The sequence below is a fragment of the bacterium genome (assembly GCA_019695335.1).
Lineage (GTDB): Bacteria > CLD3 > CLD3 > SB21 > SB21 > JABWBZ01.
This window is the reverse complement of the sequence record JAIBAF010000011.1, coordinates 1-57,671: the sequence shown is the minus strand read 5'-3', so window position 1 is coordinate 57,671 and position 57,671 is coordinate 1. Positions and strand designations below refer to the sequence as shown.

43 protein-coding genes and 1 pseudogene (1 of these 44 running past the window's edge) are annotated in these 57,671 nt (G+C 42.5%); 26 read left to right on the top strand and 18 right to left on the bottom strand.

From position 1 onward, the window contains the following. Window positions 1-783: the final stretch of a DEAD/DEAH box helicase family protein gene (locus K1X84_04480; protein MBX7150870.1), read on the top strand. The gene continues 2,007 nt to the left of window position 1, outside the view; only the last 783 of its 2,790 coding nucleotides appear in the window; its start codon lies beyond the left edge, outside the window; the stop codon is at window positions 781-783. Window positions 784-868: 85 nt separating this feature from the next. Here K1X84_04480 and K1X84_04475 read toward each other — a convergent pair whose 3' ends face one another. Then, window positions 869-4,102 (bottom strand): carboxypeptidase regulatory-like domain-containing protein, encoded by a 3,234-nt coding sequence (locus K1X84_04475; GenBank protein MBX7150869.1) that lies wholly within the window; start codon window positions 4,100-4,102, stop codon window positions 869-871. 254 nt (window positions 4,103-4,356) lie between these two features. Between K1X84_04475 and K1X84_04470 the strand changes: the two genes are divergently transcribed. The 13 genes from K1X84_04470 to K1X84_04410 all read left to right on the top strand — a co-directional run bounded on the left by K1X84_04470 (window position 4,357) and on the right by K1X84_04410 (window position 15,297). Continuing rightward, complete coding sequence (locus K1X84_04470; GenBank protein ID MBX7150868.1) at window positions 4,357-5,526, top strand: LL-diaminopimelate aminotransferase; 1,170 nt, start codon at window positions 4,357-4,359, stop codon at window positions 5,524-5,526. Between the two features lie 73 nt (window positions 5,527-5,599). Continuing rightward, the gene (gene folB, locus K1X84_04465) at window positions 5,600-5,932 is read left to right on the top strand and encodes a dihydroneopterin aldolase (protein ID MBX7150867.1); all 333 of its coding nucleotides are present in this window, start codon (window positions 5,600-5,602) and stop codon (window positions 5,930-5,932) included. Then, complete coding sequence (gene folK / locus K1X84_04460) at window positions 5,932-6,417, top strand: 2-amino-4-hydroxy-6-hydroxymethyldihydropteridine diphosphokinase (protein MBX7150866.1); 486 nt, start codon at window positions 5,932-5,934, stop codon at window positions 6,415-6,417. Before folB ends, folK begins: the two co-directional genes overlap by 1 nt. Before the next feature lie 18 nt (window positions 6,418-6,435). Further along, window positions 6,436-7,086 carry a deoxynucleoside kinase gene (locus tag K1X84_04455; GenBank protein MBX7150865.1) on the top strand — a complete coding sequence of 217 codons (651 nt, stop codon included), beginning with the start codon at window positions 6,436-6,438 and terminating at the stop codon, window positions 7,084-7,086. 85 nt (window positions 7,087-7,171) lie between these two features. Then, window positions 7,172-7,687 (top strand): PTS sugar transporter subunit IIA, encoded by a 516-nt coding sequence (locus tag K1X84_04450; GenBank protein MBX7150864.1) that lies wholly within the window; start codon window positions 7,172-7,174, stop codon window positions 7,685-7,687. Window positions 7,688-7,717: 30 nt separating this feature from the next. Next, window positions 7,718-8,977, top strand: coding sequence for an asparagine synthetase B (locus K1X84_04445; GenBank protein ID MBX7150863.1), 1,260 nt, complete (start codon window positions 7,718-7,720; stop codon window positions 8,975-8,977). 5 nt (window positions 8,978-8,982) lie between these two features. Then, window positions 8,983-10,350, top strand: coding sequence for an FAD-dependent oxidoreductase (locus K1X84_04440; protein ID MBX7150862.1), 1,368 nt, complete (start codon window positions 8,983-8,985; stop codon window positions 10,348-10,350). A 78-nt stretch (window positions 10,351-10,428) separates the two neighbouring features. Then, window positions 10,429-10,830 (top strand): YbaN family protein, encoded by a 402-nt coding sequence (locus tag K1X84_04435; protein MBX7150861.1) that lies wholly within the window; start codon window positions 10,429-10,431, stop codon window positions 10,828-10,830. Window positions 10,831-10,927: 97 nt separating this feature from the next. Beyond that, on the top strand, window positions 10,928-11,458 hold the full coding sequence (locus tag K1X84_04430) for an inorganic diphosphatase (GenBank protein ID MBX7150860.1): 531 nt from the start codon (window positions 10,928-10,930) through the stop codon (window positions 11,456-11,458). After that, window positions 11,458-11,880, top strand: coding sequence for an NUDIX hydrolase (locus K1X84_04425; protein ID MBX7150859.1), 423 nt, complete (start codon window positions 11,458-11,460; stop codon window positions 11,878-11,880). Before K1X84_04430 ends, K1X84_04425 begins: the two co-directional genes overlap by 1 nt. A gap of 66 nt (window positions 11,881-11,946) precedes the next feature. After that, window positions 11,947-13,500, top strand: coding sequence for a glutamine-hydrolyzing GMP synthase (gene guaA, locus K1X84_04420; protein ID MBX7150858.1), 1,554 nt, complete (start codon window positions 11,947-11,949; stop codon window positions 13,498-13,500). Between the two features lie 41 nt (window positions 13,501-13,541). Then, a complete protein-coding gene (locus K1X84_04415; GenBank protein ID MBX7150857.1) occupies window positions 13,542-14,777 on the top strand; it encodes a methyltransferase domain-containing protein in 1,236 nt (411 codons plus the stop codon). A 79-nt stretch (window positions 14,778-14,856) separates the two neighbouring features. Beyond that, a complete protein-coding gene (locus tag K1X84_04410; GenBank protein ID MBX7150856.1) occupies window positions 14,857-15,297 on the top strand; it encodes a hypothetical protein in 441 nt (146 codons plus the stop codon). Window positions 15,298-15,432: 135 nt separating this feature from the next. On the opposite strand, the pseudogene K1X84_04405 reads toward K1X84_04410, so the two are convergent. After that, window positions 15,433-15,522: pseudogene (locus K1X84_04405) on the bottom strand (c-type cytochrome). Between the two features lie 586 nt (window positions 15,523-16,108). Between K1X84_04405 and K1X84_04400 the strand changes: the two are divergent. The 12 genes from K1X84_04400 (at window position 16,109) to K1X84_04345 (ending at window position 41,389) form a co-directional block, all read left to right on the top strand. Beyond that, window positions 16,109-17,857 (top strand): T9SS type A sorting domain-containing protein, encoded by a 1,749-nt coding sequence (locus K1X84_04400; protein ID MBX7150855.1) that lies wholly within the window; start codon window positions 16,109-16,111, stop codon window positions 17,855-17,857. A gap of 12 nt (window positions 17,858-17,869) precedes the next feature. After that, window positions 17,870-18,817: a hypothetical protein gene (locus K1X84_04395; GenBank protein MBX7150854.1), complete on the top strand. Its 948-nt coding sequence runs from the start codon at window positions 17,870-17,872 to the stop codon at window positions 18,815-18,817. Further along, window positions 18,814-21,276 carry a T9SS type A sorting domain-containing protein gene (locus tag K1X84_04390; protein ID MBX7150853.1) on the top strand — a complete coding sequence of 821 codons (2,463 nt, stop codon included), beginning with the start codon at window positions 18,814-18,816 and terminating at the stop codon, window positions 21,274-21,276. Before K1X84_04395 ends, K1X84_04390 begins: the two co-directional genes overlap by 4 nt. Window positions 21,277-21,287: 11 nt before the next feature. Beyond that, on the top strand, window positions 21,288-21,899 hold the full coding sequence (locus K1X84_04385; protein ID MBX7150852.1) for a tetratricopeptide repeat protein: 612 nt from the start codon (window positions 21,288-21,290) through the stop codon (window positions 21,897-21,899). A 332-nt stretch (window positions 21,900-22,231) separates the two neighbouring features. Beyond that, complete coding sequence (locus tag K1X84_04380) at window positions 22,232-25,306, top strand: carboxypeptidase regulatory-like domain-containing protein (GenBank protein ID MBX7150851.1); 3,075 nt, start codon at window positions 22,232-22,234, stop codon at window positions 25,304-25,306. 11 nt (window positions 25,307-25,317) lie between these two features. Next, on the top strand, window positions 25,318-25,923 hold the full coding sequence (locus tag K1X84_04375; GenBank protein ID MBX7150850.1) for a tetratricopeptide repeat protein: 606 nt from the start codon (window positions 25,318-25,320) through the stop codon (window positions 25,921-25,923). 203 nt (window positions 25,924-26,126) lie between these two features. After that, window positions 26,127-29,564: a DNA polymerase III subunit alpha gene (dnaE, locus tag K1X84_04370; protein MBX7150849.1), complete on the top strand. Its 3,438-nt coding sequence runs from the start codon at window positions 26,127-26,129 to the stop codon at window positions 29,562-29,564. Window positions 29,565-29,647: 83 nt separating this feature from the next. Beyond that, on the top strand, window positions 29,648-32,749 hold the full coding sequence (locus K1X84_04365) for a histidine kinase (protein MBX7150848.1): 3,102 nt from the start codon (window positions 29,648-29,650) through the stop codon (window positions 32,747-32,749). A gap of 25 nt (window positions 32,750-32,774) precedes the next feature. Continuing rightward, complete coding sequence (locus K1X84_04360) at window positions 32,775-33,392, top strand: response regulator transcription factor (GenBank protein MBX7150847.1); 618 nt, start codon at window positions 32,775-32,777, stop codon at window positions 33,390-33,392. A 417-nt stretch (window positions 33,393-33,809) separates the two neighbouring features. After that, on the top strand, window positions 33,810-36,779 hold the full coding sequence (locus tag K1X84_04355) for a TonB-dependent receptor (protein MBX7150846.1): 2,970 nt from the start codon (window positions 33,810-33,812) through the stop codon (window positions 36,777-36,779). Between the two features lie 73 nt (window positions 36,780-36,852). After that, complete coding sequence (locus tag K1X84_04350) at window positions 36,853-40,293, top strand: hypothetical protein (protein ID MBX7150845.1); 3,441 nt, start codon at window positions 36,853-36,855, stop codon at window positions 40,291-40,293. A gap of 70 nt (window positions 40,294-40,363) precedes the next feature. Further along, on the top strand, window positions 40,364-41,389 hold the full coding sequence (locus K1X84_04345) for a PorV/PorQ family protein (GenBank protein ID MBX7150844.1): 1,026 nt from the start codon (window positions 40,364-40,366) through the stop codon (window positions 41,387-41,389). An 83-nt stretch (window positions 41,390-41,472) separates the two neighbouring features. Here the strand turns inward: K1X84_04345 and K1X84_04340 are convergent, their stop codons facing one another. The 16 genes from K1X84_04340 to K1X84_04265 all read right to left on the bottom strand — a co-directional run. After that, window positions 41,473-42,192, bottom strand: coding sequence for a DUF3047 domain-containing protein (locus tag K1X84_04340; GenBank protein MBX7150843.1), 720 nt, complete (start codon window positions 42,190-42,192; stop codon window positions 41,473-41,475). Window positions 42,193-42,217: 25 nt separating this feature from the next. Next, a complete protein-coding gene (locus K1X84_04335) occupies window positions 42,218-42,904 on the bottom strand; it encodes a CDP-alcohol phosphatidyltransferase family protein (GenBank protein MBX7150842.1) in 687 nt (228 codons plus the stop codon). A 7-nt stretch (window positions 42,905-42,911) separates the two neighbouring features. Continuing rightward, complete coding sequence (locus K1X84_04330) at window positions 42,912-44,393, bottom strand: CDP-alcohol phosphatidyltransferase family protein (GenBank protein MBX7150841.1); 1,482 nt, start codon at window positions 44,391-44,393, stop codon at window positions 42,912-42,914. Window positions 44,394-44,458: 65 nt separating this feature from the next. Continuing rightward, on the bottom strand, window positions 44,459-45,673 hold the full coding sequence (locus tag K1X84_04325) for a hypothetical protein (GenBank protein ID MBX7150840.1): 1,215 nt from the start codon (window positions 45,671-45,673) through the stop codon (window positions 44,459-44,461). Window positions 45,674-45,680: 7 nt separating this feature from the next. Continuing rightward, window positions 45,681-46,319: an HAD-IB family hydrolase gene (locus tag K1X84_04320; GenBank protein MBX7150839.1), complete on the bottom strand. Its 639-nt coding sequence runs from the start codon at window positions 46,317-46,319 to the stop codon at window positions 45,681-45,683. Then, the gene (locus K1X84_04315) at window positions 46,316-46,960 is read right to left on the bottom strand and encodes a CDP-alcohol phosphatidyltransferase family protein (GenBank protein ID MBX7150838.1); all 645 of its coding nucleotides are present in this window, start codon (window positions 46,958-46,960) and stop codon (window positions 46,316-46,318) included. Before K1X84_04315 ends, K1X84_04320 begins: the two co-directional genes overlap by 4 nt. Beyond that, window positions 46,957-48,162: a hypothetical protein gene (locus tag K1X84_04310; GenBank protein ID MBX7150837.1), complete on the bottom strand. Its 1,206-nt coding sequence runs from the start codon at window positions 48,160-48,162 to the stop codon at window positions 46,957-46,959. The genes K1X84_04315 and K1X84_04310 overlap by 4 nt, the downstream gene beginning before the upstream one ends. Window positions 48,163-48,245: 83 nt before the next feature. Beyond that, the gene (locus K1X84_04305) at window positions 48,246-49,643 is read right to left on the bottom strand and encodes a methyltransferase domain-containing protein (protein ID MBX7150836.1); all 1,398 of its coding nucleotides are present in this window, start codon (window positions 49,641-49,643) and stop codon (window positions 48,246-48,248) included. Next, window positions 49,640-50,938 (bottom strand): CDP-alcohol phosphatidyltransferase family protein, encoded by a 1,299-nt coding sequence (locus K1X84_04300; protein MBX7150835.1) that lies wholly within the window; start codon window positions 50,936-50,938, stop codon window positions 49,640-49,642. The genes K1X84_04305 and K1X84_04300 overlap by 4 nt, the downstream gene beginning before the upstream one ends. Window positions 50,939-50,968: 30 nt before the next feature. Continuing rightward, window positions 50,969-52,183 carry a CDP-alcohol phosphatidyltransferase family protein gene (locus K1X84_04295; protein MBX7150834.1) on the bottom strand — a complete coding sequence of 405 codons (1,215 nt, stop codon included), beginning with the start codon at window positions 52,181-52,183 and terminating at the stop codon, window positions 50,969-50,971. After that, window positions 52,167-53,321, bottom strand: a complete 1,155-nt coding sequence (locus K1X84_04290; protein MBX7150833.1) for a glycosyltransferase family 4 protein — start codon at window positions 53,319-53,321, stop codon at window positions 52,167-52,169. Before K1X84_04290 ends, K1X84_04295 begins: the two co-directional genes overlap by 17 nt. Further along, a complete protein-coding gene (locus K1X84_04285; GenBank protein ID MBX7150832.1) occupies window positions 53,302-54,237 on the bottom strand; it encodes an NAD-dependent epimerase/dehydratase family protein in 936 nt (311 codons plus the stop codon). Before K1X84_04285 ends, K1X84_04290 begins: the two co-directional genes overlap by 20 nt. 5 nt (window positions 54,238-54,242) lie before the next feature. Continuing rightward, window positions 54,243-55,601 carry a lactate racemase domain-containing protein gene (locus K1X84_04280; protein MBX7150831.1) on the bottom strand — a complete coding sequence of 453 codons (1,359 nt, stop codon included), beginning with the start codon at window positions 55,599-55,601 and terminating at the stop codon, window positions 54,243-54,245. 8 nt (window positions 55,602-55,609) lie between these two features. After that, window positions 55,610-56,302: a nucleotidyltransferase family protein gene (locus tag K1X84_04275; protein ID MBX7150830.1), complete on the bottom strand. Its 693-nt coding sequence runs from the start codon at window positions 56,300-56,302 to the stop codon at window positions 55,610-55,612. Continuing rightward, window positions 56,299-56,889 (bottom strand): D-sedoheptulose 7-phosphate isomerase, encoded by a 591-nt coding sequence (locus K1X84_04270; protein ID MBX7150829.1) that lies wholly within the window; start codon window positions 56,887-56,889, stop codon window positions 56,299-56,301. The genes K1X84_04275 and K1X84_04270 overlap by 4 nt, the downstream gene beginning before the upstream one ends. Further along, a partial coding sequence (locus tag K1X84_04265; GenBank protein MBX7150828.1) for a dehydrogenase occupies window positions 56,874-57,671 on the bottom strand: 798 nt, incomplete at its 5' end. The genes K1X84_04265 and K1X84_04270, both read right to left, overlap by 16 nt.

The window sequence follows — 57,671 nt, the reverse complement described above, 5'->3', positions numbered from 1 at the left end:
AAGCTTCACACCTGTGTGTTTTCTTCGGCGACGTTGTCCGTATCAGGAAGTTTTAATTATTACAAAAGCCGGGTAGGCCTCGAATCATTCCCGGATACTAAGTTGTGTGAATTTTCGGTCGGATCGCCATTTAACTTTGAAGAGCAATGTCTTTCTCTGGCATTGGCGTTTATGCCGGATCCGACACATGCTTCATTTAGCTTACATTGTAATGAAGTGTTGTCCAGAATAATCAGGCGGTACCGGCGCGGTGCGCTGATTCTTTTTACGTCGTATGCGATGATGCGTGACAGCTACAAACAATTGAAAGAAAGCCTGGCTAATGACAATATTACGTTACTGATGCAAGGCCGTGACGGCTCGAGAACGGCGCTTGCTGAACGCTTTCGCAAAGATCGGACGTCGGTTTTGTTGGGAACAGACAGTTTCTGGGAAGGGGTGGACGTTCCCGGCGATGCGCTGGAATTGCTGGTTATTACGAAATTGCCGTTTGAAGTGCCGAGCGACCCTTTGGTAGCGGCGAAGATGGAGCGCATCGAACGAAATGGCGGTAAACCCTTTTTCGATTATTCTGTTCCGGAAGCAGTGATCAAATTTCGCCAAGGCTTTGGTCGCCTGATTCGTAGTAAAACTGATCGCGGTGTTGTATTAATTATGGACAATCGTGTTTCAACCAAAGGCTACGGAACGACCTTCACAGGCTCTCTTCCAACGAGTACCTATATGATGCCGAATGAAAAAGAATTGACAGCCGCCCTGGATGAGTTTTTTGAAAAGAAATAAATCCGCTTTTTGCAAACAGTAATAAAAAAAACCCCGATGTTGATTCAACATCGGGGTTTTTGAATTTCAGTAAGAATTAGAATTCTTAGAATGTGTAACGCATGCCGAATTGAATCTGCCAGCGTGAATTCAAGTCGTTGGTTTGGAAACGTTTCGGAAGCGTAACTACACCGGCTCCACTTACATTACCGAAGGTAAACGCAGGTTGACCACTTATTACACCGCGGTAAATGATGTTAGTATTGTCTTGGTTATTGACAAATTTTTCAACACCCATGCTCTTGTCGATGAAGTTGAATAGGTTCAACAGATCCATGGTGAATTCAAATTTTCCTTTTGCAATGTCGAGAGGAACAACTTGAGCAAAATGGAAATCAACGCGGTTTACCCACGGTTCGGTGCTAGCATTTCTTTTGATGATTTTGCCGCGAGCATCTTTCATGGCATCGTCGCCGTTGATATAGTCATTCAGATCGTTCCAGACTTCTGTTGCTGTACGCGGATCGTTGTTGACGGGTACAATGTTAATATCACTTTGATCTTTTGGAACATATACTAAGTCATTGGATGTTTGTCCGTCGCCGTTGACGTCACCGCTGTATGTTTCGGAATAAGGTCTTCCGGAACGGCCAACATATACAAATGAGAAGGTCGTAGTATATTTTGAAACAAATTCGAATGAATGTGAATACGATCCGACGATCCGGTGGCGTGTTTCATAATTGGAGGTAGCCGAACCTACGTGATTTGGATCTCCTTGGATCGGATTAAATCTCCAGTTCGAAATGGCCTGGCTTGAAGTACCGCTATTTTCATCGACGGAACGTCCGTATGTATAAGCGACATTGGCATAATAACCTTTATCGAATTTACCAAAAAGACCTGGCGCAAAATTCTTTTGCAAAGCAAAAGTTAAATTATATTCGTAGCCGTTATCCGTATTTGATAAGTAAATCACATTGGTATACTGCGATTTGTATTTGCCTGCAGTTGCAGTAGAGTATACGGGCCGGAGGCCGTTAGGATCACCGCTCAAGCTAAGTTGACGAGTGTTGGCTGCAGGTCTGAGGTTGATATCTTGATAACGAATTTGATTGATATTCTTCGATGCGATAAAATCAATAGTTCCGATAATGCCGTAAGGCAATTCATGATCAACACCTAAGCTCAATCTCCAGACTTGAGGCAATTTAAAGTCTTTTGCAGTAAGATCGATTTCGCTAGGAGGAGCTGTAAAAACTTTGCCTGGCTGATTATCGATATCCGTAGTAAAGCTGCCAACACCTGGGTTTGTGGTGGTGCGTCCAAATTCAACTCCGGTATTTCCATATTGGTTGGAAATCCACACAAAAGGTGTACGGCCTGAGAAAATTCCGATACCGCCTCGAATCTGTGTTTTGCCATCACCGTGAACATCCCAATTTGCACCTAAACGAGGAGAAATGAGGATATTGCCAGTAGGAACTTTTTCGGTTCTTTCTGTGATTCCGTCAAGAAATGAAGTATTAGCAACAGTATCATTAGCCGCTGGCTTGTCCGGGAAAATCGGAACGTCAAAACGTACACCGGCTGTAACATTCATGTGTTCCATGACTTTGTATACATCCTGTACGTAGAAGCCCAATTGTTGGTAACCGAACTTGGCGGAAGGCTTCGGATCGGCCGGATCCAGCGAATAACTCAAAGCGTACGAAGAAGGAGTTCCGCGTACGAGTGAGTCGATATTGGCAAACGTGTAGTTACCATAGAAATCACGGATAAAAACGTTATCGAATTTATAGATTTCATTGTGCGTCCCGACGGTAAACGTATGATCTCCCATATAGTAGGAAAAGTCATCCGTCAATTCGATTATATCATAATCCAGAGAATTGGCTTGTGAGAAATTCTCCGTTCCGGCAACTAACAAATTCGATCCGTATTGTACGCGTACAAAAGGAAATGGATCAGAAGTTTTCCGTTTATCACGAATGGTTTGATAAGTGAATCTGAATTCATTGTACATGGTGTTGCTTAAAGTACTATTCAGTTGCAACACAGATGAATTCGTCACATCAGCAAATTCGTATCCGGCTTTACTGAATTGGAAGCCGTTGCTGGAGCCTGTTCCTGTTGAGCGTCCAAGGTTATCGTCACCAGCATCCACATAATTGTGACGCAGGGTTAGACGATGATTTTTTGAGATATTGTAATCAATACGGCCAAAAAGTCTGGTGCTTGTGCGATTCAAAGTCTTAACTCCAAACGAACCCGGATCATAACCATACTGATTCATTAATACATTACGGAAATTTTCAGCATCAGCAACCGTGATACCGGTTAACGAGCCGAAATCATTCGAATTGCCGGAGCCAGTTATACCGAAAGCCGACGGTGCATTTCTGTCTGTAAATTCGGCATTGACAAAAAAGAATATTTTGTCTCGTTGGATCGGTCCGCCGACACTGAAACCATACCATTTCTCACTGAAATCGGCAATTTTGCTTTGGCCTTCTGCTTTTCCGACTAATCCTTCATTGCGAGTAGTCGCGTAGAATGTACCGTGAAAAGTATTGGTTCCGCCGCGGGTAATGGCATTAATACTTCCTCCAGTAAAGCCTGATTTACGGATATCATAAGGTGCAATTTCGATCTGGAATTCCTGAATAGCGTCCAAGCTGATTGGGACAGTACCAGCCTGACCGCCTGGAGTTCCGCTTGCCGCTAAGCCGAACACGTCGTTGTTGACGGCACCGTCAATCAAGATAGTATTGTAACGGTTGTTACGACCGGCAGCTTGGTTGCCTTGGAATTGAGGGGTTAAACGTGTAAAATCATCAAAACTGCGACTGATCGTCGGTAGACTCATAATTTCAGTATTGGACACCGTCTTAGAAGCGCCGGTGCGGCTCTCATTGATGATAGAACTGCGTTCCGCAACGATTGCTACTTCTTCTAATGCTACGGCTTCTTCGACCATTGTAAAATCGATACGGCGGTCTTGGCCGAGTGCTACCGTAATGTTTTCAACCGGTTCAGCTTTATAGCCGATAAATTCAACACGGATCGTATAAGGGCCGCCGACGCGGACAGCGGGGATATTATACCGTCCGTCGGCGCGGGAGGCCGCTCCGAATACCGTCCCAGAAGGTTCGTGTTTTGCGATAACATTGGCGCCATACACCGGCTGTCCGTTATTATCTTTGATCATTCCGCTAAAAGACGCCGTCGTGACGCCTTGGGCATGAACAGAAGCCGCCGCGATAACCAGCATGGTTATGATGCTCAACTTAGCCGCCCACTTGCGGAACAAACCTGACAGGTAGAAGCTACTCATCATGTTGGTTCTCCATGGTTTTAGGTTAGTTTTAAAGAGGGATTTAATTTATAAAAACGGGAAAGTGTCTAGGTTATTAATATAATGCAGGAATGTTGCGGCCATATTAAAAAATTATTATCTATTGGTCAAGAAGTATTTTAAGACACCCTGTTGCCCATGGAGGCTTATAATTTCATTAAGAACTTTTCATATCTCGCCTTGAATTGCACAGAGTATATTAATATATTACGCGGTCTTTTTTTGGAGTAGATTCGATGTTTCAATTAGCCAGACGTTTTGAAAAAATTCCGCCGCATTTATTTGCCGAAGTCGACCGGTTGAAGCGCGAAGCGATTGCCCGTGGTCAGGACGTGATAGATCTGGGCGTCGGCGATCCCGATATTCCCACGCCGCAACCTATCATTAACGCCCTGGCGGAAGCGCTGAAGAATCCTGCCAATCACCGGTATCCGTATCAAGCCGGTTCCATGCGCTACCGTGAGGCTATAGTAAGTTTTTTAAAGCGCCGGTATAATGTTCAACTTGATCCTGTCAAAAATATCATTCCGCTCATCGGTACGAAAGAAGGACTGGCTCATTTTCCGATTGCTTTTGTTAATCCTGGCGACGTCGTTTTATCACCTGATCCCGGTTATCCGGCGTATGTTACCGGAACCGCGCTTGCTGATGCGGAATTGTACCGCCTGCCGTTGTTGAAGAAGAATAAATTTTTAATGGATATTGACACCATTCCGGATCATGTTCGTAAGAAAGCGCGGTTACTTTTTTTTAATTATCCCAATAATCCAACGACAGCTCCGGCGGATATCGACTACTTCAATAAAATCGGCCGATTCTGCAAAGCCAATAACATTATCGGTGCGCATGATGCGGCGTATCAGGAATTGTTTTTTGAAAAGGCGCCACCGAGTTTTCTTCAGGTCGAAGGATCATCGGAAATAGGAATTGAATTTCATTCCCTTTCCAAAACATTTAACATGACGGGCTGGCGCGCCGGATTTGCCGCCGGCGAAGCCTCGCTCATTGCAGGACTTAATCGAATCAAAACCAATATCGATACGGGATTATTTTTGGGAATCCAGGAAGCCGCGGCATTTGCACTCGATCACGTAGAAGAATTATCCGCTCCGATGATCCATTTGTATAAAAAACGGCGGGATGTTGTGATCGACGGATTAAATAAAACCCCGATCCGTGCTGAAATTCCGTCGGGAACAATTTATGTCTGGGCGGAGTTGCCGGATGGAATGAATTCGATGGATTTTGCGATCAAGCTGGTCAACGAAAAAGGCGTCGTTGTGACGCCGGGCGCAGGACTGGGAACAGCTTGTGCGAGCTATTTCCGAATTGCCTTGACGACAAACGAAGCCCGGCTTGCTGAAGCCGTACAGCGAATCAGCGAATTTTGTAAAACTGAAATATGAATGACCCTTTAAAAGTGATAGCTGTTATGAGGAGATTTTTTTGAAACCATTCGATAAAATCAAACTCACACATATGATTGTATATGCACACCATGGCGCGATCGAAGAGGAACGCCGGCTGGGGCAACGGTTTGAAATCGACGTCGAAATGGGATTGGATTTCTCACACGCCGCTGAAGAGGATAAACTTGAATTGTCAATCGATTATGAAAAAGTTTATAATAAAATCATCGAAGTGGTAACGGAAAAAAAATATTACCTGATCGAGGCTGTTGCCGAAAAAATTGCCAAGAAAATTTTAACTTCCTTTACGGTCGAAGAAGTCACCGTGCGCGTGCGCAAGCCAAGCGTGCCGATTAAAGGTTCGCTCGATCACGTCGAAGTCGAAATCACCCGGCGCCGGTGATGAAAGCTTCATCCGTACATTCTGTATACCTTAGTTTAGGCTCAAATATTGGTGACCGGAAAGATTTTTTGAATCGCGCGCTTACGATGATTGGCGGCGTCACAATTGTTTCACCCTTCTATGAGACAGCGCCTGTGGGCGACGAATCTCAGGATGATTTTCTCAATTGCGCTGCGTTGATCGAAGCGGAAGAAAAACCTGAAGCGTTGCACCAAAGGCTTTTATCGGTTGAAAAACAGCTTGGCCGTGAACGCCGAGCCGTCTGGGGACCGCGTACAATTGATATCGATATTATTTTTTTTGACGATCTGATCGTCAACTCGGACACTCTGATTATCCCGCATCCGCGATTTGCTGAACGTAATTTTGTGTTGGTGCCGTTAGCGGATATAGCGCCGGATTTTCAATGTCCCGTTTTAAAAACAACTGTTAGTGAATTGTTACGCCGGTCACCGGATAAGCATGCTGTAAAAAAAATATTTTAAGGGAAGCATTTTACAAACGTGACGCAACGAGACGACATAAAATTTATTGCCGTTGATGGTATTGTCAAACGCGATAATACGGCCTTGGCCAAAGCTTTATCTTCGGTCATGCATGCCGAACCGATGCTTGAGGAAAATGCCGTCACGCCGATGATCGATTTTCAAAGCTCGGATCCAAAAGATTTTCTTTTTAAAAAACATATTCTACGCCTTATTGATCGATATAAACAGCAGCGTCAGTTGAGACAAACAGAAATTTTCTATGAACGCGTCGTTACGGATTATTTATTTTATACCGACCGCATTTATGCAAATCTGAAATTAGATTCAGGCGACTTGCAAGTTTATGAGGCGTTGCTCGATTCTATGGAAAAAGAATTGCCCATTCCTGACATGGTTATTTATTTACAGAGCAATCCCGAAACCGTTATGGATAAGCTGGCAACGAATTATGGTTTGCGCGGAAAACATGCCATCGATGCCGGTTATATTCAAAGTCTCAACGATGAATTTAATCAGTTTTTTCTGCATTTTGCATGGTCGCCGGTGCTGATCGTCAACGGCAATCAATTTCATTCTTCCGATCATCGATTGACCCAGGATCTTCTGCAAAAAGTTTTAAAACATGACAGCGGTATCGCTTATTATAATCCTCCGGTGAGTGAGTAACTTTAAGGGCGTCCGCACGTATATGACCGGCTAGTAAACAATTGAATTTGAAGACCGGTTTATATACCTTCAACAGGAAAATGTCATGTTCGAATCTGAAAATATAATACTCCCTGAAAGTTTATCTGGAAATTATCCATTGGAAAAAACAAAACTATCGAATTTTCTTCGTCCCGAAACGATTATCGTTGATTTAGTGGGCCAAAGTAAGCAAGCGGTCATTGATGAATTGATCGGAGTGATGGATGCTGCCGGTTTATTGCTTGACCGGTCACAGGTGCGCGAAGCTGTAATCGAGCGCGAAAGAAAATTAAGTACGGGGCTTGGTAACGGTATAGCCGTACCGCACGGCAAAACTATCGGAGTAGAACGACTTGTGGGGGCATTCGGGATCCATCGGACTGGAATTTCTTTTGATGCGGCAGACGGAGCCCCGGCCAAGTTATTTTTCATGCTAGTTTCTCCAAAAAGCGTTTCCGGACCTCACGTAAAAGCATTAGCGGCTGTGGCTAAATTTATGCGTAATGAACGAAATCGCGAAATTATCTTTGCGGCCAAAACAACTGAAGAAGTTTTCTCTATCTTTGATAAGAAAGGTTGAACTGTGATCGAAGGGTCACTCAAAAGAATCATTCGTTGTGCCGCGTATGCATTTTTCTTCTGCTCCAGCCTCCATACGGGCTTTAGCCAGAAACTTCTCATTCCGATGGATCTAAAACAAGCCGACCATTTAAAAGCTTACGGCATTGCCTTTCACGCGCTGGAATCGGAGATGAATGTGGAATGGCTATTGAATTATCGAGGCGGAGCATTTATGATGAACGCTTCCGAATCAATCCGTAATGAATGTTTGGTCAGAGGTGTGACATGCGAAATGCTGAGTTCGTCGGATGTAGTCGAAATTTATCAGACGATCGAAGACAATAATATGGAAACTATTCTCCTGGAGAAAGCGCCGCGTGTGGCCGTCTACACTCCCCCTGATAAAAAACCGTGGGACGATGCCGTGACAATGGCGTTGGAGTATGCTGAAATCAAATACGATAAAATATTTGACCTTGAAGTGTTACAAGGAAAATTGTCCGATTACGATTGGCTGCATTTGCATCACGAAGATTTTACCGGGCAATACGGGAAATTTTATGCCAATTATGGCCGTACTTCCTGGTATATCCAACAGCAAAAAGACTACGAAGCGTTTGCACGCCAAATGGGTTACGCCAAAGTTTCTAAAGAAAAATTAGCCGTCGTCAAAATGATGCGCGATTATGTACTCAAAGGAGGTTTCCTGTTTGCCATGTGCGGAGCGACGGACAGTTTTGATATCGCCTTGGCTGCGCAAAACACCGACATTTGCGATGTCATGTATGACGGCGATCCGGCCGATCCGATGGCTAACAGTAAACTTGATTATTCGCAGTGTTTTGCATTTACGGCTTTTAAAGCCGATATGAATCCCTACAATTACGAATTTTCCGATATCGATCATCCGTCGAGTCAGGGCGCTGTTCTGAAAAGCGCGGAAGAGGATTACTTTACATTGTTCGATTTTTCAGCTAAATACGATCCCGTTCCGACGATGCTAACGCAAAATCACGTATCGGTGGTAAAGGGTTTTATGGGACAAACGACAGGTTACCGTAAAACGCTTCTCAAAGATAACGTGATTGTCATGGGAGAAGATGCGTCAATCGGGGCTGCAAAATATATTCATGCCAATGTCGGTAAAGGAACGTTTACTTTTTACGGCGGCCACGATCCTGAAGATTATGCGCATCAGGTCGGCGATCCGCCTACGGATCTATCGTTACATAAAAACTCTCCGGGCTACAGGCTCATCTTAAATAATATTCTTTTCCCGGCAGCCAAGAAAAAACCTCAGAAAACGTAACCGTTTTGAAACGCGCCTCGCATCGCATACTGATCATCGGCGGCGTCGCGGCAGGACCTGCGGCAGCTGCCAAAGCCAAACGGTTGAATCCGGATCTGGACATTACCATGTTCGAACAGGGTGAGTTTATTTCGTACGGAACTTGCTCGATGCCGTATTATGTCGGCGATGTTATCAAACATCACGAAGATATTATTACATTCAGCGCTGAAAAATTTGAGAAAGAAAAAGGCTGTACGGTCAAGACAAAACATCGGGTCGTCGATATCAAACCGCATCGGCACAGAGTTGTTGTCCATAACCTGCACTACGATAAAATGGAAGAATATGAATACGATCAGTTATTAATTGCCACTGGAGCCAGAGCCAGAGTTCCCAATAAAGAATGGTTAAAAGCATCCAATGTTTTTACCGTCAAACACTTAAGCGACAGCATCGCGATCAAAAAATATATTGCAGAAAAGAACCCGCGTCGGGTAGTTATTATCGGCGGGGGCTATATAGGGATGGAAATGGCCGAAGCATTTTCAGAGAGACGCTTGGATGTTACGGTGATTCATAAAGACAGTCATCCTATGAATACTCTGGAATCGGAAACTCAGGCGATCGTGCTGGATGAAATCAAAAGGCACGGTGTTCAATTTATAGGTTCGAGTGAAGTTCAAGACATTGTTATCCATAGTGGTGTCGCAAGATCTTTGAAATTGCAGCATCAATCGGTTGATGCCGATCTTATTATATTGGCATTGGGTTTCGAACCAAATACCGAATTGGCGAAGAGTATAAAAATCCGTTGCGGGCGGTTCGGAGGAATTTTGACGGATTCGTTTTTACGAACGAATGTGGATCATATTTATGCGGCCGGTGCATGTACGGAAATTAAAAATATCATTTCTAATAAACCGATTTATCTTCCGCTCGGGAATATTGCGAATAAAATGGGATGGATTGCAGGGGAAAACATGGCAGGCGGGCACGTAGAATTCAAAGGCGTTGTCAGGACAACAGCTGTTAAAGTTTTCGATCTGGAAGTGGCGAGCGTCGGATTGAATTCGGCGGAAGCCGAAGCATCAGACTTCAAAGTTGTTACTGAATCGATCAACGCTTATTCGCATGTACGTGCTTATCCCGGCAGCAAACCCGTTTTTGTCAAACTGATCATGGACGGCCTGACGAAACGCCTGATCGGGGCGAATCTGGTTGGTGAAAAAGGAGCCGCTTTACGTGCCGACGTCTTATCCGTTGCCATTCAAAATAAAATGACGATCAGGCAGATAGCTGAAATGGATCTGATGTACACGCCGCCGTTCGCACCGGTCTGGGATCCGATTTTAGTCGCGGCTAACCAAGCGTTGAAAAAACTAAAAGCGTAATCTCGGCCGAATTCGTACTTGAAAACATGACTGCAGTTTATGTATCTTCACGTGAAAATGTAAAACAACCTGTAAAGTATGGAACACGAAGAACAACCATCTAAAGGATTTCATCGAACAGCCTATCTGTTTGCCGGGCATGGGTTTGTTGCACTGGGTATTATCGGTGCGATATTGCCGTTGATGCCGACCACGATATTTTTGTTGCTGGCTGCCGGGTGTTATGCCAAAAGCTCGCCACAACTGTATGAATGGCTTCATACTAATCGCTATTTTGGAAGTTATCTCAAAAACTATAGAGAAAAACGTGGCACGCCGTTATCAGTAAAAATCGGTTCAATGGCCGTGTTATGGGCCAGTATTGGCTATACAATTGTTTTTACCAAAGCTCCGATCTACGTCGATGTAATTTTGATACTCATCGCTGTCGGCGTTTCGATTCATCTCATCATGATCAAAACGCTCAAAAAAGAGAACTGATTTTTTTCAAACTTCAATTGTATCTTACTTCTTTTTTCCGCATATTCGCCCGCAAGTAAAATAAGCCTACAACGATTCATTAGACTAAGTACAGAACATGAATTTGAAAGATATTCCTGTTGGCAACGATTTTCCCAATGTAGTCAACGCCATTATTGAAATTCCCGAAGGCAGCCGCAATAAATATGAATACGATGTGAAGCTTGAAGTTTTTAAATTGGATCGCGTATTGTATTCAGCCGTTCATTATCCGACAGCGTATGGCTTTATTCCGAGCACGTATTACGACGATGGCGATCCGTTGGATATCCTGGTGCTTGCCAGTCAACCGTTGTTGACGGGCATTTTGGTAGAGACGCGGCCCCTTGGCGTATTACGGATGCGCGACGACAAAGGCGCCGATGACAAAATTCTGGGCGTGGCCATCGGGGACGAGCATTACCGCGATATGCGGCGCGTAGAGCAATTGCCGCATCACTTGCTTGTCGAAATCGAACATTTTTTTACGACGTACAAACATCTCGAAGGAAAGCATGTTCAGAGTTTCGGCTGGGAACCGACGGAATTTGCCCGGAGTGCTATTCGGCTTGGGCATGAAAAATATCTGGAAATCAAACGGGCACAATAATGCCGCTCACGCATCAGTTAGCCGTTATTGCTTATGTAATTCATAACGGAAAATTTCTTCTTTTGAAGCGTAATCATGAACCCAAAGTCTGGGGTCCGCCTGGCGGACGTCTGGAAATAAATGAAAATCCTGCAGAAGGAATCTTACGGGAGGTCAAAGAAGAAAGTGGATTAGATATTAACCTGCTTGGGCCGGCCGATATCTGGTACGGGTCATTTCGCGAAGGTGTTCTTGTTTCCATTGATTATCTTGCAGAAACCGATCATGCGGGAGTACAATTATCCGATGAACATTCTGCATTTCAATGGGCCGCTATCGATAATTTACGGGCAGGTAATCCACCGTTGGCGGATGGCGAACCGGGCTTTAAGTTAATTGATTTTGAAAAAGCGTGGGCGCTTTACAATAAAATAAAAAAATGAACGACGGCATGCCCAACACGAATAGTTGAAAAATAAGTAATTTTTGATAGTTAGAACGGAGTATTTATGCAACATTCGGAATCCATTTTAATTTTGGATTTTGGTTCACAGTACACACAATTAATCGCGCGGCGTATCCGCGAGATGAATGTTTATTGCGAAATTCATCCTTTCAACATTACTCCAGAGAAGGTAAGAGCGTTTAATCCGGCAGGGATCATTTTATCGGGAAGCCCTTCAAGCGTGGATGAAGAAGGCGCGCCGTTGCCGGATCGCAAAATTTTTGAATTAGGCATCCCCGTTTTGGGCGTATGTTACGGCATGCAGTTGATCGCACATTATTTTGGCGGCAAAGTCGATCGCGCAGCTCAACGCGAATTCGGTCGGGCACATTTGCTGGTCGATCGCAAGGAAGATTTATTTAAAAATTTTCCGGCTGAAACGGTCGTTTGGGAAAGTCATGGCGATCGGCTGGAAAAAATTCCTCCGGGATTTGAGAGCATCGCTCATACGGAAAACGCACCGATTGCCGCCATGCGTGATATATCAAAAAAATGCTGGGCCGTCCAATTCCATCCCGAAGTTGCGCATACTCCGATGGGGAAGGAACTGCTTAAAAATTTTATCTTCGACATTTGTAAATGTTCCGGCAACTGGACGACGGCTTCTTTCGTACAGGAAACGATTCGTGAAATTCGTGAAAAAGTCAAAGACGGTTATGTCATTTGCGCATTATCCGGCGGCGTCGACTCTTCTGTAGTGGCAATGCTATTGCATCGGGCCATTCCGGATAGATTTTCGGCTATTTTTGTCGATAACGGTTTGCTCCGAAAAAACGAACGCGACCAGGTCGAACAAACTTTTAAGAAATTTTTTAATAATCATCTGATCGTAGCCGACGCTTCTGAATTATTCTTGTCGCGGTTAAAAGGCATTGAAGATCCGGAGAAAAAAAGAAAAATTATTGGTAATACATTTATCGACGTCTTCGACGGTGAAGTTCAAAAATTAAAATCATCCGTTGGACATGTCGATTTTCTGGCTCAAGGCACTTTGTATCCGGACGTTATTGAAAGCGTTTCGATCAAGGGACCGTCGGCTACGATCAAGACGCATCACAACGTAGGTGGATTGCCCGAAAAGATGCATTTAAAGCTTATCGAACCTTTACGTGAATTGTTTAAAGACGAAGTGCGGGCCGTAGGACGTGAACTCGGATTGTCGGATGAGTTATTAATGAGGCATCCTTTTCCAGGTCCCGGTTTGGCTGTTCGCGTGCTGGGTGAAGTCACTAAGGAACGATGTGACGTGCTTCGGGAAGCCGACGCTATTTTTATCGACGAACTTAAATCTTCGGGACAATACAGCCGGGTTTGGCAGGCTTTTACCGTGTTATTGCCCGTCAAATCGGTCGGTGTAATGGGTGATGCGCGTACGTATCAGAATGCCGTGGCGATTCGCGCGGTGACCAGTCAGGATGGTATGACGGCGGATTGGGCGCATTTGCCGTACGAACTGCTCGGAAAAATTTCAAACCGCATTATCAATGAAGTCAAAGGCATCAATCGCGTTACATACGATATCAGTTCCAAACCGCCGGCGACGATTGAATGGGAATAATTACCTAGCGATTGTGATCGTTAATTTTTTGAATACAATTTATGACATCTTTCGGAACGATTTTTCGTAGCCTCATCCGTTCTTCAAATGAGCCCCGCCATTCCTTCAAAAAATACGAATGCCTGACTTATCATGAACACCGCTGCACGATTTGTCCGGCGATTTCATTGCGTTATGAAACGGAAGTAAAGCTGAAGGACCGAGCCTTTAAAGAATTTTGGAGTAAGAACGGATTTCCGGGCAAACCGGAATCATTGACGGCGTCGCCGTTGGGAAGGCGATACCGTACGAACAGCAAGCGTCGCGTATTTGCAACGCGTGAAGGCCCTTTGTTGGGGTTTACAGAATTGGATCGCACCGGACGCGTCAGGCCTTTGGACGTGATCGACTGCCCGATTGAACCGTCGGATCACTCACGTGTTTATAATCTCGTTCAACAATTCATTGACGATCGCAGTGGACGGGCATTGGGTCGAGAAATGAATTATGTTATTGTCAAAGGGACGTACAAACAGCTTACCGTTTTGTTGAGCCTTAAACATTATACACCGTCTCTTAATGCCGGGCTCAATCAACTCTCCAAAAACCTTACACGGGAAATCCAATCGGTCACGAGCGTTTTTTCGTTTTTGGATGAACACAGTCGTTATTACATGTCCGATAAAGCCGATATTTCGCCACAAGGTTTGAGAAAAATTTTCGGTGGCTCTGAAATTACTGCAACGGTTACCGGCAACAAACTTTCATATTCACCTCTGGTTTTCTCGCAGACCAATGCATCAATGATTAATTGGATGGTACAAAAAGCATCGGAATGTCTTCAGCCGAAGCCGGACGAACACTTGTATGACTGGTATTGCGGCTATGGCGTTTTTGCTATTTCGCTGGCGCATGCTTACAAGGCCGTTCATGGAGTCGAATCGTCGGCAGACGCGGTCGAATCAGCCAAAGTCAATGCATCGCGATTGAAGATTTCCAACGTACGTTTTACCAACGCTCGCCTCGATCGCGATACGATTACAAGATTCCCGGTTAGCAACGAAACGGTTGTTATCCTCGATCCGCCGCGTAACGGCACGGATCAAGGCGTGATCGAGTGGCTTGCGGAAGGTGGCATCAAAAAAGCGCTCCATTTATTTTGTGAAATTGACCATCTTCCGAAGGAAATTGAGCGCTGGAATCGAAGCGGATTCAGGCCTGTTCGGATTATACCTTTTGATATGTTTCCCGGTACGGACAGCGTTGAAACCATGGTATTGCTTGAGCCCAAGGCCTGAATTATTTTTAATTTGAAAATATAAAGCAAAAATTGTACACTACAGATGGTTCACAAACTTTAAGAAAGGATCCATGCCTATGAAATGTGGAATCGGGATTGTTATGTTGGCTTTTTTAGCTGTCACGAATATTTCGGCTCAGCAGCAACGGTACACGCTGACTTTTGGCAGTAATACTATTGACATCAGTTGCAGTAACCAAGCTCCTGAAGGTTTCTACAAAGACGTGACGTTCACATCGTCCATTCCTATCCGCATTTTCTTTCAGAAAAACGACAAAACCGTCATGGATGTGGTTGGTAAAAGTGTCGTATACAACTACAAGAGGAATGAACAAGCGGAATATGTTGCCGATGTGACGGTGGATGGCAAGAGCTATTGGTCGACGCGTTGCATTTATTTTGTGACGGCCAATATCGATAAACCTACGGTTTCATTTAACGGACAGACAATGGACGTTGTCGGTGTTGTTTACTTTCCTCAAACCGGAACAACCTTCAGCATCTCACGGCTGCTTTGAGCGGCTTCGTAAAGCAATAATGTAAAGCGGCTATATCGGCCAGTTCCTAGTCTGAAATGATATCGGTTTGAAAGAATGGCATACGGTAACCGCCCTGCCGGATTTGTTCGATGATGGTCAGAGTTTGTGAAGGTTTTATATCCAACGATTCGCCTTTGCCGTCAATCCTTCTCCGTCCAGGCCATGGCACCAAGCACACGCGCGATTGTAGAGGGAAGCTCCTTTTAGCGTATCCGGTTTTTAGAGAAATCGAAGGCCTAGTGAAGCTGAAGAAGCATGTTTTCAAGTGCTTTCAAATTAATCCGACCTTTACGACGCTTATTTTGGACTTGGTAAGATTCGTTTAATAGCTAGAGACTATCTATCGAAAGCCTTAACCCTCAATCCATCGGATGCAAGGGTTCGTCAGTGGTTAGCCAAAACAAAACAGCCTTAAAATTCCCTTGCGCTTACTATGTTCGATCCTTACATTGACCGCACCCTCTATTGCGTCATAGTTTGTCAGTTCCATTTAGCTAGGTAATTTCATGGTTAGAATCGCCTTGATAGTAGTATTTTTGTCTGTTTGTTCCTTGCGCTAATATTTATAGATAAAGCCAACGGATTGTTTTAGTGTCGTTTGGATAGTTCTGCTTAATGGTGAACCACATTATGATGCAGGTTGTTTGAGTGTTAGAAGTGTTATAGTTTCACGGGTTTTTACAATTAAAGTCAATAATTATTAATAATGCTTAAGGCCATATTGTCAATAATTCTTTTTTGTTCCTTTGTGTTACTGACACAATCAGGTCAGCCTGTATCAGGAGTCGTAGTGAGTTCAGAAGACTTGATGCCGGTGCCGGACGCGCGTGTTCGGTTTCCCGGAAGCAATGATTTCGTTTTGACCAATGCTCAAGGTGAATTTACACTCTTTACGGATAAAGCCATCGGTTCGTTTGTAACACTTGCAGCCGGTAAGCGCGGATGGTTCAATAAACGGCGGTTGTTCGTAGTCGGTACCAGCGATACTATCAAAATGGAACCATTGCCTGAAGAAGATAATGCTGATTTTGTTTTTCAAAATCCGACGTTTTGCCGGAATTGTCACGGTGGTTTATTTAATCAATGGAGTGAATCCAAACATGCGCGGGCGGCCACGAATTCGATGCTGAAACAAATCTACAACGGCACGGACGTCAACGGTAATACGGGAGTATATCCCGGGTTTAAATTGAATTTTCCGAATGAAGGCGGTGATTGCGGCGATTGCCATGCACCGTCGGCTGCGCTGCGTACGCCGGGAAATACGGAATTAAACGATGTATGGAATTCCAACAGCATCGACACGGCCGGTGTGTTCTGCGATTTCTGCCATAAGATTGACAGCGTGGACGTGAATTATTCTACCGGAGTGAACGGATCGATTTTTGTGAAACGGCCTATGCCGCATGCACGTGATATTAATTATGGACAATTTGACGATGTGACCACGGACTGGATGGGCGGTACGTATAACCCGATTTATGAAAAAAGTGCGTTTTGTTCCGGTTGCCATCAATATGCAAACCGCTACGGAGTGATTGTCGATGATACGTACGACTCATGGGCGGCGAGTTCGTTTGCGGCCCAAGGTATTCAATGCCAAGATTGTCACATGCGCCCCAACAGTGATTCGATTTTCGCCGGTGGAATTGCGGCCGCGGATGCGGTGGTACGTGATACGAACAGAGTGTACAGCCAGTTTTTTAAAGGGACGACGCCGGCATTTATGAATCGATCGGCACGATTGGCCGTGGAAAAGACGTTGACGCAAAATCAATTGTCGCTCAAAGCGCTGGTGACCAACGTCGGCGCGGGTCACAAATTACCGACCGGAGTGAGTTTCAGAAATATGTTCCTGGTAGTCAAAGCGGATAATAACGGTCAAATGTTGACACAACTCGATGGGGACACCATTCCGTTTTACGGCGGTGTGGGCAGTCCTGCGGAAGGTAATTTTTCCGGCCTTCCGGGAAAAGGATTTACGTTATTTACACGCAATGAGGATACCGGCGATTCGCCAACGACAAATTGGTTTGCTACCGAGATTATTTATGATAGCCGGATTCCGGCAGGAAAGACAGATACCAGCAGCATGGTGTTCAAGGTAGGCAAGAACTCTCAGGCGAATATTCATATCCAGTTGGTGTACCGTGCTGTTTTCAAGGCGTGGGCGGATGTCAAAGGTTGGGATATGCGGGAATATGTGATGATTGATACGGTGTTTCAGATTCAATTTGATGAATCGATACGTGAGCCGGAGAACTATGCTTTGTATCAGAATTATCCGAACCCATTCAATGGTGATACACGGATCAAATACGATGTTCCAGACAATAATCAATCGGTAACGATAAAAATATATAATGCGATGGGACAGGAGATCCGGACGCTTGAAAATTCTAGAAAAGACGCAGGTCAATACGCAGTAACGTGGGATGGCAGAAATGCCAAAGGGCAGACGGTCGCGTCCGGACTGTATTTTTACAGGATGATAGCCGGTAAGACTGTTCAAACAAAAAAGCTTTTGTTCATCAAATAAAGGAGGAACGTTATGAATTTTTTACGAACAACGTTTGGGTGCTTTATTGTAGCCGCGCTGGTGCTTGTTGCATCAGCCCGAGCTCAGACAAACCTCACGTGGACGCAAGCATATCCGACTGTCCATAACGGTTATGCCTTTGTCATAAGCCCCGTTAATAATAATGTCGTTTATATTCATGATAACGTAGAGGGAGCATTTAAAGTAAGTTATAACGGCGGCGTGACGTGGGGTAAGCGCGGTTCCATTACACCGGGTCCGGGTATTCGTACAATACGCGTGAGTCCGTTGGATACGTCCATCATCGTGATGGTTGGTAATTCGGGTATTCTTCGCAGCACGAATGGCGGGTATAACTGGGATAATGTTCAGCCGGAGGGTTCGATTGACGGTGAATCGATTGATTATAATTTTGCTCATCCGGATACGATGTATTTTGTTGATTTTTACACAAGCGAATTTTGGCTCAGTGCGGATACAGGACGTACGTGGCAAGTACGTTCGGTCGTACCGTATGGCAACGTCTGTACGATTGCGGCCGATCCGTTTCATCCGAATGTCATTGTTGTCGGATCAGGGGACACGCGTATTGCCCGTTCAACCGATTATGGCGAAACCTGGACATTAGTTAAAACCGGTAATGAATATTTTTCGGAGTGTCCGAAAATTGTCTGGGATAAGTCCACACCGAATATGGTATACGCGGCTATTCAACAAGATGTCAATTTCTCGTTTTATCGAAGTACGGATGGCGGTGTGACATGGAACGATATGGGATTATATGGAATATTTATGTGGGGGCTGGATCAGGATCCGGATAATGGGGATCTGTTCATTGGCGTTTTTGGTTCAACAGGAAGCGCACAGCATGAATTCAATCTTGGTATCTTTAGAAGCGCCGATAAAGGTAAAAGCTGGCAGCAGCTTGGAAATACTTTTGCTATCCAAATGTTTGGATGATCAAAACTGCTTCGAATCATGACGTTTATGCTTTGAATGCAGATGATCCTAACGCATTTGGTAATGTTCATCTTTATAAACTTAATACGGATCCTTCCGGTTACGGTAAAGTTTCAGGTACCATCACTACGGTTACGGGTGGATTACCGGTAGAGCACGCTTCCATCGTTGTAGTCGGAGGTTCGGATAGCTGTATCGTCAATAATGTTGATGGCACATACACGATGTATCTATCACCCGGCACGTATTCCCTCAAAGCCCAATCGGCAGGTGTTAATCAAATCATTGGAAGTGTGAATATTGTTGCTACAGGAAATACGGTAGTCGATTTTCAATTACCATTAAGCGGAACTTTGGGGTCTATTGGAGTGAGTGTAAGTAACATTTACCAGGATGATCTGGATTACATCGCGTTATTGTATGGCCGATATGGTAACGGCGCTCCATTTCCGGTCGATACGCTTTCGGGCAATGCCTTTACCAATCTTTCTTCGCTAAATTTTTATGATTCTATTGTTGTTGTTCCAAGTACGGTTCCCTATATAACGACCTCTGTATCACCGCTTGCGCTTAATAATGATTATACGATAAATGTTAAACGCGCTGACGTTCTTATTATCAATGATCCTGATCCTAATTTTGGTGTTGGCGGAGCTACGTACGCACCAACATACCAAACCCCTTTATCGGATTCGGGTTTTTCGTCATTTAATTGGAACGTTGATGAGCGCGGGCGTTCTATTTCATTGAGCGCAATTAATAAAACCAATCTCAAAACAGTAATGTGGTTGACTCGTAGGCACCTTTCATCCATGCCTCAGGAGTTCCTGGATAGTTTGGCGATGTTCTGTAATGAGGGGATAGATATTATTGTTGCCGGACAAAATCTGGTAGAATTGGATTCGGCACATTCATTTTTTAAGAATACATTGAAATTGGGATTTACAGGAAATTACACCAATAGTACAGCCATCAACGGTTTTACAAGCAGCCCCATTGGGAACGGGATTAATTTTTCGGCAAGCAGTTCCACTTCGCGTGACAAAATCAACCTTCTTTCTGCTTCAGGTCATAAAGCATTTTATTATGGTTCGGTTGCTGGAGACTCCGTTAATATTGGTGGAGCGTTTGTCGACAATACGGGCAGCAACGGCTGGGCTTTGTTGTTGGGTTTTGATTTGTCCGGTGTTGCGTCATCTGTTATAGGCAAAATCTTTAAAAGGACACTTTCACTTAATGCGCCTATCGCGCCATCCAATCTAATGACGACAACCATTTCGGCGTCAAAGATCCAACTGAGCTGGACGGATAATGCTGATAATGAAACGGGATTTATTATTTCCCGTTCATTGACGAGCGGCAGCGGTTACGCCAATATCGATACGGTTGAAGCGAATGAAACAACATTAACCGATTCGAATTTAACAGCCAGTACGACATATTATTATGTAGTCAAAGCTGTGAATGCCAGCGGCACATCGGCCAATTCGAATGAAGCCAACAGTACTACATTTGCGCTTCCGTTGGGCGAACAATACGCACCGCATATTGCGACGTCGATTCTGCAGAATCCGGCGTTGTCGAAATATTTTGACATGGTGGTCGTGACCGACACAGTGCTCAGCGGCGTGCCGACGGTCAAGATGTGGGTGACCGGTTTGACCGATACTACATCGATCGCGATGGCTCAGGTGAACGGTACCAATAAAGTATATCGTGGTGCGTCGGTGTTCTCAGTCAGCGGAACTTATAATTTCCGGATCAAGGCAACTACGAGCGGTGGAAGAGATTCGATCCAGACAAGAACCTATGGCGTCACGCTGGCCAAGCCGGGACAGATCGCCTCGGTCACCACCCCCAACGGTCAAGGGACCTTGCAGATGAGCAAACATTCGGTTAAAACCGAGACCTATATGACAGCCTCGGATGAAAGTGAAACGGTTGTGAAATTCGGTCCGGAGAGCGACTACGCCGAGGAACTGGTGCTCACGATGACCTATGCCCAAGGTAATTTCGCAGATGAAGGGAAGGTGTTTATTTATCAGAAGACCGGTGATACGTGGACGCCTTTGCGTACACAAGTGTATGCGGAGAAGCATCAAGTGCGGGCCTTAGTCAAAACTTTGGGAGAGTTTAAGGTCGGGCTCGATGCTACATTTACCGGTAATAATGTTGTGCCGAAAGAATTTACATTGAAACAAAACTATCCGAATCCATTTAACCCGAGCACAACGATCGCGTTTGATCTTCCACAGGACGGTACTCTGAAGTTAGTGGTATATAATTTATTGGGTCAGCGCGTGAAGACGCTGTATAGCGGATTTCAATTGGCCGGCAGTTACCGCATCAGCTGGGATGGGAAGAATGAACTGGGCCAGCAGGTGGCGAGCGGGGTGTATTTATACCGCGTCGAAGCCGGCGCGTTTGTCAAAACGAAAAAAATGATGTTGATCAAATAAGGAGTAGAATTATGAGATCGAGGAAGATATTTACATTAATGGCTATGACGGTAGCATTGGGAATGCTTTCGTGTGGTGGCGGTTCCGGTAAAGGGGATTACGATAAACTGATAACCGAGGGCGAGACGTTGTTCGCGTCGGGAGATTACACGGAAGCCTTGGCAGCGTTTGAAGACGCTCGGGATGCGGATCCTGACAAGGCTGAAATCTACAGTGCAATAGGGTGGTGCTACATTCAGTTGAGCAATATCACGGCCGCGTCGAATGCGTTCAGTGACGGGGCGGATAAAACGAATGCACCGGCTGATTTGTTTGCCGGATGGGCGTTTGTGCTGAGTGCGGGGAAGAGTTATGCGGCGGCGAACACGGAGATCGGCGTGGCTTTGGCGTTGGATTCGGATTGGGAGTTTACGTATGGTCTTGGATTGGATGTTTCTGACTTACGGGTTTTGAAAGCGTCGAATCATTTTGTGCTGGGAGAGTTTACACAGAGTTTGGCGGAAGTAAAGATTCTGGATTCAGGATTTAATGCGAATGTGGCGACACCGGCCGGGTTGGCATCGTTGTCCCAGAAGATCGAGAGTCTGAAAACACAATTTGGGAAGCTCAAGTTACCGAATTAAGAATCAAGAGAATACTTTACGAACCCTTTGAGATTGGATTTTCAAAGGGTTTTTTTATTTCCCATTAGCCATGACCGGGATCGCTTTTTAAAGTTTTTACATTACGAAACATCTTTTTGTAATTCATCCAGAAATAGCCGAAAGGGTAGTTTTGATAAAAGATTCCTTTCTTTTCATATCAATACTATCCAATCAGGTAGTTGTCGTATCCTAAGATGGAGCTTATATAGAACATATATTCAGTCAGGTTTTTAAAAATGTTGTAAATGCGAAATATTTGATGTCTGTTACGACCGGAAAAAGTGGAAAGTATTAAATAAAAAGAGGACGTTATGAATTTTTTACGTACGGTGTTTTGGACTTTTTTTGTAGAAATGCTAGTCATTGCTACTTCAGCACACTCACAGACAAACCTGACGTGGACGAAAACGTATCCGACTGTTCACGACGGTTATGCATTTGTGTTGAGTCCACTTAATAATAATGTCGTGTACATTCACGACAACGTGGAGAAAATATTCAAAGTGAGTTATGATGCGGGTTCGACCTGGAGTACACGGGGATCCATTTCGCAAGGTCCGGGCATTCGTACTATTCGCGTGAGTCCGTTGGATACTTCCATTATCGTTATGGTAGGAAATAATGGTATTCTTCGTAGTACAAATGGAGGATTTGATTGGGAACAAGTTAAAGAAGAAGGCTCGACTGACGGTGAATCATTTGACTATAATATTGTTCATCCCGACACGATGTATTTTGTCGATTTTTACACGAGTGAATTTTGGCTGAGCGCGGATACGGGCCGTACGTGGCACGTGCGTTCGGTTGTTCCTTATGGTAACGTTTGTACCATTGCAGCTGATCCTTTTCATCCCAACGTAATCGTCATAGGTGCCGGTGATACTAAGATTGCCAGGTCGACAGATTACGGTTTGACTTGGACATTGGTCAAAGGAGGGAATCCTTATTTCTCTGAATGCCCGAAAATCGTTTGGGATAAGTCGACGCCAAATATGGTGTACGCGGCTATTCAACTGGATGCTGCTTATTCATTCTTTCGAAGTACTGACGGCGGCGTGACATGGAATGATATGGGATTGTATGGAATTTTCATGTGGGGTTTGGATCAGGATCCGGTCAATGGGGATTTATTTATCGGTGTATTTGGTTCCCGAACGTCCCTCGAAGTAGGTATTTACAGAAGCGCTGATAAAGGAAAGAGTTGGCAGCAACTTGGAAACCTATTTACGTATCCTGCCATCTGGATGATTAAAGCAGCTACGAGTCATGATGTCTATGCACTCAATCAGGATGCGCTTGGCACCAATTTATATAAACTCAATACCAATCCTTCCGGCTATGGCAAAATATCCGGTACGATTACAACGACTTCCGGAGGTTTGCCGGTTGGGCATGCGTCGGTAGTAGTCGTCGGAGGTTCGGACAGTTGTATCGTCAATAATACTGACGGAAAGTACACCATGTATTTATCACCCGGCACTTATTCTCTTAAAGCTCAATCTGCTGGTGTTAATCAGGTTATCGGAAATGTCAACGTCAATGCAGGTGGTACAACTGACGTTAATTTCCAATTATCACTAAATGGAACGATGGGTTCCATTGGCGTAAGCGTGGTCAACGTCTATCAGGATGACGTCAATTCTACAGTTTTATTGTACGGTCGATATGGCAATGGTACTCTATTTCCAGCGGATACGCTATCCGGGAATACTTTTACAAATCTTTCATCACTCAATTTTTATGATTCAATTGTAGTGATTTCCGAAGCGCCTTATGTAAGGCAGTCCATTGCACAACCATCTTTGAATTCTAATTATGAATTTAATATTGATCGGGCGGACGTTTTTGTAATGGTTGATATCGCTTTCTATGGTACTTTTATGCAAAGCCATTTATTAGATTCTGGTTATACCACATATCTTTGGGATTTAGTGACTATGGGACGAAGTTTGCCTGTCGAGGCCATTGAAAAAACAAAAAGACGAGTTATTATATGGTCTGCATCATCAGCAATAACAACAACAACGGCGTTCCTCGATACATTAAGCTTACTATGTGACCGTGGAGTTCATTTATTTGCTGCAGGACCGGATTTAGTAGAATTGCATTCATCGCATCCGCTTTTTCAAAACAAACTTGGAGTCGGATTTAACGGGAACTATACATCGTCGAGTAGTTTCAAAGGATTTACCGCCAATAAAATAGGTGATGGAATTACGACATCAATTGCGTTAGGAGGCTCAACACGTGATAAGTTGACCTTGTTGAACAGCAACGTACACAAAGCATTTTATTACGGACCTAATTATGATCCCGATAGCGTTAATGTCGGAGGAGTAAATGTTGATAACACAGGGCATGGCGCGCGAGGAGTATTTATAAGCGCTCAGATTTATCGCTTATTCGAAAATTCGAATATGGGTAAAATATTAGCTAGGTCGTTGAAGTATTTCGGAAATTCATCGCCCGCACCGTTGGGTACGTCGATTTTACAGAATCCGGCGTTGTCGAAATATTTTGACATGGTGGTCGTGACCGACACAGCGTTCAGCGGCGTGCCGACGGTCAAGATGTGGGTGACCGGTTTAACCGATACTACATCGATCGCGATGGCTCAGGTGAACGGTACCAATAAAGTATACCGTGGTGCGTCGGTGTTCTCAGTCAGCGGAACTTATAATTTCCGGATCAAGGCAACTACGAGCGGTGGAAGAGATTCGATCCAGACAAGAACCTATGGCGTCACGCTGGCCAAGCCGGGACAGATCGCCTCGGTCACCACCCCCAACGGTCAAGGGACCTTGCAGATGAGCAAACATTCGGTTAAAACCGAGACCTATATGACAGCCTCGGATGAAAGTGAAACGGTTGTGAAATTCGGTCCGGAGAGCGACTACGCCGAGGAACTGGTGCTCACGATGACCTATGCCCAAGGTAATTTCGCAGATGAAGGGAAGGTGTTTATTTATCAGAAGACCGGTGATACGTGGACGCCTTTGCGTACACAAGTGTATGCGGAGAAGCATCAAGTGCGGGCCTTAGTCAAAACTTTGGGAGAGTTTAAGGTCGGGCTCGATGCTACATTTACCGGTAATAATGTTGTGCCGAAAGAATTTACATTGAAACAAAACTATCCGAATCCATTTAACCCGAGCACAACGATCGCGTTTGATCTTCCACAGGACGGTACTCTGAAGTTAGTGGTATATAATTTATTGGGTCAGCGCGTGAAGACGCTGTATAGCGGATTTCAATTGGCCGGCAGTTACCGCATCAGCTGGGATGGGAAGAATGAACTGGGCCAGCAGGTGGCGAGCGGGGTGTATTTATACCGCGTCGAAGCCGGCGCGTTTGTCAAAACGAAAAAAATGATGTTGATCAAATAAGGAGTAGAATTATGAGATCGAGGAAGATATTTACATTAATGGCTATGACGGTAGCATTGGGAATGCTTTCGTGTGGTGGCGGTTCCGGTAAAGGGGATTACGATAAACTGATAACCGAGGGCGAGACGTTGTTCGCGTCGGGAGATTACACGGAAGCCTTGGCAGCGTTTGAAGACGCTCGGGATGCGGATCCTGACAAGGCTGAAATCTACAGTGCAATAGGGTGGTGCTACATTCAGTTGAGCAATATCACGGCCGCGTCGAATGCGTTCAGTGACGGGGCGGATAAAACGAATGCACCGGCTGATTTGTTTGCCGGATGGGCGTTTGTGCTGAGTGCGGGGAAGAGTTATGCGGCGGCGAACACGGAGATCGGCGTGGCTTTGGCGTTGGATTCGGATTGGGAGTTTACGTATGGTCTTGGATTGGATGTTTCTGACTTACGGGTTTTGAAAGCGTCGAATCATTTTGTGCTGGGAGAGTTTACACAGAGTTTGGCGGAAGTAAAGATTCTGGATTCAGGATTTAATGCGAATGTGGCGACACCGGCCGGGTTGGCATCGTTGTCCCAGAAGATCGAGAGTCTGAAAACACAATTTGGGAAGAGGCGATCCTGATTTTAACGATTTTTAATTTATCAAAGCCGTTTACGGACATTCCCGTAAACGGCTTTTTTTGTTTTCTTATTTGTTAACGGAAGGTGATATGCAAACCGGATATTACGAACTTAGAATCTTTATTGTAATTACGCGCTACAATTGCTTTTTTAACATAGTTTTTATATTATGCAAAACCTTTTCATTTAAATTTACGAAAATCCATGCCTGATTTTGTTCATCTCCATAATCATTCTCATTATAGCTTACTGGACAGTTGCTGCCGTATTGATGATTTGATTGAAGCGGCCGCGAAAGATCAAATGCCGGCGCTGGCTTTGACGGATTATGGTAATCTATTCGGCGCGGCTGAGTTTTTCAATGCAGCGAAGAGCGCCAAAATTAAGCCGATCATCGGCATGGAAGCTTATCTTGCACCCAACCGGCTTGAAAAAAGTAAACTGATTTATCACCTCGTATTGCTGGCTAAAGATCAGAATGGATATTCCAATCTGATGGTATTGGCTTCTCAGGGATACCTGGACGGCTTTTATTACAAACCGCGCATTGATAAAAATTGTATTCGCCAATATGCAAAAGGATTAATTGGAACGTCAGCGTGTTTGAAAGGCGAAATTCCGCAAGCGCTGCTGCATGGCCGTTACGATGAGGCAAAAAAGATTGCCAAAGAATATATCGAAATTTTCAGCGGTGATTTTTACCTGGAAATTCAGAGACACGGTTTGAAAGCCGATCAAATAGTGAATGAAGGGATGATCCGGCTTTCGGAAGAATTGGGAATTCCTTTAATTGCGACCAACGACATTCATTACATGGAAGCCGCTGATGCTTCGGCGCATGAAGTTTTGTTGTGCATTCAATCCGGTAAAACGATTAATGACGTTACGCGGCCTAAGTATCCCGGCGATACGTTTTATTTCCGAACTTCCGATGAGATGAAAAATCTTTTTAAAGATATTCCTTCCGCTATCGACAATACTCTCGCTTTGACTGAAAAAATTTCATTTAAAATGGAGTTCGGTCAGTCCCAATTACCGCGGTATACATTACCGGAAGGTTTTGCTTCGCAGGATGACTATTTACGCCATCTTGCATACGAAGGTTTGAAAAAGAAAATGCCGGACTATTCGATGGATATCGGAAAGCGTTTGCAATATGAATTGGACATGATTACTAAAATGGATTTTCCGGGATATTTTCTGATTGTTCAGGATTTTATTAATTCGGCCAAAGAGATCGGTGTATCGGTTGGCCCGGGCCGCGGTTCTGCTGCAGGAAGCCTCGTATCGTATGCCATCGGCATTACTAATGTTGATCCGATCAAATATCAGTTGCTTTTCGAGCGTTTTTTGAATCCCGAACGTATTTCAATGCCCGATATTGATATTGATTTTGACGATCGCAATCGCGGGCGCGTCATAGAATACGTCATTAACAAATACGGTAAAGACAACGTTGCACAAATTATAACGTTCGGCACGATGGCCGCTCGCGGTGTATTACGCGACGTGGCGCGAGCGCTGAACATTGCATTGTCCGACGCCGATCGGATCGCCAAAATGGTGCCCAGAAAACTCGGGATCACGCTCAAACAAGCGCTGGATGAAGTTCCCGAAATGAAAGCGCTGGAAAAGAGTAATGACGAAAAGATGAGCCAGCTTATCCGCAATGCCCTTCGGCTTGAAGGTTTGGTCAGACAACCCGGTATTCACGCCGCCGGAGTCGTCATTACGCCCGATGCGATCAAAAAATTTGTACCGGTCTATAAATCCGCCAAAGACGAAATTGCAACACAATTTGATAAAGATTGGGTCGAGAAAATCGGCCTGTTGAAAATGGATTTTCTCGGGTTAACGACACTTACTATTATTGATGATACGTTGCGGCATATCCAGAAAAATTACGGAATCAATCTTGATATGGATGCGATTCCGCTCGATGACAAAAAAGTATTCGATCTTTTCTGGAACGGTGAAACTGTCGGCATATTCCAGTTTGAATCGCAGGGCATGACGGAATATATGAAACAACTCAAGCCTACGAGTATCGAAGATCTGATCGCGATGAATGCGCTATATCGTCCTGGCCCGATGGATTTTATCAAAACGTTTATCAATCGTAAACATGGACGAGAGCCGATCGACTGTTTTCACGTCAATCTTGAGCCGATCTTGAAAAACACTTACGGCGTCATCGTGTACCAGGAGCAAGTGATGCAAGTGGCTCAAGTTTTGGCCGGTTTTTCTCTTGGCAAAGCCGACGTAGTACGGCGCATCATGGCGAAAAAGAAGCCCGAAGAATTGGATAAAGTTCGTCCCGACTGGATCAACGGCGCTGTTGCCAACAGCTACACAAAGGAATTGGCCGAGAAAATTTTCGATATTTTGGTTCCCTTTTCGAATTATGCGTTTAATAAGTCGCATTCGGCCGCGTATTCGGTGTTGGCGTATCAAACGGCCTATCTGAAATCGCATTATCCGGCGGAATTTATGGCGGCGGTGTTATCCAGCGAAATGGCGAATACCGACCGTATTTCCGTTTTGATCAATGCCTGCGGTGACATCGGCATCGACGTCTTACCTCCCGACGTCAATGAAAGCTTAGCGGAATTCGACGTCAAAGATAATTCAATCCGATTCGGTTTAGGTGCCGTCAAGAATGTCGGGCTAGGGGCTATTGAATCGATCATATCTGCCCGTGAAAAATTTGGGAAATTCAAAACAATTTTTGATTTATGCGAACATGCCGATCTGCGATTGGTCAACAAAAAAGTTCTGGAAAGTCTTGTAATGTCCGGAGCATGCGATTCATTGCAGGGGCATCGGGCACAGCTTTTCGATGTTATCGAAAAAGCTTTATCGTTTGGTTCAAATGCTCAAGAATCGGCCAACAGCGATCAGGTTGATATTTTCGGATCGGTGAGTGGTGAGCAGAAAAAGCAACTTACTTCAATACCGTTGCCGGAAATTCCACGCTGGTCGCATGGGGAAGCGCTTGCCAAAGAAAAAGAATTATTAGGTTTTTATGCGTCGGGACATCCGTTGGATAAATACCGCGCGGAAATTGATACATTCTCGATGATCAGGATCGGCGAAGAAATTGATTTACGTGAAGGTTCAGAAATTCGTGTCGGCGGTATGATCGCCGATCTCCGTCAGATTTTCGACAAAAAAGGCAATCCGATGGCCTTTGTTAAACTGGAAGGATTTGGCGGAACGATCGAAGTGGTCGTATTTGCAAGCGTCATGAAAGACATAGCGCCGTTACTTAAAAAAGAAAATGTCGTCATGGTAACCGGTAAAATCTCTATCCGCAACGACGTGCCAGGAATTTTATGCGATCAACTTTTTCCAATTGAAGATGCTTTCGAACGATTTACCGGTAAGATTTACATTCACGTGCAACTCCATCAGCTTGGCAACGGTCTGATGGATTCAATTATTCAAACACTTCAAAAAAGCCAACAAGTAAATAATCCGGGTACAAATCCATGCGATATTCAACTGTGTGTCGATTTGCCTGAAAAAAATGCCGTTGCCAACTACAAAATCAAAAAGTTCCGCATCGTTCCCAATCATGACCTGATTTATCAATTACACAAGTTGCTCGGGCGTGGCCATCTGAAAATCGCTGCCCGATAAAATTTGCGAACCGCTCAGAATTATATTAGATTAGACTTCAACGACTCGAACCTTTCGATAAACATTATTCCTTTCCTAATTTTATGTCGTATTTACGATTCACATCGTTTTGTCTTTTATTCGTTCTGAATTCAGCAGTCATTGCTCAGCGTCATAATTTTCATTTTCAAAGGCTTGGAATTGATGACGGTTTATCGCAAAGCACGGTGCGTTGTATTTTGCAGGATCGCAAAGGATTTATGTGGTTTGGTACAGCCAATGGTTTGAACCGGTATGATGGATATTCCCTGACGATATACAAGCACAATCCGATGGATTCCACCTCACTTTCTAATGATTTAATCAGTGCGCTTTATGAGGACAATGACGGAGTACTTTGGGTTGGCACGAATGAAGGTCTTAACCGATTCGATGTCAATCATGATAATTTTACCCACTATCGCCACGATCCGTCGGATTCCACTTCGATTAACGGCAACTTTGTATCGTCGATCGCTCAGGATCAATATGGTATTTTATGGATTGGTACAAATATTGGGTTACACAGTTTTGATCCGAAAACGGGGGCATTCAAACGTTATTTTTGTGATACGGATAAAGCACGCCATCTCGGACCTATCAGGGCGTTGTTATTGGATAAAAGCGGATATACGTGGATTGCTACGGGCAACGGTTTGATTTGTCTTGATCGGGACAAACAACAGATGGCACGCTATGAATACAATTCTGGAAATCTGCGAGGGATCAGCGGTAATTCCATTACGGCATTGTGTGAAGATAATACCGGTACTATTTGGATTGGAACCGAGAATGCTGGACTTAACCGTTTTGACAAAGACACAGGTCAATTTACGCGGTATTTTCATGATCTTAAAAATTATGCCAGTTTAAGTTCCAATAATATTAACAGCATCATCGAAGATAATTTCGGTATTTTGTGGATTGGTACTAATAACGGACTTAACCGCTTGGATGCGAAACGGCAGTCGTTCAAACATTATTTATATAGTCAGGCCGACGTCCGCAGTCTTAGTCATAATACGGTTTTATCCATTTATGAAGATCGTACGGGTACTCTATGGATTGGAACGGAGTTGGGTGGGTTGAGCAATCTCAATCGTTTTCGAGACAGGTTTAAACATTACAAGCACGATCCAACCGATCCGAAAAGCTTGACAGGTAATACTGTGTGGTCATTTTGTGAAGATCGTGAAGGTACATTATGGGTTGGAACGGACGAAGGTTTATGTCAATTTGATCGTTCGGATGAATCGTTCAAGCCCTTAATGAAAGACGATTCGGGAGGACTTTATTTGAGGATCATCGAAGATAATGAAGGTTTTTTGTGGGCCGCAAGGCCGCGCAGTTTAGACAAAATCGATCCGAAATCCAAACGCGTGATATCTTACCGGTATAATTCTAATGATCCTCAGTCGCTTTCTTCGGATTATGTAACCAGCGTATATCAAGATCACCAACATGTTATTTGGGTTGGTACATCCTTAGGTTTAAATCGATTTGATCGTTCTACCAATACATTTAAACGTTATCTATTCGATCCGAAAGATAGCACATCATTGAGCGGCGCATCGGTGACAACGATTTTTGAAGATCACGCCGGAACTTTGTGGATCGGCACGCGCAACGGATTGAATCGATTTAATCGCTCGCAAGATGATTTCAAGCAGTTCAAGCGGATCCTTCATGATCCTACTAGTTTGAGCCACAATGCTGTGATGAATATATACGAAGATTTGAATAAGCAAATTTGGATCGGAACGTATGGAGGAGGACTCAACCGTTTTAATCGGGAAACGGAGACGTTTGTGCGCTTTACGGAAGAGGACGGTATTCCTAATAATGTCATTTACGGGATTCTGGATGATAACGACGGCAATTTGTGGTTGAGTACTAATAACGGCTTATCGAAATTTAATCCAATTACCAAAAGTCACAAAAATTACGATATTGCCGACGGTTTACAGAGTAATGAATTCAATCAGGGAGCAGTGTATAAAACGCGAGCCAGCGAGATGTTTTTTGGGGGCATTAATGGATTTAACAGTTTTTATCCCGATGAAATGAAAGACAATCCTTACGTACCGCCTATTGTAATTACGGCATTCAATAAATTTGACAAACGTGTTAAATTTAATAAACCCGTTTCAGATATGGATGTGATCGAATTATCGTATCAGGACAATTTCTTTTCGTTTGAATTCGTGGCTTTGGATTATACTTTACCGGCTAAAAATCAATATGTCTATAAATTAGAAGGATTCGATGAGGATTGGGTCCATAGCGGTTTACGGCGTTATGCGAGTTATACCAATTTAAGTCCTGGCGATTATGTATTCAGAGTACGAGGCTCTAATAACGATCAAGTATGGAATGAGGTTGGAGCTTCGATCGCGATTACGATTACGCCGCCATTCTGGCGAACGTGGTGGTTTTACGGCTTGGCCGTTGGTCTGATCGTATTGTTATTGGTGGTTTCTCACGAATACAGGGTTCGCCAGCGTATTGCGCACATGTTGGAATTGGAGCGCGTACGGGTACTGGAAAGCGAACGTATTCGGAAAAAAGCTGCCGATGATTTTCACGATGAATTCGGGCACAAATTAACCAAAATCGCGCTGCTTACGGAAGTTATGAAAAAAGAATTGAAGGAAGCAACGGCTGAGAGCGTGGAATCGATGAACAAGATCATAGACACGTCCAAAACGTTGTCGATCGGGATGCGTGATTTTCTGTGGACGCTGAATCCGGAAAGAGATTCTTTGTACGATGTTGCCGTCCGAATCAAGGATTTTGGCGACGAACTGTTTGAGCGTACGGGAGTTGCTTTCCGCGTGAACGGCTTGAATCAGGATATGGCTCATTTGCGTTTATCCATGGACTGGCGGAGACATTTGACCCTGATCTTTAAGGAGGCCATGACCAACATTCTGAAGCATGCTCAGTGTCACAACGTCCAATTGGAATTTAAGTTGAATTATTCAGGGATTATTGTATCTTTAAAAGACGACGGTACGGGTTTTAATGCTCACAATGGTTCGGCTGGTCAGGGGTTGATGAGCATGCACAATCGTGCACAAAAGATCAATGGTTTTTTAGATATACAATCCGGAGAACACGGCACCATCGTTACTTTTTCCGGATCATTGCCCACCGAGTTCAATTGATTTCTAAACCAAGCAGGAAAAAAATATGATAACTGTATCCATTGTCGAAGACGACAAAGACATATGCCAAAGCTTGGCTATGTTGATTAACAGTACACTGCAGTTCAAGTGCACGCATACGTACAATGATTGCGCTACAGGGATCGCCGGCGTCATAAAAGATCCGCCGAATGTTGTGTTAATGGACATTGGGCTTCCGGATATGTCGGGCATTGAAGGTATTAAGAAAATTAAAGAAAAACTTCCCGACATGGATGTTATTGTATTAACGGTCCATGAAAATGATGAATACGTTTTCGATGCGCTCTGCGCAGGTGCTTGCGGGTATTTGGTTAAAGACACTCCCACCGCACGAATTTTGGATGCGATCAAAGATGTTGCAGACGGCGGCGCACCCATGAGTACACAAATTGCACGCATGGTAGTTCACTCTTTTCAGAAAAAAACACATACGTTACTGACGCAGCGTGAGACTGAAGTTTTACAACAATTGTGTACTGGCAAAAGCTACAAAATGATTGCAGATATTCTATTTATTAGTGAAGAAACTGTCAGAAGACATCTAAAGAGTATTTACAAAAAGCTTGAAGTTCATTCAAAATCCGAAGCCGTTGCAAAAGCTTTGAAGGAAAAATTAGTTTAAACCAAGCATATAACCCGTTTAGGTTATTAACTCCCGATGCAAAACATCGGGAGTTTTTTATTTTTATTTAAACTCCTCGTCAATCCTTATCCAACAAGCCTTTACAGCTAGCCTTAATTTTTACTAACCAAAAAATCTTAGTATAACCCCAATGGGTAATTATGAAAATATTTACCCTTTTAGGTAATAGTAAGAAGAATTTCAATTAGTTAGCTTGCTACGTGCTTAGTGCATCTAATTTATAACACATCTGTTTTCCGATCTTATCTTTTTAAAGTTCTGTATTTCGACGAAAGTTTATTGCTCCCTTAAAACATCAAAACGTTCAACTTACCAAGGAGGTGTATGGTTAGAATTGTTACGATTTTGTTTTCGTACCTAATTAACGCTTCTTTTCTTAACAGAAGGAGGAACATTATGTTCAGAAGTACTATTAAAAAGCTGACCTTATTGGTAGCTTTGGGACTGCTGTCTCTTCCGGCTAATTTGTTTTCAGGAACGACCGGTAAGATAACCGGTATCGTGAAAGACAAAGAAACCGGCGATGCTCTCCCGGGTGTGAATATCATTCTTGACGGCACGACGATGGGTGCTGCAACGAATGCAAGCGGTGAATTTAGTATCATTAACGTTCCCGCTGGTGTTTATTCTATCAGTACGAGCATGATTGGTTATACCAAAGTAACCAAACAAAACGTTCGTGTACTTCCCGATTTTACGACACGTTTGGATTTTGAATTATCGCCTGAATCGCTTGGTGGCGAAGAAGTTATCATTGTTGCTGAGCGTCCTTTGATCCAAAAAGATCAGACGATGACCATGACGGTAACTTCGTCTGAAGAAATCAAGAATCTACCGATTCGTGGCTTTCAATCGGCAGCAAATTTAGGTGTGGGTATTGTTACAAATACTTATACTAATGGCGGCCGTAATGTTGACGGTGGAACGGGCGGAGTATTTGTACGTGGTGGTCGTCCCAGTGAAACAGGTGTATATATTGATGGTTTTCAACAAAACAATTTGTTAACTGGGGTTTCTAATGCTTCAATTCCAAACGGTTCTGTTGAAGAAGTACAAGTTATCACAGGTGGATTCGATGCCGAATACGGACGTAATCAATCGGGTATTATTCAAGTGACGACTAAAGCTGGCGGTCAACGCTATTCTGGAAGTCTTGAATATGTCAATGACCGTGCCATGTTTGCCCTCAACAAAAATGAGTATTACGGATATGATGTATACAGCGGTGGATTCGGTGGGCAGTTAATTCCTGGAAACAACAGGATCAAATTTTATGTTTCAGCTGAAGGAAAAGATATAACGGATGCTGAGCCCAGTGTGTATGGATATCCGAAATATAGTTTTTCAAATGAAGGGATACGCGGTGAAAATGAAGCTGATATTGACACCGTCATTTTTGATACCGATGCTAATGGTAACATTAAGTATAAAAAAGGCGCACGCCCAAAAACTTCTAGCGGATATGGCGTAAACAGTGATCGAGGAATTAACTTTCAATCGAAATTATCTTTCGATGTTATTCCAAACTCACTCCGTTTAGACCTAAATGGTAATCTTACCAGAAATTACCGTCGTGCATTTCTTCTTACCTATACGGTCAATCCTGATCATACACAGCACCGTGACTTGAGTAATATTAATATAGGCTCGGTGGCAACCTATACACTGAATGCTAATAGTTTTGCCGATTTAGGCGTTAACTATTTTTCGAATAAGCTCCATGTATATGATGATAATTACGGCAAGAATATTACCAATTATGATCACTCAACGACTGATAATACTGGCTTCTCGACTTATTACAATGATAACTTTATGCGTTTTCCTGATCGTCCGAACCAAACCTATACTCGTAGCGAAGACGCATACATTGCTGTGAAAGCCAATTATGTCAATCAGATCAACAAACAAAATCAATTAAAGTTTGGAGCTGACTTTTTCCGTCATACGGTTCGCTTATTGAATCTTCGCGAACTTTCAGCCGATCCAGTACATGGCGCGAATGATAATATTGGGTATACTGTGACAGCTGACAAGAAATTGAAAAAAGTCAACAGCGATGACCTTGAGAACAAAATTCTCGGTGCTACTCATCCGATCTCCTTCTCAGGTTACTTACAAAATAAAATGGAAGTTGAAGGATTAGTACTTCGTGCCGGTTTACGTTATGACTTATTCAACGCCGGTGTGAAACGTGTCAAAGATCTCAGCGATCCTACAGGACAGGCCAATCCTGATCATGTAGGTAAGTATACTGATCTCAATGGTAATAATACGTTTGATGTAGGCGTTGATCGTTTATGGGCCGGAACAATTGGTCCGGAAGACTATACTAATTCGAAGAGCGATAATAAGATTAGTCCGCGTTTGAGCGTTAGTTTCCCTGTGTCTGAAAAAACGCAATTCCGTATGAGTTATGGAAAGTTCTTCCAGCAACCCAATCTTAATGCCTTGTATGTGAGCCCTGATTTTCTTGAACGCCAATCAATTTCACCGCCTTTTTCGGCAAGCGTGGGTAACCCGAATTTGCATGCTGAAGAAAGCACTCAATATGAAGTTGGAATCAGAAGATTGTTAACGGATCGAATCTCAATTGACGTGAATGCTTACTATAAAGACATTAAAAACCTTGTCAACGTACGAATCACTCAATCTCAACCTAACGGACTTGTGCTGTATAATAATTATGATGAAGGTGTTGTTCAAGGTGTTAACATTGCCTTTGAAATGCGCCGGACTTCTAAAATTCAAGGACGTTTGGCCTATACGTTACAATCAGCTCGTGGAAGCGGTTCAGGACAAGCTACCGGTTTTCAAGCTGCTTGGTTAGGATTTCAAACCACTAAGCTAAATGCGCCTTTGAATTTCGATCAACGTCATACGTTCAATGCCAATTTGGATATTCGTAATGGAAAAGATGAAGGCCCCATGATTGGTGGAAATCATATTCTTGATAACGCTGGTGTCAATTTCCAATTCAATGCAGCAAGTGGTATTCCGTACACGCCTGTGAATATCAATTCGTTTGGGATTAATGGTGTTCCAGCTGGTAAACCAGTGGGGCGTAGAAATTCACAGAATCAGCCGTGGACGGTACGGTTAGATCTTAAAGCTGACAAAACGGTTTTCATCTCCAATACGATGAATGTTAATGTTTATCTGCAGGTTTTAAACTTACTAGATCATAAAAATGTTGCGCTAGTATGGCCTGCTACCGGCGATGCTGATGACGATGGATATTTGGGAACAGCAGCAGGCAGATCGCTGAATGAACGTCAGGTACAGCAATATTATCTTATAAGCCATGATGGTCTTGTATACGATACGCCACGTCAGGCTCGTATAGGAATACTATTTAATTTCTAAGAAGTTGAATTGATATAGGCGCTCTAGTTTAAAATGCGGGCGCCTATACAAAAAAATTGCATGGAGTCAATTTATGAATAAAAAAGTTTTATTTTCGGCGCTGACTATTGCCGCTACAGTTATTTTGACGATAAGTTTGTGGTCGTCATATGGCGTTGCAAAGCTTGGCCCTTCAGAAAAATTAAAAGCTCGTTTAAAAAAACCAGACATTTCCGATCTTATCCGTGTAGGCTATAATAACTGGATTTATGTGATGGAAAACAACGGTCGGTATATGCAAGATTCGCCAAATTCAGCTCCAGGAGGAGAATTTCCTCGCGGATCAGGACGAACGATTGTTTATGCCGGTGGTTTTCAGTTTGCTGCATTGAAAAAAGATACAATAAGAGCAGTTTCCGAAGCAGAGTTCCGTTCGGAATTTCAACCGGGCCGAATTACTAATTCAGGACTTCCATTTGAACAATTGGTAGCAGAAGATCCAGGTTCAGCCGATCTTAAAGTGTATCAAATCGATCGCTCTTTGTCTGGATCGGATTATACGAATTGGCCGGTCGATGCGCCGCGTGATAATAATGGAAATCCTGCATTAATTGCCGACGCTCAGACGTGGGCAGTTTTCAATGATTTGGATCTTGATTTAACTCAAGAACGTGAAGATACGGAAGACCCAGGTTTAGGAATCCAAATTACATTGGAATCGTTTGTGTACGCGTCAGGTGCTTTGAATGATGCAGTTTATTTGAAATTTACTTTAACTAATAAAACAGACGAAAATTATACCGGTGGCTATATTGGGCTCTGGATGGATCCGGATGTAAATTCTGACAACGCATCAAATGATATTGTTGGTGTGGATACATCAAGAGGTTTGGGATTCTGCTATAATGGTACTGATGCAGACAGACCTGCGGCAACTGGCTTTGATTTTTTGCAAGGTCCAGTTGTTAATATCAGCGATGTGTCACCACTTCTTGCGTCAAAATTTGCAAGCAACACATCGACTTTGGTTTACAATGGCGCTCAAAATATTTATGTACCTACGCCATTACCGGCCGGCAAAATATGGTTGGGAGCAACTGCGTTTAATACGTATAAGAGTGGTTCTCAACCGGCCAATGACGAACAGCGCTATAATCAATTAGAAGGAAAATTTAATGATGGTTCGGTTAAAACAGGCGTTGGGGTATCCGATTATTATGCCTATCGCGGAGATCCGACTGCTGCTGGTGCAGGCAGCAACCCGAACGTTGCGCAAGCGGCCGATGGCGCTGATCAGCGGATGGCACACTGTGTAGGACCTTTTAAATTGGATGCCGGCGAATCACAAGAAATTTGGGCAGCTGTACTGGGGACCAGTCAAGAGTCCGTTGGCGGAAATAACAGGTTAACAGCTGTAGCCCAATTGTTTGTTTTGGACGATGCTATTCAGCAAGGTTTTAAAGCTGGGCTTGTCGCCCCTGCTCCGCCGGATATTCCGAAAATTAATGTTGTAGGATTGGATGGTGAAGCGGTCATTACTTGGTTGAACAATTCAGAATACTCCGTCGATAAAGCCGGTGACATTCTGGGTATCAAGATCGACAGTGGCTTTACGGCTGATTACATTACTAATGACTTTCAAGGTTATCGTGTTTACAGAAGTTTAACAGGTCTTCCTGGCTCTTATGCTATGCTGGCGGATTATGATAAAGTAGACGAGTTCGGTACAGTGGTCAATATTACAATTGATCCAAGTGGCACGCTCATTACTGAGAATCTTGTTGTGGGTAACAATACAGGATTACATTATTCTTATCGCGACGAAGGGCTCACAAACGGACAGGTATATTTTTATAGCGTCACGGCATATGACGCACAGCCTTATATAGCTGATACCAAAGAACAGGTTACTTCGCCGTTTGGCGGTACTGTTGACAAACCGAGCGGATATCCAATATCGTTGGAGACATCGCCTGCAGCCAATGTGGTTTCAATCGTACCGATGAAACCGCTAATTGGAAAAACCTATGCTGCATCACTTGGCGAAGTCGAACACTCTGCTGGCACTGGGGATGGGAACGTCACAGTTGAAGTAGTCGATCCATCTAAAATTACTGGCCATGTGTATAAAGTTGAATTCTTCACCTTACACACCGTTGATGGATACACGGATGGTACGATGGCTTATAGATTAAGAGATACTACTACCAACTTGTTAGTGCCTTTCCAAACCAGGACTAATGATCCGAATACTGCAGCCGACGAACGGTATTTTGATACGCGGATTGCAATTCCTGATAACGATCATAGCGATGAAGAATTTAATATAGCCGACGGAATGCTCATTGGCGTATATGGTCCGGCACCTGGGTTAAATCCTGGAGGCGAACATGTCGGCTGGGATATACCAACCGGTACGCGTCAATTTACTTTTGCCGGTGGCGCCAATGCCGGTGGGCTTGAAGCGTTTAGTGGAGCCCTCGGCTGGGATCGTCCTGTACATTTCTTCGGAAATGAAAACGATCGCTATCCTTCTGTAGATCTGAAAAACATTTTAATTAAATTAGCCTCAACGGATGCTAATGGTGATCCGCTTGATGTTAATGATGTAAATTTATCTTATGGCCATCGGTATCTGCGTAATGCTCAATTAGCTCCTGCGCAGCCTGCATTTGTTCCGTTCATGATAAATACTACGGCTACGTACGCTTATCAAGATTTTGTAAAGACAGTGCCGCTTTCAGCCTGGGATGTAGAAGATCCTGATAATCCACGCCGTCTGGCCATTGGTTTCTTGGAAAACAATGTGACAAATGGTTTGGTCAATGGCAAATACTGGCCGCCATTCTTTTCTAGCGGTGATAACTATGCGGGTACTGGTCCAAGGGAATGGTTATTCATTTCCGATAAGACCTATGCAACTACGTCCGATCCGCAATTGATGGTCAATGCTCTAAGCACAGCTAATATGCCAATTATGTATATGGCAACATGGGCTAGAAGAAATAATACGGGATGGTCGGCATCCGGAACCGGTAGTGATCAATTCAGATTCTTCCACGTTCGGCCAAATGCCGTTGACGATGTATTTAGATTTACTACTGTGGCTGCTCCGACGATGACCGACAAGAAATCTTTGAAAAAAGAACTCAAGGACGTTCGGGTCGTACCGAATCCATATTATGCGCGTTCCTCTTATCAGCCGCAACTTTTTGATAAGCGATTAAAATTTATCAATCTGCCCGGACAATGTACGATCAAAATCTTTACGGTTTCTGGCGATTTAGTTAGAACCCTTGTTCATAATGCAACTTCTAACAATAATCGAGTCAATACGAATCCGTTAGATAGTCGTTCGACGCCGACAGCAGGCGAAACTTCAGTCGAGGTATGGAACCTTCAGAATGCGGGTAACAAATTTGTCGCAAGCGGCATGTACATTGCCCTAATTGAAGCTCCGGGAATCGGTAAGACAACCGTTAAATTTGCAGTCATTCAAGAAGAAGTTCGTGTTAACGGTCCGGATATTCAATAAAAGACAGCTGTCCATTGTTGGGAGCATTAATGTGCTCCCAACAAGTTGTTAAAATTTTAAGGAGAATTTTATGAAACAAAGAGTTATAGCCATAACATATTTATTGTTGTGGACTGCATCAGTTTTTGCTGGTGAAGAAAAACGTGGTGAAGCAGGTTTTATGTTTCTTCACGTTCCATTGGGTGCTCGTGAGACCGCACTAGGAACAACCGGGCTTACCAATAGCAGCGGTGCAAGCGCTATTTATTGGAATCCGGCTAATGTATCGAGTGCAGACCGGGCAACTTTTACTTTTTCATATTTGAATCATTTTGCCGGTATTACATCGAACTACGCTGCAGTCAGTTTTCCTATGGGAGAAACAGGTGTGTTCGGTTTGAGTTTTAATTATTTAAGCTATGGGTCAATTGAAAAAACAAGTGAAACCAATCCGAACGGAGGTTTGGGAAATTACACACCATATGATTTAGCACTTGGATTTACTTATTCAAAGCAAATTACGGATCGTGTAAGCGGCGGTTTGACGGTGAAGTTTCTTAATTCAGCCATTGACCAAGTTTCAGCATCGGCTTTTGCGTTTGATTTTGGTTTCACCTACAATACTGGTTATCGAGGGCTTAAATTAGGCTTTGCTGCAACCAATATTGGCCCTCAATCAATATATAATGGTGATGGATTAGTGCGCAATACAACGGATCCTATTTCAGGCCAGCAATCCTTTCTAAAGTTTGGTTCTGAGCCGTTTGAGTTACCTGCGGCTGTCAATTTTGGCGCTAGTATGGAATTATATCGTAACGAACAAAATTCTATTACTGGTATTTTGGAACAAAATATAAATAGTTTTCAGGCTAACCGCACTAATTTCGGTGCCGAATACGGTTTTCAAAACATGTTTTTTGCACGTGTTGGCTATACGTCAACCCTAAAACGTAATCGCGATTATCGCACGAGCAAAGCCGCAACGGCTGGTTTGACTTTTGGCGGTGGGTTGGATTATAAATTTAATGATGATTTAGGTGTCACTTTCGATTATGGTTACATGGACGTGGGACAACTCGATGCAACTCATCGCTTTTCGGTGGGTATTAAGTTCTGATCCTTGGTTTAGGTTAGGTAAAAAAACCCGTTTCGATTTTTCGAAACGGGTTTTTTTATTAGAGTGTTATTGAATTCTAAGTTTTATTCGCATTGTCCATTACAGGATTTCATGACTTTAATATCGTCATAGTCGGCAATAGCGCGTGAACCGGTTCCATCGGCGTCAGTGCGGATAGCAATACCTACGACTTCGTCCGGCGGATATTCTCCAAAAACTTTTTTGTAATGTTCATAAATATTGATGGTCTCGGTTACCCATACATCTTTTTTTCCCATTCCGCTTTCAACTACGGTCATAGTGGCTTTACCCGTTCCTTCCCGGCGAAACGTATCGCATAATGGCACTTCATTGCTCCAAATATATTTAATGCTTTTTGGAATTCCGAAAAAAGAAACATAATAAGTAATATATAAGCCCGCTGCGCTGTCGCCTTTGCCTTTTAATTTTTCATTAGCGCCCTTTGGAAATTCCCGTATACGCCACCGCCAACTAAGACAGGGATATTTTTTGACATTCCATTTTTTTTCGCTGACAATAGTGATGGCCTGTCCGGTATCATCTGCATGCAGAAATTTATTTCCATTTTCCTCTGCGATGACATAAGGTACTTGACCCGCTGCCGCTTCGGATATTTTTTTTACTTTAAGGCCTTCGACCCAGCCCCAGCCCTGTGGAAATTGCCCTGTAGTTCCTTTTGAAAAGTCTTCGATCAAAATAACATCATTTTCTGGTATTGGCTCATAATTCGGGATGAGCGCAAAAATAATTGCCATAAGGATGTTGACAAATACAATAGACATAATACATCACGCCTTTCATTAATAACTACGATTTTTTAACGCCAGGAGGATCGATTATCGCCAGTTCGGAAATGGTTTTAATTGTGAAAAAGGCAAAATAAAAGAACAATGCAATGGCAACAACCAGTGCGATCAGGTCAAAAAACATAATGGTAAATGATCCGATGGTGACGCTGAAATTGTTGACAAAATAAAATACTGCGTTCACGCTCATATACAGAACTCTGATTTCTGTTGGGCCGATTTTTCCGTAAGAAATTTTAAAAACTCCGGTAACGTTGGTCGATAAGTAAACGTAAATGGACATCAACAAATATCCGATCAATGCTAGGAGGCCGTACGTAAAACCCACATACGGAGAGATTCCCAACCCAATGCAAATAGCTGTTGAACTAAAAGCATCTACCGCGTGATCGACGAAATAGCCGTATTTCGGACGTTCAATATGCCGGAAACGCGCAACGCTGCCGTCTAATGAATCGCCAAACCAATTGAGTATAAAACCAAAATTAGCCAGCCATAAAAAATTTTTTTCAAAATTGGACAAATAGTAACTTCCGGTAATAATTAATGTAGCCATGATGCCGATAACCGTCAATACATCCGGAGTGACCCATGCCGGCATACGTTCTGACAGCCACAACAATGCCGGACGTTCCAGCGGTCCGAGAAGGATATCGTTGACTCGTTCTTTGTCTTTTGTCTTTTCCATGACGCCGCTAACCTTTATGCGTAAGTTTAAAATGAACTAATTTTTTAATCTGAATTATTGAGGCAAGCCCCATGACTCCCATAAATATAATATTACCTCCCAACACCCAAAAAACAAGTGTTTTAACACCGAAAAGCGCAATGATGGAGATGTAAAATGTCCGGATATCACCTTTGAAAAAGGGACGAATTTTTTGAGCAAGTTTAGTCGAAGCTGTTTCCTGTCCCATCATCCTGAAAATGTCAGCCGCCAGAAATTGACGACTTTGATAGCCGGCTTTCCGCATGTTGGCTAACTCTTTAAAAGCGATTGCCAAAAATCCGCCAATACATAAAAATGCCGTTACTGGAAAAATAAAATTAAAGCCGGATTCAATATAACATTCGAATGTCAGGACGATGAATGGAATTCCGAAACGCAAGTCATCAACCAAAACGTCGAATTTAGCGCCGCCTTCTGATTCGTAATTCCGGATCCGTGCCGTTTCACCGTCACACCGATCCAACACACCTGCTGAAAACTGCCAGATAATTGCAAAAGCGATGATTGCCCAGTGAGCATTGATAAACAACAACAGTGACGCTAAAACATACAAAATCATTTGCGCAGCGCTCAAGGTGTTGGGAGCAACGCCCATACGTGCGAAAAAAAATGAAAGCGGCTTAGAAAATTTTGAATTGACAATTTTTGAAAATTCACCGCTCACATCTTTAAAAGCAATCTTCCAGAAAAAATTCTTGATATGATGGTCGCTGATACCAGGATAAACTCGCAACCACCAAGCGTCTTTAACGAATAGTAATTGAAGTATCTTCATAGAATGCAGCTTCTTTACCAATTCGTCCCACTCAGAATATTGTCCAGCAGATTTTAACGAAGCAGGCGATACTATCAGAACATCAGTACTAAAAACACCATCGCTTGCATAGTTTAAGTTCAGTTCATCCGTAACGGTATGACTCATTATCGGTTCAGTGAATTCAAGCGACTTTAATTTAGTAAAATCGAATCGACGCAATTTTTCGGGATGCTCAAAAACGACTTTGAATTTTTCAGTAAATGTTTCAGTAAAATGGATTTTGTGATTGTTAATACGAACATCTTTGTAACACACCAAGCCGCAATCGCTTTGCATGTGAACGGTTTGATTGAGAAATGTCGGATGCACTAAAATATCAGCATTAAACAATAGAAATCGCTGATTCCACTTTCCTGCAATATCTGCAATGATATGAGATAATCCATTATTGGATTCAAAGATAGAGTAGTCAAGAGTTAACCGGTGACGAACCGATCCGATTTGTTTTTCGATTCGATTTTTGTCAGAGCTATTACAAAGTATTGACACGCTTTTAATTCCAGACTTGGACATAGCAACCAGCGCGCGATTCAAAATGGTTTCACCGCCATATCGGGCATCGAATTGCGTGCCGTCAGAGGTTGCATTGTAAGCCAATATAATTGCGTGAGTGATCGGCTCAGCTGACATAAAGCGGGCTCCAACTTCAGTTTACAAAACGTGACGTATCATCACAGTGTTATTTATTTTTCACACTATGAAGGTTTAATAAATCGGATCCAGACGTACCGGTATAAATGAAAAATAAAAGTTACGATCATCCAGAGAGCGGCAAAATTAAAGCTTTCACGCGGATTTTGAGCTAAATAACCTATTGTAATAATTAGCATGATAATGGCGCGTCGGCATGCCACAAGATGGAATAATCGGTCAATTTGACGAATGTCATAGATATCACGCTTATATTTTGCTTTAAAAAAACCGTTAATCGATTTGTCGATCCAATATAAAGCCATCAAAGTCCATGCCGATTCTACGCTAGTATCCGAAAAATTTAATAATTGTCCGTTAGAAAAATGCCAGCCTAGCGTACCAAACCATAAAAAAATTGCCGGAGAACTGGTAGCATGTTCGATGATACCGGCCGTTTTACTAAGCCGAACTGTCAGACGGGCAAGTTTGCCATCGACTGAATCTAAAATAAACATTGACCAGCCGACAATAACGGCCCAACCGATTTCACCCAATGCAAATAGCGCAGGGATAGCAAAAGACGCGATGATACTAAGCGTTGTGACGAAATTAGGAGTGATAAAAGGATAAAGGCTCAGCCATCGTGTGATTTCACGGACCGGATATTTGTAAATGTAAGTCGCAATAAAATCCATTGTCCCTTTAAAATTGGCTTCGTACATCAAATTTTCAATTGCACGTAAATCGGAAGACGATTCAATTTTTACGAAATAGGGGACGCAATCTAGGCGCAGGTCTTCAATATAAGAATCAACATTTGTCGGAGTCATTTTAAAAAAAATATTTTTATTTTCAAGTTGCTGAACAGCGAGCTGCAACGACTGAAAATCATCAAGGCTGGGAATGATTGGCTGGAATGTACTTTTAGTCAATTTTAATGCGATCGGGGAATTTTCAGTGTGGGTTTTTAGAACAACATTACCATTCTTCTCAAAGGCAAAACGTAGTAATCGATCGTCGATAACAGATTGTACATCCATTAACCATACAAGTTCGGACGAGTTTTTCTGTAAATGTTCTTTTAAGTTTTGAAATGGTATGAACGTCAAATTCTTACGACGACTTAAGCGATCGTTTTCAAACGTAGAATCATTAACCACGATTATTTGATTAACTTTCAACTCATGGAATTGCCGAATCATTCTTTCAATCAGTGATAACCCATAAATACGGGCATCAATGGAATATTCATTTGGAACAAGCAGATATACGGTCATAGCAACTCTATTCAATGATTTTCCAATTTTTTTTAAGCGCTAAAAATTTTAGTTTTGGATCAGGAAATACGGCAATTGCTTCGCCTACTGAATCAAGAAGATAATGGTCAGAGTAATCATTGGCATAAGCAGCCGCATCTTGCAATTTCGTACCATGTTTATCGCAAAATGATTCCGCCAGGATTTTTTTATTAAGACCGTACGGATGAAGCCCGATAATCTTTCCATTGTATTTTCCATGGATGTTTTCCAATTCACAACAAATGACTTCAGTGATCTTAAAAAAATTAGCAATAGCGTTTACAAGCGGCCTGATCGAACCGCTTAAAAGAACTATTGTATAGCCTTCATTACGGCGTCTTTGCAAGTCATTGAGAATATCGTCGTGAAAATCTTTTTCTATAAATTTTTTAAAACATTCTGCCGCTAAATATTCAATTCTTTCCGATGGAAAATTCTTAAGATATCTTTTAAATTCTTTCCATTGTGCAGAAGAGACGGCTAATCGGGTTAAAAAAAATAACAATGCCGACCATGCAAATGTCCAAACTGAAATCGAATGGGTAGAGAACAAAAACCGTATAAATTTACGTTCAGTTGAAGAGCGTGTTAAAGTGCCATCGATATCAAAAAAAGCAATTTTCATGAATTGTTAGTAAATAAATGCCGTCCTTCTATCAGTACTGGTAATCCGCGAACAAGACTGACAACGGCGGTAAAGATTGAAAGTGCTGTTCCGGTCAAGGCTGCGTGAGGCGTGAGCCATGCCAGCTGGCCAAGATCCGCATTGTGAAGGACTTTCTCAGTAAAAATTGTCAAAAAAATCAGATAAGGAAATGTAATACCTTTAATGACTCCGTAAAATGCCCGCATAAAGCGTCCGGAAACTAAGAATTTTCCAAGATGCGTAACCATCATAGTGTTCTCGCCAAATGCTGTTTTACCTTTGGTCAAAGCTTGGCTTCTCATCGCATCTGTAATGAAACCTCTCGACATCATAAAAATCGGAATCCACATAGGTATAATATCTAAATCGGCAAAGACAATCCAAAAAACATTTTCAACGATGCGGTCGCCGGTAATGTCGAGCACGCCTCCAAATTGCGACGTCTCGTTACGTTTCCGTGCAACGTAACCATCAAGCGCATCTAAGATAATGATTACAATGGCCATAAAAAAGGCGGCAATTCTTAGGGCAACATCATGCGAATAAATCATCCATACCAGCACATACATTAAAATAATGCGGCCGATAGTGATGCAATTGGCGAGGTTGAGAATATTCATAATGATGATGGAGTAGAGTGAGGAGCTTCTTGTTTAATATATTTACTGGCAATACCTTTACCAACTATATATAAAATGAAAAACGAAATGAGTTGCCCCCAAGCGATGCCGTTTTCTTTAAAGAGCAATATCAACGCAAATGTACTGATTATGCCGACTAATCCGCCAATCGTATCACGAAGGAGTGATTCTGTCGGCTTACCAAAAACTGAAATTACAATCATTTGTAGTCCGCCGAGGGCATGGAATACATATGAAAAATAAAAAACCGCAAGAATAAACCAGCTATCGGCATACTTTGGTCCACCCATAATTTTCATAATCCATGGACTCAGAAGGGTCAAAATAATCGGAACAGGTATAGTAAACCATAAGAACGTTCTGATAAATTCTTGCCGGTGTTCGATATTTTTTGATTTTGAAAGTTTGATCGTTAACGGATCAGTAAAAGCCTGATTATAATTTTTTACAAAAGTAGAATACTTCTTAGCAACTTTAAAGTTGGCTAATTGGTCCAAAGGCAGCATAGCCGGTATCAATAAATGTTCAGCCTGAACAAAACCAATACGTACGAATTTTCGTAAGTAAAAAGGAAAATATTCTTTGAGAATTTTTCGCGTTTTAGTAAAATGAATTTGTTTCCATTTAAAATAAGGCAGTAATTCTCTTAAAACGTATATACGCAGAAGTACCATCAATGAAATTCCAATTAGAATGCCTGTAAAATAATGATTAATTCCGAATAACAAGTAGAAGATAACAGCCAAAAAACTTTCTAAAAAACCAGCCATTGATTCTAAAAAAGCATCCGTACCAAATTTTTGTTCGACAGCAAAGACAGACGAAGAGATACTTTCTAAATTTGTTATTATGAGATGAGCCGTAGCCATTATTATAATAAACCATATGCTCATCTCTGGAAATGTCACCTCCAGATCATTTTTGAATATAATGGTTACAACAAAAAATAAAGCCCCAACTCCAAACGCAGATAAAATTCGAATCAGCGTAGAAGGAGCAACGATCTCATTGATTGCGCGTTCGCGTTCGCCTGAATAGTACAATGTCGGCGCTTCTCTCACAATTCGATAATGCAAACCTAAATCGGTAACGACCTTGGACAAGCTTACAGCCGTTTCATATAAAGCAATGAGTGCAAAAATAGATTTAGGAAGTTCATATGCAAAAAAAACCGTAAACAAAATCGAAAAAGCGGAAACGGCTCCGCGGCCTAATAAGATTCGAAAAGATTTTTTTGCAAGGCTACTCAAAATGCTCCGCGGTTTTATTTAAATCCGAAAGTGATCGAAAATTTCCAATCCATAAAGCAGTCACTGTCTTTGGTAGCCATACGATAATCTTCCCGCACGTAGTCGTCCGCTTCATAATGCATTTTTTTAATGATATCAATGTTCTCTTGCGGTATGCCAGAATTGTCCAGCCAATTATTGAGACTGCAGTTTGGCATGATAATGGTCTTTGTGGTTATATCCTGAAAACCGGCATACACCAGAATATTGATCAGGTCAACTTCCGTGAGTGTGTACCGATCTTCTTTATAGCGAAACATCTCAGTGTACCATTTAATAGTGCGTTGAGACGGAGGATTGCCTTCGCACAAGATAAAACAGCCGCCTTTTTTTAAAATACGCTTGACTTCCGATGCAGCTTTCTGAAGGTTATTGATATGATGAAATACCATGCGGGCTGTCACCAAATCAAAATAATCGGAAGGAATTTCTTTCAAATCTTCGGCGTTGGAAACTTTGAGTGTATAAGATTCTTTATTTTCGACTTTTTCAAGCATGGCCTGACTGTAATCGACTCCCCAACATTCTGCCGCCGGATTCATATTCTTAATAGCTTTGAGCACCTTTCCTGTACCGGTTCCCAAATCCAGTATTTTTCCCGGCGAAATTTGTTTAGCAATTTGAACAATACCGCTCATAAGAACATCACGGTTGACCCAATCCAGATTATTGTATTTTTTTGCGCGTTGGGTCCAGTCGACATGGATTTGGATGATTTTTGAGAGTAAAGGAGAGTTTTTGGCTAATTCATTAATGGAATTCTGACTCCGTAATTCCATCCAACCTTTTTTAATAATGTGTGTAATGATCTTTTCACCGTCATGCGACATAGAGTTGAGCAAGTCACCAACTGAAGATTTTTCAGAAATACGACTCCGGACATATTTCAATTTATTTTGCCGGATAAGTAGTAATCCTGTAAATACAAAAAAGGAATCCGGTTCGGCGCTGACCCTGTTGATTAAACCGTTTTCGATCACAACTTTCTCATTAAATGCACTCTGGTCATCAATCATACAACAAGCCGTAAAATCTTCACGTGATTTCATTAGTTCTTTGATGATCTGTGATTCAAAAAGTGTGTCTCCGTATACTACAAGAATATCGTCATCCGCAGTGCTTAATGCATCGATAATTATTGCAAGAGAAAAAGCACTTCCGGTTTGTTGCCATTGGGGGTTCGTATGCACGTGGATATCGCTTCTTGCAAAGCTTTCTGCTGCATGTCCTAAGACAATATGGATATCTTCAATTCCGCTGTTTCGAAGAATCGAAACCTGAATGTCTATAAGCTTGTGTTCAAGAATATCGATGTCAAAAACCGGTTGATCTGAAAAAACCGGCTTATTGGCGCTAAGAATAATTGCTTTCATTTTGGATCAATGTTGTTATTGTAGGAATTTATTAATTGTAAATTAGGATCCAGGGAACGTTTCTTTTTTAAAGTAATTTGTTTTCCATCTTTGAATGATAAGAATAGAAGACGCGAGAGATGAAAAAGCCATCCTAACATTGACCAGAATAAACAGGCGATTAAACCTGTTTCCAGATTGCCTACGAACATAAAAGTCGTTAGGATAAACACATTGATATTTCGTCTTGCAACGATGTACGATATGCGAATATCCATGGGAGTGTATGAGTACAAAGATTTTCCATAAGTACGTTGAAATGACAAAACGGTCATCCGGTGCATCCAGAATAAGATGAACATAAATGCTCCGGCTATGGCAAAAGGTGAATCAATGTTCTGTTCAGCCAAACTCCAGCCTACAGCAAAATACCATAATGATGTAGACCAATAACTAACACGGTGTTCAATCCAGCCAAATTGGTCGGAAAGGCGAATCGTCACGCGAGCCAGTTTACCATCGCATGAATCAAGAATAATCATGATCCATTCCAAAACTAATCCTGCAACAATCCATCCCATGAAAAAAACAGGAACAACAAGCACTTGGATCGCGATAATGGCCAGCGTCAGCATATTCGGTGTTATTAAAGTTTTGCTAAGCGGCCTGACCAGAATCCATGTAAAACATTTATCAATTAAAATAGCGACGAAGTCAAGTACCACTTTTGATTGCGACTTATGTACGTATCGTTCTAAAGCTTTCAACTCGTCGTTGTTCGTCACGTGCTGTAATACGGGGACAGTGTCGCTTTTTAAAGTGTTATCGTAAGTATTGTAATCCAATATAGAGCGGGTAGTGATAGAAGAAAAAGCGGTATCAATTATCTTCAACCATTCGGATATATTTGTTAAATTATTTTTTACTGATTCAAATTCGCTTGATGAAAGCTTGACTAAAAGTGGGGAGGCTTTACTGCCGTTCGTAATTCGCAAACTTCCGGTATGAGGCACTACGTCTTTCAATAAACGATTATCATATTCAGCATGTCCTTCCATGAGTAGAACTGCTTTGTAAGGAATCAATGTCTGCATTCTGAGCTGGTCATAAGTGATGGACTGAACTTCGATTGGAAAACGTGGTTTAAAGTCATTGCGCAATGGCAGACGGACATTGGATGACAATATTAATAAAGCGTGACGAATACCCAAATCAGAGAGGCGTCTTAAAATTCTTTCACAAAATGAAACTCCCCAGATTTTCTTAAAACTATATTCGTTCGAACAATTGATAATGGCAATAGTATTGGCCTCCATCTTTTCACCTTTCGGTTTTGGATAAAGATTTTAAGATTTCTGTTTTTTTACTGTAGTCGTCAGCCAGATAAGCCTTAATATGTGCCAAAGCCAAGTCAGAACCACCCACAATACAATTATAAAAAATGATTCACATGCAAAGCCCATGGCCGATCCCACTATCATAAGGAAAATATCATTGCGGCGTGCCGTAAAGAGATGGATGCGTCGATCGAGCGGTGAAAAATCCAACAATGATTTACCGAACCAGTAGTTGCAAAAATTTAAATTAAATTTATCTAGAATCGGAAAAAATGTCAACGCCATCCCTGCTATTCCGGTTATACTGTCCCATTGACCCATCGAAAAGTACCATCCCATTCCGGAATACCATCCTATTCGAGTCGGTAAGCTGGTTAAATGATCAACACGGTCGGCAACATGGCTCAATCTAAAAGTTAACCGAGCAAGTTTTCCGTCAAGCGAATCCAGTACAATAAAAGATGCGGCCAAAATCAAGCCGGCCCACAAATAACCGAGCCAGAAGCATGGAATGGCAGCAAAAGAACATAGTACAGCCAATCCTGTAATATGGTTAGGAGTAATACTCGTTCGTGCTACCCAACGTGTCATTTCACGCACCGGTAACCGGTAACCGTAAATTGCTATGAATTCCATCGCGCCTTTGAATGTATTTTCATAAAGAAGATTTTCAATTTGCTTGATCGACGTTTGCGCGTTTATACGGATCAAAACCGGAGGAACCGAACGACGCAAAAAACGGATATATGAGGATAATGTCGATAGTTCCAAAGCTTTAAGATGTCCGCGAAGGTGCGATGATGAAAAGCTCGTCGGGTTTTTTGATGCCAAGGATTTAAAATTGGAAATATCTGAGCGAAATGCCAATGGAATATCAGATCGGTCATCGGTTATAACTTGGGCGGTTTCTGTTTGTATCAAAGCTTCGAAAACGCGGTGATCGTATATAGCATTACTTTCAACCCATAGTATTGTTTCATTGTCTATATGAGAATTTAACGCATCCCATGGTATTTCGATGTTCTCTACAGTATCGATCGTAGCGTTAAAATGTTTTTTAAAATCGTTTCGCAAAAAATGCTTTTCAGCGTGAGGCGCAATCAAAATAATAACATGGGGTTGATCACGAAGGATGCAGAGTTGGCGAATAATGCGCTCGACCAATGAAATACTGAAAATTTTCTTGAAACTATCCGGCGAACGGGCATCAACAATAATGTTCATGATTCTGATCTTTAAGTGCGTGTAAATAAGTTTTTTCAAAATTCTTAATCATCATGAAGAGCGAAAAATTTTTTTCAACGTGCCGTCTGGCGTTTTGCTGAATTTCTCTTTTTTGGCATTCAGAAAAATGAGTAGCTTGCATGATCATAGCAGCTAGATGAGCGGCATCGTTAGTTTTAAAGCGAAAGCCATTATAATTATTAATGACAACATGATTATCATCGGCCGACTCGGCCGTAAAAACAATTCCTCCACATGCCATGGATTCCAAAATCACATTGGGTAATCCTTCAGACCATGACGATAAGACCATAAAATCAGCAATATGATAATAATCATTCACAGCTTCGACCGGTCCTGAATAATGCACAACTTTCTGTAAATTGTTCTCTAAGATATAGGCATTCATTTCATCATAGGTTTGTTGTTCGGATATCGGGCCCACACATATATACTGCAAATTGTCCATTCCAAATTCTTGAGTCATTATTTTAATAGACTTGAGTGTACAAAGCAGGTTTTTTACAGGGTGGATTCGTCCAATGGATAATACAATCGTTTTTTCTGTATCAAACCCCATTTTTCTTTGTAATTGTTTTTTTGAGCACTGATCAATCAATTTGAATCTCTCAAGATCAATGCCGTTGTATATCACCTTAATGCTTGAAGATTGTACATGTGCTCGTGATTGAAGTTCTAATTTTGTTGCAATAGAATTGGTGATTAAAAGGTGATGTTTTAGCCGAAAAAGAAATTCGGTCAATATATATTTAAATTTTAAATTTGAACTCACGAGAGTACCAATCATCGGCGGGCTATCATAAAATAAAGATGCTACATAAATAAGCCAATTGGTCCGGCGATTGAAGGCATGAATTAGATCCGGTTTTTCCTTTTTAATAATTTTAATTAACGTTTTGATTCTGTGGATGGTTCCAGTACTCCCTTCGGCTAGAAAAAAAACCATTTCGTTTTCTAACATCGCAGTGTAATGCAACAAATCCCGCCGTTGCAGGATAAGAATCGGTTCAAAATAATTGCGATCGAGACCGTTTAATATATATAGCAAATGCCTTGATGTACCACTTTGTCCCAAGGCTCGATGAACAAAGGCTATTTTAATTTTTTTTTGTCGCATTCCTGAAAAAACGTATGGTCATTTCTAAGCCTTGTTCAAGAGAATATTGGGGCTGGAATTTTAATTGATTTTTGATGGCCGAGATATCGCTTTCACTATACACAATGTCGCCAATTCTCGCGGATGAATGGATGATCGTGGACCGGCTTCGAGTCAGTTCTTTGATCATTTCCGCCAATTGTTTAATTGAAGTTGAGTAACCGGAAGCGACATTAAAAATACCAGTAACATTGCTCAGTGAGGTATCGATGTTTGCTTGTACGATATCCTTTACAAAAACAAAGTCGCGGTTTTGTTCACCGGAACCATGGATGATCAGATCATTACCGTGGAGAGCATTATTGATAAAAAAAGGAATGACCGCTGCGTAAGTGCCATTGGGATTTTGCCGTGGTCCGTAGACATTGAAATATCGAAGAGAAACGGTTTGCAAACCAAATGTTTCGTAATAGAAATTCATTAAATGTTCCCCATTTAGCTTTGTAAAAGCATAAGGGTTTTTAGGAATTGGAAGCGTAGTTTCTTTTTTGGGCGATTCAGGATTATCGCCGTATATCGCGCATGAACTGCTGAAAACAATTTTTTTAACGCCTTGATGCCTTGCAGCCTCAAGGATTTGTAAAGTTCCTATTGTATTCAATTCGATGCATTCTTTTGGTTTTTCAATCGATTCGGGAACCGAAACCATGGCTGCAAGATGGTAGATATAATCTGCATTTTCAAAAACGCGCATCAAGACGTCATATTCCATTATCGAAGCTTTATGAATGACTACATGGGTAAAACTAGAAAGGTTTTCAACAAACCCTGTGCGGAGGTTGTCAACTACATGTACTTCAGCTCCTTTTTCATTCCAGTATTCAGCAATGTGACTGCCAATAAAACCGGCCCCGCCGGTAATTACAATTTTGTTCATTATTTTTATTTAATGATTTGTATCGGTGCGCAAGGTAAAACGCCGATACGCGCTTTAGGTTTTTGGGTTGCCAGCCATTGTTTAATTTCATCCCAATCTCGAATGAGCCGCCCGTTGGGATATTTAGTTTCAAAACTTTCCTGAGGATAAAATTGAGAATAAACCCAAGGATCGTTCGTGGAGTGGTCTTGGGGCGTGCGTTTTTTCTTTTTCGGTTTTTGTTGATACCATTGGTAGTCTAATTTCACCGGCAAGAGAAATTTAACCACAAATAGGCGTCGCGCACCGGCAAATAGTGATAATAAGCCATACGAGTGTAGAAAAATATTAAAAGCTTTAAAAACAGCCAGAATCCATTTAACCGGTTTTGAACGTTTACGAATATTTTTCCATCCGTGGTAGTCAATACCATCACGAGTGGCATTGATGTATATGAAATGGGCGTCGGGAAATGCTTTACGTACCCATTTGTTTTTATCGGATTGAACAGGATCGGAGTCAAGGGGATAGCTGTTGACGATCACGACATCGTACGATTTTCTTTTTTCTGAATCGATTGTACGGGAATAGATCTTACTGGCATATTCCCGTGCTTCCGCAAATGCTCTGTAAACATCACCGGAAATTACGCGAGCTACTTGGCGGTGAGCATTGACCATTACGTTATAACTGAAAATAGGGGGTAATAACTTAGCAAACTCTTCGGAAGCTTTTCGCATATCCCATTCTGAACTATCAAATTTTCCGCGCCCCCTTTTTTTGAGGAATCCATGCATATGTGAAATGCTTTGAATGCCAGCGACTCCGGGTAAAAAAAGTTTGGCACCACCCCCGTAGCCGTGGCAAGAATGAGGAATTACGCTGCCGATTCCGATCAACAAATCCGCGTCAGCCACTTCAGCATTGACGTAGGCAGGCATTCCATTCGCCAACTGACCTAGGAAAGCTGTCGGGGAATTAAAAGCGTCGTGCGATCCTGTCTTATAATTTTCAACAGCTTCATGTCCTAATTTCATTTTCAATTCAGGCGTAGTAAGTGGGCGATGCGACCCTGTAGCAATGATAAAACTGATTGCACCTTTTGAAATAACACTTGAATGGATAATCTTGAGAATGCCGGGTATAACTTTATAAGCCGGAGTAGGGCGACCAAGGTCGTCCACAACAAAGACAATTTTCTGAACAGCGTGACAGGCTTTTAAAAGCACATCGCGTGAAGCCGCTATTTGGGCCAAAATCTCAGCATCGGTCAAAGCCGGTGCGTCAGTTGGTGAAAGCATTTCTACCAAACAACCTTCCGGTATTTCGAAAGATTGGATCTGGTCTTCATACCACGCTGATGTGGGTACTGAAAAAACAGGCATAAAAATAGTTAAGATAATGTTTTTTGGGCCATAGTATAATCTTCAGGGACGCCAATATCTATAAAATAATTATCAAATGGAAGTCCGAAACAGTTCAATTGACGATAATGTCGTTCCATGAAATCTTTTTCAAATGAAAATCGAGCAGGAGTTTGGGTTTGTTCAAAAATTGCAGTATCAATCAAATAAATTCCACCGTTAATCATGCCGGATTCGATTTCTTTTTTTTCATTGAAAGCTGTAATGCGTCCTTGCATATCAGTTTCAACCGTTCCATACCTATAAACAGGTTGTATTTGCTTCAACGCAATGGTTAAGGATGACTTGTTGGAGTAATGAAACTTAAAAAGATCTTTAAGGTCAACATCAAAAAAAGTGTCTCCATTCAAAATAAAAGAACTTGTTCCATTGATCAGATCCATCGATTTTTTTATAGCACCACCAGTTCCTAAAGGCTCTTTTTCGATTTCATATACTAATGAAAGGTCGTTGTAATGATTGCCAAAATGATCTTGAATAATGTTGTATTTGTATCCTACCGATAGGATAACTTTTTCAATTTGTTGCCGGATCAGATAATTTAATACGTATTCTAAAAACGGCTTACCATTGATCGGTGCCATGGGTTTAGGCAAATCAGGAAGGACAGATTGCAAGCGCGTTCCCATTCCACCGGCTAAAATAATAGCTTCCCGGATCATGATTTTCCGAAAAGATTTTTTTCTACTAATTCACAAATAATGTGACCCACCAAGATGTGCGATTCTTGAATACGCGGAGTATCGTCAGAAGGAACGTTAATCAAATAATGGCATAGATCTTTCATTTTTCCACCTTTTTCCCCGGTAAAACCTACGGTAACCATGCCGATATTTTTCGCTGCTTCAATGGCTTTGACCACGTTTTTTGAATTGCCTGACGTAGAAATACCGATCAAAACATCACCCTTTCGCCCAAATCCTTCAGTCAATCTTGAAAAGATATCATCGTACGAGTAATCGTTGGCAACGGCAGTCAGATATGAAGTATTTACGTGCAGTGCCTCTGCAAATAACGATCGGCGATCTAAATAAAAACGTCCGGATAGTTCTGCTGCCAGATGTTGCGCATCGGCCGCACTACCGCCGTTACCGCAAAAAAGTACTTTCTTTTCCTGGCGATATGCTGAGACAATCTCGTCGACTACCTGTTGTATCATTTGTAAAAGCCTGTCACTATTGAGTAATTTCTGTTTTACATCAATCGAATTTTGAATTAATGTTTGGATAGAATTCATCCCACTCTCCATGTCGTGATGCCGTTCTCAGTGAATTGGTACCGGCGAAATTCGCCGCCGAATTTTTTGAGTGATTCAATTACTTGGTACCGGGAATTATTGGGACAATAAAACATCATGAATCCGCCGCCACCGGCGCCGGAAATCTTACCGCCAGTTGCACCTGAATGAATAGCAGATTCATATATTTCATCTAAAACGTTATTAGTAATTTCATCCGCCATTTGTTTTTTATATTGCCATCCGAAATCGAGAATTTCGCCGATTTTTTGAATTTGACCTTTTAAAATGGCTTCTTTCATCATGATGGCTTGCTCACGCAGTTTATGCATGGCTTCGATAGATTTCCCTTTTTTTGTAGTAACATTTTCTCTTTGAGATTCAATAATTTTATGCGAGAGCCGGCTCGTTCCGGTATAATATAAAAGTAAATTGAGTTCGAGCTCATTGATATATTCCTGTTTGACACGCAGCGGGTTAACAATCACTTTATCAGCTGCATAAAACTCCATGAAATTAAAACCTCCGAACGTGGCAGCATATTGGTCCTGTTTCCCTCCGGCCATTGCCAGGTCCTTGCGTTCAATCTCGAAAGCAAGATGAGCCATGTCATATTCGCCTAGCGGCAAGCGTAACCACTCCGCAAAGGCCCCAAGTATAGCTACAACCAATGTCGATGACGTTCCGAGCCCCGATCCGGCGGGCGCGTCGACATAGGTTGACAAAGTAAAAGAAAGTTTTTCTTTCGAATAATCCTTTACAACACGATTGTATATTCCCTTAAAAAGATCACA

What these genes read in the sequence shown, in the direction of transcription:
- K1X84_04320 (MBX7150839.1), bottom strand. Translation starts at nt 46,319, where the DNA reads ATGAAAATTGCTTTTTTTGATATCGATGGCACTTTAACACGCTCTTCA.
- K1X84_04335 (MBX7150842.1), bottom strand. Translation starts at nt 42,904, where the DNA reads ATGGAAAAGACAAAAGACAAAGAACGAGTCAACGATATCCTTCTCGGA.
- K1X84_04380 (MBX7150851.1), top strand. Translation starts at nt 22,232, where the DNA reads ATGAATTTTTTACGTACGGTGTTTTGGACTTTTTTTGTAGAAATGCTA.
- K1X84_04350 (MBX7150845.1), top strand. Translation starts at nt 36,853, where the DNA reads ATGAATAAAAAAGTTTTATTTTCGGCGCTGACTATTGCCGCTACAGTT.
- K1X84_04385 (MBX7150852.1), top strand. Translation starts at nt 21,288, where the DNA reads ATGAGATCGAGGAAGATATTTACATTAATGGCTATGACGGTAGCATTG.
- K1X84_04425 (MBX7150859.1), top strand. Translation starts at nt 11,458, where the DNA reads ATGCCGCTCACGCATCAGTTAGCCGTTATTGCTTATGTAATTCATAAC.
- K1X84_04305 (MBX7150836.1), bottom strand. Translation starts at nt 49,643, where the DNA reads ATGAAAGCAATTATTCTTAGCGCCAATAAGCCGGTTTTTTCAGATCAA.
- K1X84_04285 (MBX7150832.1), bottom strand. Translation starts at nt 54,237, where the DNA reads ATGAACAAAATTGTAATTACCGGCGGGGCCGGTTTTATTGGCAGTCAC.
- K1X84_04280 (MBX7150831.1), bottom strand. Translation starts at nt 55,601, where the DNA reads ATGCCTGTTTTTTCAGTACCCACATCAGCGTGGTATGAAGACCAGATC.
- K1X84_04395 (MBX7150854.1), top strand. Translation starts at nt 17,870, where the DNA reads ATGAATTTTTTACGAACAACGTTTGGGTGCTTTATTGTAGCCGCGCTG.
- K1X84_04290 (MBX7150833.1), bottom strand. Translation starts at nt 53,321, where the DNA reads ATGCGACAAAAAAAAATTAAAATAGCCTTTGTTCATCGAGCCTTGGGA.
- K1X84_04270 (MBX7150829.1), bottom strand. Translation starts at nt 56,889, where the DNA reads ATGGAGAGTGGGATGAATTCTATCCAAACATTAATTCAAAATTCGATT.
- guaA (MBX7150858.1), top strand. Translation starts at nt 11,947, where the DNA reads ATGCAACATTCGGAATCCATTTTAATTTTGGATTTTGGTTCACAGTAC.
- folB (MBX7150867.1), top strand. Translation starts at nt 5,600, where the DNA reads ATGATTGTATATGCACACCATGGCGCGATCGAAGAGGAACGCCGGCTG.
- K1X84_04410 (MBX7150856.1), top strand. Translation starts at nt 14,857, where the DNA reads ATGAAATGTGGAATCGGGATTGTTATGTTGGCTTTTTTAGCTGTCACG.
- K1X84_04325 (MBX7150840.1), bottom strand. Translation starts at nt 45,673, where the DNA reads ATGACCGTATATCTGCTTGTTCCAAATGAATATTCCATTGATGCCCGT.
- K1X84_04435 (MBX7150861.1), top strand. Translation starts at nt 10,429, where the DNA reads ATGGAACACGAAGAACAACCATCTAAAGGATTTCATCGAACAGCCTAT.
- folK (MBX7150866.1), top strand. Translation starts at nt 5,932, where the DNA reads ATGAAAGCTTCATCCGTACATTCTGTATACCTTAGTTTAGGCTCAAAT.
- K1X84_04375 (MBX7150850.1), top strand. Translation starts at nt 25,318, where the DNA reads ATGAGATCGAGGAAGATATTTACATTAATGGCTATGACGGTAGCATTG.
- K1X84_04365 (MBX7150848.1), top strand. Translation starts at nt 29,648, where the DNA reads ATGTCGTATTTACGATTCACATCGTTTTGTCTTTTATTCGTTCTGAAT.
- K1X84_04475 (MBX7150869.1), bottom strand. Translation starts at nt 4,102, where the DNA reads ATGATGAGTAGCTTCTACCTGTCAGGTTTGTTCCGCAAGTGGGCGGCT.
- dnaE (MBX7150849.1), top strand. Translation starts at nt 26,127, where the DNA reads ATGCCTGATTTTGTTCATCTCCATAATCATTCTCATTATAGCTTACTG.
- K1X84_04355 (MBX7150846.1), top strand. Translation starts at nt 33,810, where the DNA reads ATGTTCAGAAGTACTATTAAAAAGCTGACCTTATTGGTAGCTTTGGGA.
- K1X84_04340 (MBX7150843.1), bottom strand. Translation starts at nt 42,192, where the DNA reads ATGTCTATTGTATTTGTCAACATCCTTATGGCAATTATTTTTGCGCTC.
- K1X84_04345 (MBX7150844.1), top strand. Translation starts at nt 40,364, where the DNA reads ATGAAACAAAGAGTTATAGCCATAACATATTTATTGTTGTGGACTGCA.
- K1X84_04295 (MBX7150834.1), bottom strand. Translation starts at nt 52,183, where the DNA reads ATGAACATTATTGTTGATGCCCGTTCGCCGGATAGTTTCAAGAAAATT.
- K1X84_04300 (MBX7150835.1), bottom strand. Translation starts at nt 50,938, where the DNA reads ATGGAGGCCAATACTATTGCCATTATCAATTGTTCGAACGAATATAGT.
- K1X84_04315 (MBX7150838.1), bottom strand. Translation starts at nt 46,960, where the DNA reads ATGAATATTCTCAACCTCGCCAATTGCATCACTATCGGCCGCATTATT.
- K1X84_04275 (MBX7150830.1), bottom strand. Translation starts at nt 56,302, where the DNA reads ATGATCCGGGAAGCTATTATTTTAGCCGGTGGAATGGGAACGCGCTTG.
- K1X84_04360 (MBX7150847.1), top strand. Translation starts at nt 32,775, where the DNA reads ATGATAACTGTATCCATTGTCGAAGACGACAAAGACATATGCCAAAGC.
- K1X84_04430 (MBX7150860.1), top strand. Translation starts at nt 10,928, where the DNA reads ATGAATTTGAAAGATATTCCTGTTGGCAACGATTTTCCCAATGTAGTC.
- K1X84_04390 (MBX7150853.1), top strand. Translation starts at nt 18,814, where the DNA reads ATGATCAAAACTGCTTCGAATCATGACGTTTATGCTTTGAATGCAGAT.
- K1X84_04450 (MBX7150864.1), top strand. Translation starts at nt 7,172, where the DNA reads ATGTTCGAATCTGAAAATATAATACTCCCTGAAAGTTTATCTGGAAAT.
- K1X84_04330 (MBX7150841.1), bottom strand. Translation starts at nt 44,393, where the DNA reads ATGTCAGCTGAGCCGATCACTCACGCAATTATATTGGCTTACAATGCA.
- K1X84_04470 (MBX7150868.1), top strand. Translation starts at nt 4,357, where the DNA reads ATGTTTCAATTAGCCAGACGTTTTGAAAAAATTCCGCCGCATTTATTT.
- K1X84_04415 (MBX7150857.1), top strand. Translation starts at nt 13,542, where the DNA reads ATGACATCTTTCGGAACGATTTTTCGTAGCCTCATCCGTTCTTCAAAT.